Origin of the sequence: Methanooceanicella nereidis (assembly GCF_021023085.1) — an archaeon.
Lineage (GTDB): Archaea > Halobacteriota > Methanocellia > Methanocellales > Methanocellaceae > Methanooceanicella > Methanooceanicella nereidis.
In genome coordinates this window covers 1-57,671 of sequence record NZ_PGCK01000003.1, presented here as the reverse complement: position 1 = coordinate 57,671, position 57,671 = coordinate 1, and the positions used below count along the sequence as shown (strand labels likewise).

General features: G+C 48.9%; 57 protein-coding genes (1 of these 57 running past the window's edge). 26 read left to right on the top strand and 31 right to left on the bottom strand.

Features of this window, described 5'->3' with window-relative positions; all coding sequences use genetic code 11:
* On the top strand, positions 1-1,296 hold the 3' portion of the coding sequence (locus CUJ83_RS04440) for a COG1470 family protein (RefSeq protein ID WP_230741043.1). Its footprint begins 270 nt before the window's first position; only the last 1,296 of its 1,566 coding nucleotides appear in the window; the start codon falls outside the window, past its left edge; the stop codon is at positions 1,294-1,296.
* Between the two features lie 37 nt (positions 1,297-1,333).
* Here CUJ83_RS04440 and CUJ83_RS04435 read toward each other — a convergent pair whose 3' ends face one another.
* The 5 genes from CUJ83_RS04435 to CUJ83_RS04415 all read right to left on the bottom strand — a co-directional run bounded on the left by CUJ83_RS04435 (position 1,334) and on the right by CUJ83_RS04415 (position 6,704).
* A complete protein-coding gene (locus tag CUJ83_RS04435) occupies positions 1,334-1,945 on the bottom strand; it encodes a 4-vinyl reductase (RefSeq protein WP_230741041.1) in 612 nt (203 codons plus the stop codon).
* Positions 1,942-2,466: a hypothetical protein gene (locus CUJ83_RS04430; protein ID WP_230741039.1), complete on the bottom strand. Its 525-nt coding sequence runs from the start codon at positions 2,464-2,466 to the stop codon at positions 1,942-1,944. Before CUJ83_RS04430 ends, CUJ83_RS04435 begins: the two co-directional genes overlap by 4 nt.
* A gap of 44 nt (positions 2,467-2,510) precedes the next feature.
* Positions 2,511-4,997 (bottom strand): sensor histidine kinase, encoded by a 2,487-nt coding sequence (locus CUJ83_RS04425; RefSeq protein WP_230741037.1) that lies wholly within the window; start codon positions 4,995-4,997, stop codon positions 2,511-2,513.
* A 205-nt stretch (positions 4,998-5,202) separates the two neighbouring features.
* Positions 5,203-5,718, bottom strand: a complete 516-nt coding sequence (locus CUJ83_RS04420) for a DUF2124 domain-containing protein (RefSeq protein ID WP_230741035.1) — start codon at positions 5,716-5,718, stop codon at positions 5,203-5,205.
* A 5-nt stretch (positions 5,719-5,723) separates the two neighbouring features.
* Positions 5,724-6,704: a DUF128 domain-containing protein gene (locus tag CUJ83_RS04415; RefSeq protein ID WP_230741033.1), complete on the bottom strand. Its 981-nt coding sequence runs from the start codon at positions 6,702-6,704 to the stop codon at positions 5,724-5,726.
* Positions 6,705-6,943: 239 nt separating this feature from the next.
* On the opposite strand from CUJ83_RS04415, the gene CUJ83_RS04410 reads away from it, so the two are divergent.
* Entirely contained in the window at positions 6,944-7,384 is a 441-nt protein-coding gene (locus tag CUJ83_RS04410) for a tellurite resistance TerB family protein (protein ID WP_230741031.1), read from the top strand.
* A gap of 1,015 nt (positions 7,385-8,399) precedes the next feature.
* Here the strand turns inward: CUJ83_RS04410 and pyrG are convergent.
* The 4 genes from pyrG to CUJ83_RS04390 all read right to left on the bottom strand — a co-directional run bounded on the left by pyrG (position 8,400) and on the right by CUJ83_RS04390 (position 11,882).
* Positions 8,400-9,977 carry a glutamine hydrolyzing CTP synthase gene (gene pyrG / locus CUJ83_RS04405; protein ID WP_230741029.1) on the bottom strand — a complete coding sequence of 526 codons (1,578 nt, stop codon included), beginning with the start codon at positions 9,975-9,977 and terminating at the stop codon, positions 8,400-8,402.
* Positions 9,978-10,270: 293 nt separating this feature from the next.
* Entirely contained in the window at positions 10,271-10,654 is a 384-nt protein-coding gene (locus CUJ83_RS04400) for a hypothetical protein (RefSeq protein WP_230741027.1), read from the bottom strand.
* A 25-nt stretch (positions 10,655-10,679) separates the two neighbouring features.
* Positions 10,680-10,859, bottom strand: a complete 180-nt coding sequence (locus tag CUJ83_RS04395; protein ID WP_230741025.1) for a methytransferase partner Trm112 — start codon at positions 10,857-10,859, stop codon at positions 10,680-10,682.
* Between the two features lie 9 nt (positions 10,860-10,868).
* A complete protein-coding gene (locus CUJ83_RS04390) occupies positions 10,869-11,882 on the bottom strand; it encodes an adenylosuccinate synthetase (protein WP_230741023.1) in 1,014 nt (337 codons plus the stop codon).
* 207 nt (positions 11,883-12,089) lie between these two features.
* Here CUJ83_RS04390 and CUJ83_RS04385 point away from each other — a divergent pair, with 207 nt between their 5' ends.
* The 12 genes from CUJ83_RS04385 to CUJ83_RS04335 all read left to right on the top strand — a co-directional run bounded on the left by CUJ83_RS04385 (position 12,090) and on the right by CUJ83_RS04335 (position 23,191).
* Positions 12,090-12,518 (top strand): hypothetical protein, encoded by a 429-nt coding sequence (locus CUJ83_RS04385; protein WP_230741021.1) that lies wholly within the window; start codon positions 12,090-12,092, stop codon positions 12,516-12,518.
* Between the two features lie 185 nt (positions 12,519-12,703).
* Positions 12,704-14,071: an FAD-binding oxidoreductase gene (locus tag CUJ83_RS04380; RefSeq protein WP_230741020.1), complete on the top strand. Its 1,368-nt coding sequence runs from the start codon at positions 12,704-12,706 to the stop codon at positions 14,069-14,071.
* A 2-nt stretch (positions 14,072-14,073) separates the two neighbouring features.
* Complete coding sequence (locus CUJ83_RS04375) at positions 14,074-15,120, top strand: (Fe-S)-binding protein (RefSeq protein WP_230741018.1); 1,047 nt, start codon at positions 14,074-14,076, stop codon at positions 15,118-15,120.
* 97 nt (positions 15,121-15,217) lie between these two features.
* Positions 15,218-15,352, top strand: a complete 135-nt coding sequence (locus tag CUJ83_RS15650; RefSeq protein ID WP_255668333.1) for a hypothetical protein — start codon at positions 15,218-15,220, stop codon at positions 15,350-15,352.
* Between the two features lie 132 nt (positions 15,353-15,484).
* Positions 15,485-16,726 carry a nickel-dependent malate racemase, LarAH6 family gene (gene larAH6, locus CUJ83_RS04370; RefSeq protein WP_230741017.1) on the top strand — a complete coding sequence of 414 codons (1,242 nt, stop codon included), beginning with the start codon at positions 15,485-15,487 and terminating at the stop codon, positions 16,724-16,726.
* A 230-nt stretch (positions 16,727-16,956) separates the two neighbouring features.
* Positions 16,957-17,544 carry a hypothetical protein gene (locus CUJ83_RS04365; protein WP_230741015.1) on the top strand — a complete coding sequence of 196 codons (588 nt, stop codon included), beginning with the start codon at positions 16,957-16,959 and terminating at the stop codon, positions 17,542-17,544.
* A gap of 247 nt (positions 17,545-17,791) precedes the next feature.
* Complete coding sequence (locus CUJ83_RS04360; protein ID WP_230741013.1) at positions 17,792-18,754, top strand: biotin--[acetyl-CoA-carboxylase] ligase; 963 nt, start codon at positions 17,792-17,794, stop codon at positions 18,752-18,754.
* A 166-nt stretch (positions 18,755-18,920) separates the two neighbouring features.
* Positions 18,921-20,207, top strand: a complete 1,287-nt coding sequence (locus CUJ83_RS04355) for an RCC1 domain-containing protein (protein WP_230741011.1) — start codon at positions 18,921-18,923, stop codon at positions 20,205-20,207.
* A 108-nt stretch (positions 20,208-20,315) separates the two neighbouring features.
* Positions 20,316-20,852 carry a biotin transporter BioY gene (locus CUJ83_RS04350; RefSeq protein WP_230741009.1) on the top strand — a complete coding sequence of 179 codons (537 nt, stop codon included), beginning with the start codon at positions 20,316-20,318 and terminating at the stop codon, positions 20,850-20,852.
* Positions 20,853-20,865: 13 nt separating this feature from the next.
* Complete coding sequence (locus tag CUJ83_RS04345; protein ID WP_230741008.1) at positions 20,866-21,669, top strand: energy-coupling factor ABC transporter ATP-binding protein; 804 nt, start codon at positions 20,866-20,868, stop codon at positions 21,667-21,669.
* Positions 21,670-21,683: 14 nt separating this feature from the next.
* Positions 21,684-22,484 (top strand): energy-coupling factor ABC transporter ATP-binding protein, encoded by an 801-nt coding sequence (locus CUJ83_RS04340; RefSeq protein WP_230741006.1) that lies wholly within the window; start codon positions 21,684-21,686, stop codon positions 22,482-22,484.
* Positions 22,481-23,191 (top strand): energy-coupling factor transporter transmembrane component T family protein, encoded by a 711-nt coding sequence (locus tag CUJ83_RS04335; protein WP_230741004.1) that lies wholly within the window; start codon positions 22,481-22,483, stop codon positions 23,189-23,191. The genes CUJ83_RS04340 and CUJ83_RS04335 overlap by 4 nt, the downstream gene beginning before the upstream one ends.
* A gap of 8 nt (positions 23,192-23,199) precedes the next feature.
* On the opposite strand, the gene CUJ83_RS04330 is transcribed toward CUJ83_RS04335, so the two are convergent.
* Positions 23,200-23,841 (bottom strand): acetate--CoA ligase family protein, encoded by a 642-nt coding sequence (locus CUJ83_RS04330; protein ID WP_230741002.1) that lies wholly within the window; start codon positions 23,839-23,841, stop codon positions 23,200-23,202.
* A complete protein-coding gene (locus CUJ83_RS04325; RefSeq protein ID WP_230741000.1) occupies positions 23,828-25,222 on the bottom strand; it encodes an acetate--CoA ligase family protein in 1,395 nt (464 codons plus the stop codon). The genes CUJ83_RS04330 and CUJ83_RS04325 overlap by 14 nt, the downstream gene beginning before the upstream one ends.
* A gap of 135 nt (positions 25,223-25,357) precedes the next feature.
* Between CUJ83_RS04325 and CUJ83_RS04320 the strand changes: the two genes are divergently transcribed.
* Positions 25,358-25,807, top strand: coding sequence for a DUF1284 domain-containing protein (locus CUJ83_RS04320; RefSeq protein WP_230740998.1), 450 nt, complete (start codon positions 25,358-25,360; stop codon positions 25,805-25,807).
* A gap of 29 nt (positions 25,808-25,836) precedes the next feature.
* Here CUJ83_RS04320 and CUJ83_RS04315 read toward each other — a convergent pair whose 3' ends face one another.
* The 3 genes from CUJ83_RS04315 to CUJ83_RS15645 all read right to left on the bottom strand — a co-directional run bounded on the left by CUJ83_RS04315 (position 25,837) and on the right by CUJ83_RS15645 (position 28,554).
* Positions 25,837-26,943 (bottom strand): DUF362 domain-containing protein, encoded by a 1,107-nt coding sequence (locus CUJ83_RS04315; protein ID WP_230740996.1) that lies wholly within the window; start codon positions 26,941-26,943, stop codon positions 25,837-25,839.
* Positions 26,944-27,177: 234 nt separating this feature from the next.
* Entirely contained in the window at positions 27,178-28,410 is a 1,233-nt protein-coding gene (locus tag CUJ83_RS04310; RefSeq protein ID WP_230740994.1) for a phosphoglycerate kinase, read from the bottom strand.
* Positions 28,411-28,431: 21 nt separating this feature from the next.
* The gene (locus tag CUJ83_RS15645; protein ID WP_255668332.1) at positions 28,432-28,554 is read right to left on the bottom strand and encodes a hypothetical protein; all 123 of its coding nucleotides are present in this window, start codon (positions 28,552-28,554) and stop codon (positions 28,432-28,434) included.
* A 140-nt stretch (positions 28,555-28,694) separates the two neighbouring features.
* On the opposite strand from CUJ83_RS15645, the gene CUJ83_RS04305 reads away from it, so the two are divergent.
* The gene (locus tag CUJ83_RS04305) at positions 28,695-29,324 is read left to right on the top strand and encodes a hypothetical protein (protein ID WP_230740993.1); all 630 of its coding nucleotides are present in this window, start codon (positions 28,695-28,697) and stop codon (positions 29,322-29,324) included.
* An 89-nt stretch (positions 29,325-29,413) separates the two neighbouring features.
* A complete protein-coding gene (locus CUJ83_RS04300) occupies positions 29,414-30,043 on the top strand; it encodes a hydrolase (protein ID WP_230740992.1) in 630 nt (209 codons plus the stop codon).
* A gap of 55 nt (positions 30,044-30,098) precedes the next feature.
* Here CUJ83_RS04300 and CUJ83_RS04295 read toward each other — a convergent pair whose 3' ends face one another.
* Both CUJ83_RS04295 and CUJ83_RS15640 read right to left on the bottom strand, forming a co-directional pair.
* Positions 30,099-31,682 (bottom strand): sodium:solute symporter family protein, encoded by a 1,584-nt coding sequence (locus CUJ83_RS04295; RefSeq protein ID WP_230740990.1) that lies wholly within the window; start codon positions 31,680-31,682, stop codon positions 30,099-30,101.
* Positions 31,672-31,794: a symporter small accessory protein gene (locus CUJ83_RS15640; protein ID WP_255668331.1), complete on the bottom strand. Its 123-nt coding sequence runs from the start codon at positions 31,792-31,794 to the stop codon at positions 31,672-31,674. Before CUJ83_RS15640 ends, CUJ83_RS04295 begins: the two co-directional genes overlap by 11 nt.
* Positions 31,795-31,863: 69 nt before the next feature.
* Between CUJ83_RS15640 and CUJ83_RS04290 the strand changes: the two genes are divergently transcribed.
* Together CUJ83_RS04290 and CUJ83_RS04285 are read left to right on the top strand one after the other, a co-directional pair.
* A complete protein-coding gene (locus tag CUJ83_RS04290; RefSeq protein ID WP_230740987.1) occupies positions 31,864-32,685 on the top strand; it encodes a TrmB family transcriptional regulator in 822 nt (273 codons plus the stop codon).
* A 410-nt stretch (positions 32,686-33,095) separates the two neighbouring features.
* A complete protein-coding gene (locus CUJ83_RS04285) occupies positions 33,096-34,499 on the top strand; it encodes a LeuA family protein (protein ID WP_230740985.1) in 1,404 nt (467 codons plus the stop codon).
* 633 nt (positions 34,500-35,132) lie between these two features.
* Here CUJ83_RS04285 and CUJ83_RS04280 read toward each other — a convergent pair.
* Both CUJ83_RS04280 and CUJ83_RS04275 read right to left on the bottom strand, forming a co-directional pair.
* On the bottom strand, positions 35,133-36,146 hold the full coding sequence (locus tag CUJ83_RS04280; RefSeq protein ID WP_230740983.1) for an isocitrate/isopropylmalate dehydrogenase family protein: 1,014 nt from the start codon (positions 36,144-36,146) through the stop codon (positions 35,133-35,135).
* Entirely contained in the window at positions 36,147-37,130 is a 984-nt protein-coding gene (locus tag CUJ83_RS04275) for a methanogenesis marker 2 protein (RefSeq protein WP_230740981.1), read from the bottom strand. It abuts the gene before it with no gap.
* 54 nt (positions 37,131-37,184) lie between these two features.
* Between CUJ83_RS04275 and CUJ83_RS04270 the strand changes: the two genes are divergently transcribed.
* Positions 37,185-38,753, top strand: coding sequence for a replication factor C large subunit (locus CUJ83_RS04270; RefSeq protein ID WP_230740979.1), 1,569 nt, complete (start codon positions 37,185-37,187; stop codon positions 38,751-38,753).
* A 1-nt stretch (position 38,754) separates the two neighbouring features.
* Here CUJ83_RS04270 and CUJ83_RS04265 read toward each other — a convergent pair whose 3' ends face one another.
* Entirely contained in the window at positions 38,755-38,949 is a 195-nt protein-coding gene (locus tag CUJ83_RS04265; RefSeq protein WP_230740977.1) for a hypothetical protein, read from the bottom strand.
* A 110-nt stretch (positions 38,950-39,059) separates the two neighbouring features.
* On the opposite strand from CUJ83_RS04265, the gene CUJ83_RS04260 reads away from it, so the two are divergent.
* Positions 39,060-39,878, top strand: a complete 819-nt coding sequence (locus CUJ83_RS04260) for a ZIP family metal transporter (protein ID WP_230740975.1) — start codon at positions 39,060-39,062, stop codon at positions 39,876-39,878.
* Positions 39,879-39,903: 25 nt separating this feature from the next.
* On the opposite strand, the gene dps is transcribed toward CUJ83_RS04260, so the two are convergent.
* Positions 39,904-40,458: a DNA protection during starvation protein gene (gene dps, locus CUJ83_RS04255; RefSeq protein ID WP_230741322.1), complete on the bottom strand. Its 555-nt coding sequence runs from the start codon at positions 40,456-40,458 to the stop codon at positions 39,904-39,906.
* A 69-nt stretch (positions 40,459-40,527) separates the two neighbouring features.
* Between dps and CUJ83_RS15635 the strand changes: the two genes are divergently transcribed.
* Positions 40,528-40,650: a hypothetical protein gene (locus CUJ83_RS15635; RefSeq protein WP_255668330.1), complete on the top strand. Its 123-nt coding sequence runs from the start codon at positions 40,528-40,530 to the stop codon at positions 40,648-40,650.
* A gap of 38 nt (positions 40,651-40,688) precedes the next feature.
* Here the strand turns inward: CUJ83_RS15635 and CUJ83_RS04250 are convergent, their stop codons facing one another.
* The 11 genes from CUJ83_RS04250 to CUJ83_RS04200 form a co-directional block, all read right to left on the bottom strand.
* Positions 40,689-41,633 (bottom strand): 4Fe-4S dicluster domain-containing protein, encoded by a 945-nt coding sequence (locus tag CUJ83_RS04250; protein WP_230740973.1) that lies wholly within the window; start codon positions 41,631-41,633, stop codon positions 40,689-40,691.
* A gap of 26 nt (positions 41,634-41,659) precedes the next feature.
* The gene (locus CUJ83_RS04245) at positions 41,660-42,745 is read right to left on the bottom strand and encodes a radical SAM/SPASM domain-containing protein (RefSeq protein WP_230740970.1); all 1,086 of its coding nucleotides are present in this window, start codon (positions 42,743-42,745) and stop codon (positions 41,660-41,662) included.
* Positions 42,746-42,755: 10 nt separating this feature from the next.
* Entirely contained in the window at positions 42,756-43,412 is a 657-nt protein-coding gene (locus tag CUJ83_RS04240; protein ID WP_230740968.1) for a TetR/AcrR family transcriptional regulator, read from the bottom strand.
* A 219-nt stretch (positions 43,413-43,631) separates the two neighbouring features.
* The gene (locus tag CUJ83_RS04235) at positions 43,632-44,411 is read right to left on the bottom strand and encodes a TIGR00341 family protein (protein ID WP_230740966.1); all 780 of its coding nucleotides are present in this window, start codon (positions 44,409-44,411) and stop codon (positions 43,632-43,634) included.
* A 116-nt stretch (positions 44,412-44,527) separates the two neighbouring features.
* A complete protein-coding gene (locus CUJ83_RS04230; protein WP_230740965.1) occupies positions 44,528-45,247 on the bottom strand; it encodes a YkgJ family cysteine cluster protein in 720 nt (239 codons plus the stop codon).
* Positions 45,248-45,399: 152 nt separating this feature from the next.
* Complete coding sequence (locus CUJ83_RS04225) at positions 45,400-46,548, bottom strand: pyridoxal phosphate-dependent aminotransferase (RefSeq protein WP_230740963.1); 1,149 nt, start codon at positions 46,546-46,548, stop codon at positions 45,400-45,402.
* Between the two features lie 129 nt (positions 46,549-46,677).
* Positions 46,678-47,775, bottom strand: a complete 1,098-nt coding sequence (locus CUJ83_RS04220; RefSeq protein ID WP_230740961.1) for an ABC transporter permease — start codon at positions 47,773-47,775, stop codon at positions 46,678-46,680.
* Positions 47,776-47,827: 52 nt separating this feature from the next.
* On the bottom strand, positions 47,828-48,934 hold the full coding sequence (locus tag CUJ83_RS04215) for an ABC transporter permease (protein WP_230740960.1): 1,107 nt from the start codon (positions 48,932-48,934) through the stop codon (positions 47,828-47,830).
* Complete coding sequence (locus CUJ83_RS04210; RefSeq protein WP_230740958.1) at positions 48,935-49,945, bottom strand: ABC transporter ATP-binding protein; 1,011 nt, start codon at positions 49,943-49,945, stop codon at positions 48,935-48,937.
* Positions 49,946-49,959: 14 nt separating this feature from the next.
* On the bottom strand, positions 49,960-50,913 hold the full coding sequence (locus CUJ83_RS04205; RefSeq protein WP_230740956.1) for an SAM-dependent methyltransferase: 954 nt from the start codon (positions 50,911-50,913) through the stop codon (positions 49,960-49,962).
* 206 nt (positions 50,914-51,119) lie between these two features.
* Positions 51,120-51,824, bottom strand: a complete 705-nt coding sequence (locus tag CUJ83_RS04200; protein ID WP_230740954.1) for a TetR/AcrR family transcriptional regulator — start codon at positions 51,822-51,824, stop codon at positions 51,120-51,122.
* Between the two features lie 719 nt (positions 51,825-52,543).
* Between CUJ83_RS04200 and CUJ83_RS04195 the strand changes: the two genes are divergently transcribed.
* The 4 genes from CUJ83_RS04195 to CUJ83_RS04180 all read left to right on the top strand — a co-directional run bounded on the left by CUJ83_RS04195 (position 52,544) and on the right by CUJ83_RS04180 (position 57,401).
* Positions 52,544-53,116, top strand: coding sequence for a Chromate resistance protein ChrB (locus CUJ83_RS04195; RefSeq protein ID WP_230740952.1), 573 nt, complete (start codon positions 52,544-52,546; stop codon positions 53,114-53,116).
* A 182-nt stretch (positions 53,117-53,298) separates the two neighbouring features.
* Positions 53,299-54,396: a sodium:calcium antiporter gene (locus CUJ83_RS04190; protein ID WP_230740950.1), complete on the top strand. Its 1,098-nt coding sequence runs from the start codon at positions 53,299-53,301 to the stop codon at positions 54,394-54,396.
* A gap of 18 nt (positions 54,397-54,414) precedes the next feature.
* Positions 54,415-54,876 (top strand): universal stress protein, encoded by a 462-nt coding sequence (locus CUJ83_RS04185; RefSeq protein WP_230740948.1) that lies wholly within the window; start codon positions 54,415-54,417, stop codon positions 54,874-54,876.
* Between the two features lie 227 nt (positions 54,877-55,103).
* Entirely contained in the window at positions 55,104-57,401 is a 2,298-nt protein-coding gene (locus CUJ83_RS04180; protein WP_230740946.1) for an arylsulfatase, read from the top strand.
* Positions 57,402-57,671: the final 270 nt, after the last annotated feature.

The window sequence follows — 57,671 nt, the reverse complement described above, 5'->3', positions numbered from 1 at the left end:
CCCATCCCCGGCGCTATAATATATTTTATCCGTAACAACACGATAGTCGCCCAGACGATATCCAATCCAATAGGTTATTATTCTGTGGTCGTGCCGTCGGGAAAATATTCGGTAGTCGCTGTTGCAAGATCTTTTCAGAACAATATCTTTGAGGCGGACCTCCAATCCACCCAGACCCTGAACATCGGCCTTATCCCGATACCGTTCAACGGGTTCGTGCCATATGTCAGATACCCGGTCCTTGAGACCAGCCCCGGAAGGGAAGTAGAGTGTTCCATACTTGTGGAAAACTTCCAGGTCATAGACCAGACCGTTACCTTTACTGTGATCACCCCCGGCAGGGATTGGCAGGCATGGTTCCCGAAGGGCGAGGCATTACTGGTACGGACAGGAGGCTTTGACTTTAATACTTTCACCCTAAAATATACTGGAAATGAGCTAGGCACTTATATAGTAAAGATCGTCGTGAACGGCGGCGCATATTTTGCAGAGATACCCGTAGTGGTGATCGTTAAAGACCTGCCTTTCGAGAAAGTGGACCTTGGCTCTTATTCGCCGGAGAGAGTCGTAAAGCCGGGATCTACGACCGTTTTTACATTATCGCTGAATAACGATTATGCCGATAATAAGTTCATGGACTTCGTGATAGAGAAGCCGGAAGGCTGGACGGCGACCACGCTCAACGGAACGAAATTTTTCATACCGGACGAAGTGACAGCCGATACGGGATTATATGTTTATGTCCCTGAAGATACAGTGCCGGGTGAATACTATATCAATGTCACCCTAAAAGGCGAGAGGCTAAAATCAAATAAGCTCTGCCTGAAGGTCACGGTCGAGGGGGACCCTTTGTTCGACGCCGTGATCAAACTTAAGAAAAACGAGGAGGGATACCCGGTGATCAACGCCACAGAGGGCGAGAGCTTTGAAATACCTGTAAGGGTCTATAACAACTGGGAATTCCCGATCGAGTTCGTTATTTCCGCAGAGATAGGGGATAACTGGCCGTATTACATTAACGGCATACCCCGAGGCCATTTAGTCGTAGAGCCTGGAAAGGCCGGGGAGTTCATCGTGAAATCCAGCGTCCCTAATGGCACTACAGGTAACCACACAGCGAAAATATATATCGAATATAAAGAAAGCTGTGATACGCTTTTTGCATGTGTGGATTGCCTTCCAATACAGCTTCCAAAACAGCATGGCGTGCTCGAAGGCGTGATACTTACAGCCGCCACTGCGGGCACTCTGCTTCTGGCGTCGCTGATAAAATTCGGCAGGAAGCGATTTCCATAAAAAGATGCCTGTTATGATCGGCAGCATAAATTTGATGTCACACCTTTGTGACATAAAATTCCGAATACTCGTCCCCCATAGTGATACATTTCGTCTGTACAGCCTGATAGGTCTCCAGATTTAGCGGAAAAGGCCTGTCACCGTATACGAGATCCATTATGGATCCGGCAACTCCCCTGAGCATATAACATCGCGGCCTGTCCGATCTTCCGTATTCTTTCAGATACCCGTTTGCCTCGTATGAGTCATATGCTATGAGAGTAAGCTCTTCACCCGGGACAAGGCTTTTGACATGTACGTTGCCCCAGCCGAAAGCGTTGACTATCTCGACTATCGCCTCGACCCTATCATTAGACGTAGATATTAAAGGCTCTACGATCGATCTCCATTCTTGTGACTGCATGACAGCGTTCATCGTTTCAAGGCCGCACTCCTGTGCTGCGTGTATTAAGAGGCCTTCGATCGATTCGATAGCATATTCCCCTATCTCCTTTTCTGCCGAAAATAAGAACTCATAAGAAAAATCATTGTAAAAATCCGTGTACATGAACGTTAGATATACACCGAAGATCTTGATGAGACCATCCTTACCCTCTTCCAGCTTTATTGACCTGACGGTATCAACGATCTTCTTTTTGTCTATCGTCATATAGGCGACCTCACAACAAATACGCATTCCGGGCTGCCTGAGGCGATACATGCTGTCTCGGATACTTCATAGGAGCTCTGCGGCGCATTATTTATCACTTCGATCACTCCGGCGATGTACCCGGCGGTAAAATAACAGATATGATCCGGTCTTTCGCCATACTTTAATGTCCAGCTTTTTGGTATGAACCCTACGGAAGAAGAAGCTCCCTTTACTTCGCCATTAATGATGTCGAACTTTAGCCTTCCAAAACCCAGCTTGCCAAAAAACTCTTCGGCCGCGGCATATTTTTCATCGGTCGCGGTAATATTATTTTTTTCAAAAACCCTCCCGATATGCTTGATCGTGACTTTTTCGGCCGCGTCGTACATGATGCTTCCGCCATCCACATACGGGGATGAGTCTATCATTTTAAGCAGGTTTGAAATGTAATGATGACAGTGGATCGTGATACTGGAGCCGTAAAGATATAATGTCTTTGTCCGATCATCGTAATCAATGTTCAGCCGAAGTGAATCCATACAATATTAAATTTATTTTAAGTATTATAATAATATTTATCGTCTTAATCGCATCTGGGTATCGTGAAATGGAACGTGCTACCTGCGTTGACCTTACTCTCTGCCCATATGCTGCCATCATGTGCCTCCACTATTCCTTTGGCTATCGCAAGCCCGATGCCTACACCCGTGTACTGGTAAGACGGACGATATCCGACCCTGTAAAAGCCCGTAAATATTTTCTTAAGATCTTCTTCAGGTATCCCGATACCGGTATCCTTTACCTCCACATGGACGTTCTTTGGGGTCGCAGATACATATACACAGATCCTGCCTCCCGGAGGCGTAAACTTAACGGCGTTGTCAAGAAGGTTATCTATGACCCTGATGATCTTACTCTTATCGACGCATACCGAAGGCAGTCCAGGGGACATCTTCACTGTAAGATCAATATTTTTTGAGGATGCCACAGGACGTATCGCGCTAACGGACACATCCACTATGTCATATATGGAAGCCCGTTCTTTTTTGACATCAAAGCTTATAGACCCGGATTGCGAGAGCTCCGATAGGTTTTCCACGACCGTCATCATCCGGTTCACGTTACGGTCTATGACCCTGAGCTTATCTTTTTGTACGCCGGTAAGCGGTCCGAACGCGCCGTCTTTCATAAGCTCGGTATATCCGTGTATCGAGGTCAAAGGAGTCCTGAGCTCGTGTGAAGTGATAGTGATAAAATCGGTCTTCATCTTATCGAAATCCCTTAGCTTTTCATAGGATTTCAATATCTGCTTGTTAGCGCTTAACAGCTCGCCGAACAGTTTGGCTCGCTCTATCATGATCGATGCCTGGTTGGTAATGGTCATCATAAGGTCGATCTCGCCATTCTTGAACTTTCTTTTACGTTTAACGGAGTCAACGCTTATGGTCCCGATGAACTTATTGCCCACGAACATCGGCAGCACGAGAAGAGACTTGATACCTAAGAGTTTCACCAGCCTCCTATCCGACTCGCATAAAGGATGATCACGTATGTCCTCGATGGCAAGCGGCTTTTTAGACTCCATGACGACCTGGCTGAGCGTCTTATTCTTATCGTTCTCGCTGTAATCGAATCTTTGTCCTGAGAATATGGCGTTTACATCTGCGGTCGCGGCTGCAAAATAGTACTTTCTTTCGTCCTCGTCGTACAGGGTAATGTAACAATTGTCGGCGTTAATGACCTTATTAAAATTATTGACCATAACATCGATCAGCTCGTCGAGTGTCGCGGTAGACACGATGAGCCTGCTCACCTCGTTCAATATCGCAAGCTCCCTTGTACGTTCCAGGACATCCTTTTCCATGGCTTTCCTCTCGGTGAGGTCCTCAATGACCGCGATGACGTTCTTTATCTTATGCTCGGGGCCCATCACCGGAAAAAGTATCATACGTAATATCTTGATATGAGGCTTTTCAACTTTTTTCGGGAGCCGCGATATGTCATAGGGTATGATAAGTTCCGCGGCATCTCCGCTATCATATACTCTTTTTATCCTGGGCATCAGCCCGTGGCTCTCCAGGAGAGGGTCTTCCAGCAGATTATATTTATTGACCATGTGCTCTTGCTTAATGTCAAGCATTTTTACAAGGGCATCATTTACAGTGACACAATTACCATTACTGTCAGTGACCAGGATACCAAATGGAGACCGGGTTATTATTCCCTCTAAGGTGTCGCGATATTCCATTATTTTGTCTTCATCCTGAGGTGGTTTGATCAGGTGGAGGATAACATCGCCTTCACCCCTGGAGAAATGCAGGGACGTGATGCTGACAGGCACCTCTTCACCGTTTTTCTTAATGCAAATGACGTGACCCTGAGGCGTGACCATTAATAAGCGTTTGATACTGCTCCCTTTGATCTCATGCTCACCGTAACCTGTGAATGCGCTTCCCTGCGGGTTTAATTCCATTACGGTCCCGTCCGCGGACACAGTAATGGCCGCGAAGCTTGACATATCCAGTATTTTTTTAATGCCTTCATCCATGACGGCTTTGCTCTTTGCGAGCCCGGCAGTATAATAATTCATTCCGATGATGTTCGCGAAGCCATGGACAAGGTTTTTCTCGTCCTTAAAAAATCGTTCTTCTCTCTTAAGTTCTAGAATGCAGGATATTTTTCCGCCGCTCCTGACAGGGACCGCCAGAAAATTTGTCTCATCCGACTCCGAATATCCCGATAACATATCTGATTTGCCTGACAATAGGCTTTCCCATTCCCCGCGTTCGCGGACAGGGTACGGCCTCCCTATGATGTCCGGATCGTATTTACCCCAGCCGACGCGCGGTATAAGGGATCTTCCATCATCTGACAGTGCATATAACACAGAGGATGTGGCAGATACCGAAATACACATGCGCTGAAGCAGCAACGGGATCACGAACTCGCCTTTTTCCGCTTCGGCTGCGATCGAGATAGCATCAAGTAATGCACCCATGTATTCCGGATTCTCTATATTATGGCTATCTCCCGCTGCGATCGTCGTCCCATACTCTTTGGAGGGGTTCAAAATAACCACCGTATATGATATTATAATCATATATATTAATCATAATCTAAAAATAGTTCCCGGCTAAATTTGAATAAATCATAGATTTAAGATACAATGTCGTAATATATCCATAAACGGCAACGTATACTGCGGAATACACTATTTTTTCCAGTAAAGCAAATCTGAAAAAAAATCAAAATGAAAAAGAAATTGAATAAAATGGTCAGTTTAATTTTTGAAGCCTGATAGGATCAATCGTCGCGTCCATGACCAGGTCGAACGGCACTTTGCCGTACCATCCTGCTTTTGCGAACATGTCCATGAAGCAAATACCGAATACCTTTCCGCCCGGCTTCAAGATCTTTTTAACGACATCGTTCGTGCCTTCGGCACCTATCTTGCTCTGCGGCATCGAAAGCCCGCCGAGCAGTATCACGAAATCGGCATTTGCAGGGTCGACAGCGCCCCCTATCTGCATCCCTATCTCCGGGATCCACCAGATAGCCCGGGAGTCATCCAGGACACCGTCAGGCACAAGTACCATCTCTGCCTTTGAATCCCTTATAGTGTAAGCGAAAAGCTCAATAAAAGGCACGCATGTGCCCGCACTTCCTACAAAGACTATCTTGTCGCCGGGATTCATTCCCTGGGATGTCATCGTAGCCTTGAACATCCTCAACATTCCCGAAAGGCCGTGCGATGTTTCCAAAATTTGTGGATTTTCTTGTGTGCTATCCATTATACCTACTCCATCTTCTTTAGTTCCCTGACGTTCATGACCGCTGCGAGCGGTAAGATCCTTGTCTTGATGCCTGCCTCCCCGAACGCGGCGAACGGGTTTATTCCCGAATAGCTGGCTATGCCGCACTTACCTAGTTCGATAGGCACTCCTAGCAATGGCCTGACACTTTCGCATCCCGAAAAGATACCGTTAATATCTGCCGCATGGAGATCATCGAGCAGCTTTAGGGCAGAATCCCTGGCTGTCATCGGTATCTCCCTGATGTTCGCGAGCATGTAGCCGGAGCCCTTATCAAGGACGTTAATGATCGAGGTCATTTTACGGCTCGTGAAAACGCTCATCGGGTTGATGGATGTCCCGCTATAATCTATGACATCCGTGAAGCGCTGTATGACGCCATCGGTGATCTTGATTATGCCACCGTATTTCAGGTTGACGGGTATGCCGTTCTTTATCAGCACGCCGTCTATGGTGATGCTGCAAACGCTGGCAAAGGCGACCTGCCCCTCGGGCACGTCATTTTCCAGTATCTCCTCGCCTTCGTCCGCGACACGTATCTTGGGGCTTATGGCATATCCAGATTCCACTACCCTCTTCATCAGGCCGAACGCCTTATCAAAATCATTTTTGCTTACGTAGCAAATGTTAACGACCACGTCCCCGCTATTAGTGACGGGGTCAAACGTCGTCCGGATCTCGAAGTCCTCGATGCGCGTCGATATGAAGCCCATGCGGTCGGTGACGAGCGCATGCTTCAGCTCTTCCTCGCCCATCTTGGTCAATACTCTGCCGAGATACCCGTGCTTCTTAGTAAATCCCCTCTCGTCGAGCATCCTGAGATGGTATCTTGTAGCCCTTTCACCCAGGTTATACCCGCGCCTGTTAAGCTCTTCAGCGATCTTGCGGGCTCCCATCTCTTCTGTCGACTCGCTCAGTATCCTTAATATCTCGATCAACTTACGCTGTGTATCCGGGTCGGGCATCTGATATCTCCTTTTTAAGGACTAAGATTACTTTATGTCGCTTTATAATTTACTATTTTGTTATGAATTTTTATGAAACCCTATGAAGTTTTACCGTATCGATGAAAAAATACCGACAAGTATTAAATGAAACAATTGCTTTATCCCTGCTCGCCCGGGCGGCATGTGTTCATGCCGGATACGGGCCATATAAAAGCTATCGCAATAACGATGGCTTCTTCTAAAAATGGAGGAATAACATGGGATTATTCGACAAGGTGTTTGGCGGTAACCAGCCGGCCAAACTGACCGCGCCGGAGGCATTCACCGGTGTCGTATTAGCGGCTGTGGCATCCGATGGTTCCATATCCCAGGAAGAGGGAGTAGGCGTCATATCGGCTCTGTCCCGCATGAAGATGTACAGGGGATACAATGAGCCTCAGATGAAGAACTTGTTAGAGAAGGCCGCCAATACTCTTAAAAAGCAGGGCCCCGGGGCTATCATGATCGCGGCGAAAGAGACCCTGAACCAGGAGCTTCGTGAGTCGGCTTTCGCAGTAGCGGCAGACCTCATCCTTGCGGACGGCGTCGTCGAGGACGAGGAGAAAAAGTTCCTTGACGAGCTTCAAAAAGTATTAGGCGTCCCTGACGACCTCGCGCTCAAGATAGCAGAGGTCATGGTCATCAAGAACAGAGGATGAAAGAGTTAATAGCCGGATAAGATCCGGTACTTTTTTCTTTAGAGATTAAAATCCCGGAAGAATATTCTATAGTTCTCTCCACCACAAAGACCAGAAAAGGTTACTAAGGTCCACGGTTTTTCACCACAAAGGACGCAAAGGCAAATAAGGAACACAAGCTCAACCACAAAGGACACAAAGGCAAACAAGGAACACAAGCTCAACCACAAAGGACACAAAGGCAAACAAGGAACACAAGCTCAACCACAAAGGACACAAAGGCAAACAAGGAACACAAGCTCAACCACAAAGGACACAAAGGCAAACAAGGAACACAAGCTCAACCACAAAGGACACAAAGGCAAACAAGGAACACAAGCTCAACCACAAAGGACACAAAGGCAAACAAGGAACACAAGCTCAACCACAAAGGACACAAAGGCAAACAAGGAACACAAGCTCAACCACAAAGGACACAAAGGCAAACAAGGAGCACGAAGGATTTTTTATAAGTGATTGTGCATAGTGATTTTTGGATTTTAAATTCATAAAATTTTCAAAAGTCCCAACATATGAATATCTGATAAAAGGTAGTATCCATATTTTTATGTAAATCTTATATGACAGCCTCATAGCACATGCATAGATTCTCAAATTACAGCAAAATCGGGACAACACTTGATAAAAATTGCGAAGGTATCTTAAAAGAATAGCATATTCAAAAAAAAATTTGTGTTACTTAGTAACCCTTGTGTACTTTGTGGTGAAAAACCGTGTACCCTGGTTGCCCTTGTGTACTTTGTGGTGAAAAACCGTGTACCCTGGTTGCCCTTGTGTACTTTGTGGTGAAAAACCGTGTACCCTGGTTGCCCTTGTGTACTTTGTGGTGAAAAACCGTGTACCCTGGTTGCCCTTGTGTACTTTGTGGTGAAAAAGAAATATTTTGATCTGTTAATGAAAAATATACTAAAATTATACGGCACAGAGCCGTATAAAAAATCATAAGGGCTTTTCGCCCCGGCCATTTTCAATAGCCTTATTTTTGCAGCATCGCCTTGACGAACCCTAAGAACGGCGGCGAAGGCCTTTCCGGCCTCGACTTGAACTCCGGATGGAACTGTGTCGCCATGAAGAATTTATGAGCAGGAAGCTCGGCGATCTCCATACGGTTATCGTTCTTAGAGGAGAATACCAACCCGTGCGCCTCGATCTCGTCGATCATGTCCGGGTTAACCTCATAGCGGTGCCTGTGCCTCTCGCATATCTTGGTCACGCCGTAAAGCTTGTGAGCCAGCGTGTTTTCCTTTACCCATGCCGGGTGCTCTCCGAGCCTCATCGTGCCGCCCATGTGAGTGACATCCTTTTGCTCCGGAAGCAGGTCTATGACATGAGTGCCCTGTGCCGAAAATTCGCTGCTGGTGGCGTTCGCGTACCCTAACACGTTCCTGGTGAACTCTATCACCGCAAGCTGGAAGCCAAGGCAAAGGCCCAGGTATGGCAGGTTGTTTTCACGGGCGTACCTGATAGCCTTGATGTTACCTTCAATGCCCCTTACCCCGAAGCCTCCCGGGACCAGGATGCCGTCGACGCCCTTGAAGAACGGTGACAGGTCTTCTGTCTTCTCCAGGTCTTCGGACTCTACCCACTGTACCTTTACAGTGCAGCCCGTGGCGATGCCGGCATGCTTTAACGCTTCCTTAACGCTAAGATATACGTCCTCTATACCATACTTGCTTACGATAGCTACGGTAATGTTTCGGTCAGCGTCGTCCATCTTCTGGACCATCGCGTTCCATGACTGCGAATCTTCGCGCGGGGCCAGTCCCATGCGCTTCATCAGGTAGTCGGCCATGCCCTCCTGCTCAAGCTGTATGGGGACCTTATAGATGTCTTCCGAATCGTGGGCGCTGATGACTGCCGCTTCCGGGACATCGCAGAACAGTGATATCTTTGATTTTGTGGACTTTTGCAGAGGCTTCTTGCACCTTCCGACAATTATATCCGGCTGGATACCAAGCTCGCGGAGCTCCTTTACTGAGTGCTGCGTCGGCTTGGTCTTTTGCTCGTCCATCGTGTCGATGGGCACGAGAGTCACATGGATAAGAGTGAAATCCTCTTCCTTTTCTTCCGCGTTCATCTGCCTTACGGCCTCAAGGAAAGGCATGCTCTCTATGTCGCCTACAGTGCCGCCGACCTCGACAAGGCATATGTCGGCGCCGCTCTCGCGCGCGATGCGCCTTATCCTCTCTTTTATCTCATTTGTGACGTGAGGGATGATCTGCACCGTCTTGCCGAGATAGTCGCCTCTGCGCTCTTTCTCGATGACGGTCTTGTATATCTTGCCTGTGGTGATGTTATGGTCCGAAGTGAGATTGATGTCCATGAACCTTTCATAGTGCCCGAGATCGATATCCGCTTCACCGCCATCCTTCAGGACATAGACTTCCCCGTGCTGGAATGGGCTCATTGTGCCCGCGTCTATGTTAATGTAAGGGTCTATCTTTATCGCTGTCACGTTATAGCCCTTGTTCTTCAATATCCTGCCTGTCGATGCTGCTGTGATGCCTTTTCCAAGGCCGCTCATCACACCTCCGGTCACTACTACATATTTCACTCAGATTCACCCCGGTTCTTAAAAGTGATTGTTCACTTAAGTCTTATACTTAATGATAAACTTATCGGGGCATGCAAGAATTAGATCCACGAAAAGAAAACAGCAATATACTAATGCAGTGCGGCGGAAGAGCCGGCCCGTATAACAAGGCATTGCACCCTGGAATATATATACGCGCCTATTTTACATTTACATAATGATTTCAGGGAGAAGGAATGAAAATTTTTTTCGAGACGGGTGCGGGATTGCAAAAATTTTAGATAAAAAAATGTCGCTAATTTTTGATCAGTCCCTTAACGGCCAAACAATGCCGCAGCCATGTAAGACATCACAAAAATGACGACTATCGAAGCGATGAGCGAACCATAAAAATAAGGTAGAAGTCCCTGCCCGAACGTGACGAATAATATGGCGGCACAGGCGATGACGCCGAGTATGGCCACTCCCAGCATGGAATTCACGCTCCTCATAAGGCCCCTTACGTCAAACCGGAACGGCCCGACCCGCGAGCGCCCTGGCTTGCTCCTGTAAGCGGTCTTTGTTCCTGAAAGGTTCTTCTTTCCCCGCCTCCTGCCCGGTGACGGCCGATCGCTCTTCCCGAAACCGACGTACCCGTCGTCAAAGACCGTAGACTCATCTACCTCGTCGTAACCGGTTATCTCTTCCATGCGGTCCATACTCACGCCTCGTTTTTTGCCGGCCTTATCTTAGCTCCGGCGGAAGCAGGTTCGGTATCCCATCCTCTATGGGATATCTTTCGTTACATTTCTTACAGTATAGAGCCCCGTCAAGAACTTCGACGTCGTTCTCCCTGACGACCTCGAGTTCCAGATCGCCCTTGCAAACAGGGCAGCACAGTATCTCCATAAGGTCTTTTTTCATGAGAGTTCCTCACTTCTTGATCTTACGCAGGTCAATGATCTCATGCTCTTCAGGCCCGGTGGACAGTATCGTGAAAGGCACTCCCGCATCCTTTTCGGCCTGGTCCAGGAATTGCTTGACCTTATCGCTCAGATTATCGTAATCGGTGACTCCTTTACATGCGGGATCGATGCGGTCCAGTCCCGTGATCGCCGCCTGAGTGGCGCCGTTAATCATGGCAGAGTATCGTGCCATTTTTCCGTCCCAGTACCCTATGCGGCGCGCCCTGCCCGTAACGGTGCCGAACTCCTCGATACCGTATCCCTTTGCCTCATTCGGGGACATCTCGGTCGGGAACGGGCCTTCCCCGACCCTTGTCGGGAACGCCTTGAACACCACTACCACTTCATCGATCCTTGTCGGGCCCACACCCACATCTGCTGCCAGTTGCGAAGCGGAAGTGTCTTTTGAAGTGACGAACGGGTATGTGCCGTAGTATAAAGAGATACCAAAGCCTTGAGAGCCTTCGATGATAATGTTCTCTCCGCGGGATATGGCGTCATTGCACTCCTGAGAGACATCGGTAAGATATTTTTTAAGTGACGGGAAGTCCTTCGCCTGGAGCGCGCTCCTCATGACACGCTCTTTATTGGCAGGCCCGCATCCTGTGCCTGTGGTACCGATCTTCTTTGCGAGCATCTCCGTGCCCTTGTCCTCGATAATGTGCTTTTCCTCTATAATGCTGCACCTGTAATCGACGCCGAGCCTGTCCCCGACCCCGAGGATAGATACTTCCCTGTCAAGGACGACGGGGTCTACAAGGACCCCCGCGCCTATGAGCAGTCTGGCGTTATCATATACGAACCCGGATGGGACCATACGGACCCCGTGTTTAACTCCATTCTTAAGAACAGTGTGTCCTGCGTTCGGCCCCACGCCGCCGCGGGCAATGATCGTCGGATTATCGGTGTTAGCTATGTGGGCCACTATTTTGCCCTTTCCCTCATCACCAAAAAATCCGCCTACAACTATCGTTGTGACCATTAATATTATCTCCATCTATTCTATCCAAATTATTGATTAAAAAGGTTACTATACCTGCGCAAAAAAGATAACTATAGATTTAAAAGAATATTTTTGCATGAATCAAGATGAGGACAATAAAGAATAAATGCCTGGTATTAATCGTTTTACATATCTATTATATCCTTAAGCTCATATCTTATACTTGATACCAAAGGATGGACAGGCATGAGAAGTAAGATCGTTTTACTGGCCGCTTCGGCCGTTATTATCATCGTGATCTCCGCGATCATACTGTTGGGCGAAGGTTTCCCCGGGCCCGTCGAGGAAGGCACGGGGACCGTCTCGGGCAATGTCACCATAGGGCCTATAATGCCGGTGGAGAGGCCGGGCGTCACCCCCTCTGTAAACCCCGACGTGTTTTTGAGCAGAAAGCTCGTCGTATACGATAAGGATGGAACGACAGCGATATGCGAGATCGACATCGTGCCGGCAGGGCATTACGGTACATATCAGGCTTCACTGAAGCCGGGAACATATGTCCTGGATATCAAGCCCCTGGGTGTAGACAGGGCGGATGGATTGCCGGCTGCGTTCGAGATCGTCGAAGGCAGGACGACCGTCATAGACGTGAACATAGATACCGGCATACGGTGATCGCCATTAAAATATAGCGTTACGATCACCGTTCTAACAGGCCTCGCCGCCTGTATCGGCCCGGGACAATGTCTGGCCCGGGGCATAAAAAGCTGTGAACATTAGATTCCTTTTTGTAAAAATTACTGAACGACATAAGTAACGTATTTATACCCCTTATGAGGAAGTCTTTTACCTGAACGGGTATGTTGGAAGAGCTACAAAGTATCGTAGGCCGGGATAGGGTCACCGCGGATCCGGCCGAGCTATATTGCTATTCGTTTGACTCATCGTACATCAGAGGGCAAGCCGATTACGTCGTCAGGCCGAAGAACACCGAAGAGATAGCCGAGATCGTGAAGCTTGCGGCAAGAAAAAAGGTCCCCATAGTTCCGAGAGGATCTGCCAGCGGATTGACGGGCGGCTCGGTGCCCGTAAAAGGCGGCATCGTGTTCGATATGGCCAATATGAACCGCATACTTGAGATAGAGATAGAGAATCTCCAGGCGGTCATAGAGCCCGGAGTCATTCACAGGGACTTAAACAATGAGCTTATCAGGCATGGCTTCTTCTTCCCTCCCGACCCCGGCAGCAGTGACATGTGCACCGTAGGCGGGCTGATCGCGAACGGCGGGAGCGGCATGCATTCCGTAAAATATGGCACTGTAAAGGATTATGTCCTTGACCTTGAGGTCGTGCTCCCTAATGGCGATATTATCAATACGGGCTGTAAGGCGCCCAAGACGTCTTCAGGATATGATCTGACGCGACTGTTCGTCGGAAGCGAAGGCACGCTGGGAATAATAACAAAGGCAAGGCTTAAGATCTATCCCCTTCCGGAGACTAAATCTATCGTCATGGCAAATTTTGACAGGATCGAGGACGCAGGCAGAGCTGCGGTAGCGACGCTGTCATCCGGCGTCATACCCGCGGCCATGGAGATCATGGACGGAAGCGCCATCAGCGCGGTCAAGCAGATCGACCCCACCCTTGATATTCCGGACGTAGAGGCGATGCTGCTGTTCGAAGTGGACGGGTATAAAGAGTCTGTGGCAAGGCAGGTCGAAATGGTCTGCAGCGCGTGCGAAAAGTGCAATGGCAGGACCACCGTGGCGAAGAACAAGAAAGAGGAAGAAAAGCTATGGTCCGCGAGACGTCTTGTAGGTGTTGCCATCACCAAGCTTAACCCCGGAAAGGTCAGGGTGTATGAGGCAGAGGATATAGGCGTGCCCATAAAGGACGTCCCGTTCATGCTCAAGAAGATCCAGGAGATCGGTAAAAAGCACGGGATGCCGCTTGTGACATACGGGCACATAGGTGACGGTAACCTTCATACTGGCATAGCGATAGACCAGCGCAACGAGGAAGAGTGGAAAAAGGTCCACGCAATTAAGGATGACATTTATGACATTGTCCTGACGCTTGGAGGCACGCTGCCGGGCGAGCACGGCACCGGTGTCATCAGGGGAAGCTATATGACCAGGGCGCACGGGAAAAGCTATGAGGTCATGAAGACCATTAAGCGTGCCATAGACCCGGAAAACATCATGAACCCCGGAAAGATGGGGATGTAAAAATGATCCAGGACCATATTGAAGACATATTGAAGTGTACCAGGTGCGGAAGATGCCGCGTGCTCTGCCCCGTCAACGATGAGCTCAGGTGGGAGTCCACGAACTCTAGGGGGAGGATGCTGCTCGCGAGGGCTTTATCGGAGAATGTAGAGCCGTCGGCAGCGATGAAGGATTCGTTCTATACCTGCCTCACCTGTTCTATATGCTCCGCGACATGCCCGTCGGGCGCGAAGCCTGACGATGTGGTCGAGGCCGCCAGGGCGGAGCTTGTAAGCAAGAATTACGTTCCTGAATATTATCATGCAGTCCTGAAAAGCGTTGAGTCTTACGGTAACCCGCTTAATGACGAGAGCCCCAGGAATGCATGGATACCGGAAGACCTTAAGGCTACTGGAAGATCGGATATTATATTCTGGTCCGGCTGCCTGTCATCCTATAGAAAAAGAAGCTCTGCGATAGCCAACCTGAGGATATTGAGCCGCTTCGGCGCGAAAGTGCTGGAAGACGAGAGGTGCTGCGGCTCCCCGTTGTTGAGGCTGGGCGGAAAGGCCGTGACGATGGAGCATAATAAACGCCAGATAGAGAAGAGCGGCGCGAAAACGATAGTCACAGGCTGTGCCGGATGCTATAAGACATTAAAGGAGAGCTATGACCTTGATGTGGAAGTGCTTCACATATCCCAGTTCCTCGCCAGGAACCTCGATAAGCTTGAGCTTAACAGGCTCCCGTTCAAGGTCTCATACCATGACCCGTGCCACCTGGGAAGGTGCATGAAAGTCTATGAGGAGCCCAGGATAGTCATCAACAGGGTCGCAGACCTCGTCGAGATGAAAACATCCGGGAAAGACGCGAGATGTTGCGGTGGCGGAGGTGGCGTGCGCCGCGGGTACAGGGACCTGTCGGACAGAGTAGCCAAGAAACGTCTCCAGGACACTCCGGAGGGAGTGGAATATATAGTGACCGCGTGCCCGATGTGCAACACGAACCTTGAGGACGCCGGCGGAAAGGTCATCGACATCTCCGAGCTGTTGCTCATTTCACTCATATGAAGTATGGCGCAACGATATATGCCATACGGTCTTTTTTTAATAATGGCAAAAACCTATATCACATAAGTGACTTACGTGTCTTAACAGGTGATCTATCATGGGCTTATTCAGCTTTTTAAAGCCAAAGAGAAGAAGGTCAAATAATGACACGGACTATTTTGATGAGAACAACGATACGGAAGTAGTGGAGTATTCGGACGATTCGGGTGATTCCGGAGGCTCTGACGATTAACTTTTAATTTTTTTACTCGCATTTGCCTGTAAGAAAAATATATCTATATTGGCCTTTTTTCATATAATGTTGAGTTGACTGTCAGGTTAACGTCCTTTATGGTCTTACATCAAGGCAAGAAGGGAAAAACTAATGGCTATCATCGAATTGAAATATGGCAAAGGGCACTTTCATGTTGAAGTGCCTGATAAAAACCTCGTAAAAGTGATCACGCCTGAAGAGCTGGGCGGCGTCAAGAATGAGCTTGCGGAAATAAAAAATGCCCTGGAAAACCCCATAGGGTCTTCGAGACTGAGGGAGAAGTTAAAGCCCGGCATGAAAGTCGCGGTCATCATCAGCGATGTCACCAGGCCTTGCCCTTCATATAAATTCTTGCCCGCAGTGCTGGACGAGATCAATGCGGGGGGCGTACAGGATAAAGATATCACGGTCATTGTAGCGCTCGGGAGCCATAGAAAATGTACCCCCGAAGAGCATAAGGCGTTGATGGGAGACGCATACGGCCGGGTGAGATGCATAGACCACGATAAGAATGACTGCAGGTACATCGGCACTTCGACCTTTGGGCACCGGATCGAGATATTCGGGGAATTGCTCGATGCGGACGTGGTAGTATGCACGGGTAATATCGAGTATCACTATTTTGCAGGCTACTCAGGCGGTGTCAAGGCCATCCTTCCGGGATGCGCCAGCCATGACACGATACAGAACAACCATGAGATGATGAGAGACCCGAGGGCTGAAACGGGCAGGCTCGACAGCCCGATAAGGGAAGAGATAGACCAGGTCCCTGGAATGATGAAGGTGGATTTCCTGCTGGACGTTATCCTGAACAGTAAAAAGGAGATCGTAGCCGTCGTAGCCGGAGACCCGATGAAGGCCCACAGGGAAGGCATCAAGTTCGTGGATAATATGTATGGCGTCACGGTCCCGAAGGCGGACATCGTGATCACCTGCGCCGGGGGGTACCCCAAGGATATTAACATGTACCAGGCGCAAAAGGCCATGGACAATGCCAAGCATGTCGTAAAGGACGGCGGAACTATGATCATGGTCGCGCAGTGCGTGGAATGTCTGGGTAATGACGTTTTCGCATGCTGGGTCGACGAGGCGACGACCATAGAGGCTCAAGCGCGGAGGATGGACGAGAAATTCGAGCTGGGCGGACACAAAGCATCCGTGATAGCCAGGACGGCGATGAAGTGTGACATATATCTGGTGTCAGCGATCCCGGATGAGACCGTAAGAAAAATGTTCCTGATCCCGGCAAAGACGCCTGAGGATGCTCTTGAAGCCGCGTTTAAAAAGCACGGCCCCGATGCGACAGTGCTCGTATCGCCACATGGCGGCATGGTGCTGACAAAGCCAGAATGACAGGCCGGCATATTCCGGCATCTTTTTATCGATATGGCGGTCATAGGACAGTTTCGGGTATTAAGTACTGGCTGAATATTACATGCTATAGCTAATTCCCCGTATCTTCTTCTAATTTAAGCCATATTTATGCTATATTAAAGGTTTAATCCTTAAAAAAGTGCAATCATCCTGTATAATATATTTATTCTGATAGGATGAACTTTTTTTAGTATAGGAGGGTATTGAAAATGAGGGTGAAAATACTTTTAGTGTTGGCCATTGCCAGCCTTGTCCTAATGAGTGCGGGTAACGCTTTTGCAGCAGACACCTATGTCGATGCTGTCGCGGACGATGGGCTTGTCTATGCGCTATCAGACAATAACAGGGTCGGTAATAGCCTGAAGGCTCCGACTCTATCGGGATTCCCTATTCTTGGTCTTGAAGACTGCATCGGCATAGACTCTGTTGATAGTATGGACGGAATAGGCCTCAATGCAGGTGACATCGCTGCCATGGAAGGCATAGGCATCGATTCTGTGACAGACTTTGATTGCGGCACGATCTGTGCGGGTTGTGACTGTGAGGAATGCCCCGACTGTGACTGCGAGTTCAAGGTAAAGGATATACAGGGTCCGATATTCAATCTCGGATGCCCGACAGTACTGACAGAGACAGAGCCTGTCAATCTGGTATCTCCTGACATCAATCCGGTATTCCCGATAGTCAACATCGCACCCAAGGCAACGGTCACACTGCCGGAAGTCACTGCAAAATTAACCTGCTTTGACATCAGCTGCGACTGCGGTTGTCCATTTTACGACAATTGCGACTGCTGATAGAGACCGGGCAACATCTGGTGGGCATACTTCAAGATAGGGGCGGGATAGAATACTATGCCGCGCCTATTCAACACTTCGTGTATACCTCTGACTGTCCACAAAAGCTAGTGATCGGAACAGTAAAGCATTATATGTAAGGGGTATGATACTGCTGCATACCCCTGCAAATGCTTTTTAGATAGATACATTCTTTTTTCATCGATTCCGCTATATTTATCAGATTTAAAGACCTCTCTTTTATGAAATGACAAAAGAAGAGATACTGCAGGTATTGAGAGAGAAGAATGATTATGTGTCCGGCGAGTATCTGGCCGAGTCGCTTGGCGTCACACGGACGGCCATATGGAAACAGATACACACATTGATCAAAGAAGGGTATGTCATCGACTCACAGCAGAACAAAGGATACAGGCTTGTGGGAGTCCCTGACAGGCTTTATGCCTCCGAGGTAAAGTACGGTCTTCAGACAAAGCTGCTGGGAAAAAGAGTCGTTCATTTTAATGTCACCACGTCCACGAACATAGTCGCAAGGCAGATGGCCGAGGAAGGCGTCGAAGAGGGCACCGTGATCGTCGCCGAGACTCAGACAAGAGGCAAAGGAAGGCTCGGCCGTAAGTTCATAACGAAGGGCGGCGGCGTATGGATGTCCGTTATTTTAAAGCCGAACATTGACCCGATGCATGCATCCAGCATCACCCTGATGGCCGCGGTATCGGTGACCAAGGCGTTAAGGGGAATGGGACTTGAAGCGGTGATAAAATGGCCGAACGACGTCTTTGTCAACGGGAAGAAGATCTGCGGCATCCTGACAGAGATGAGCGCGGAGACGGACATAGTGAACTTCATCATACTCGGTATCGGTGTGAACGTGAACAATGATATCCCGCTGGAAACTGCCACCACAATGAAGGCGGAGCTCGGAAAAGAGGTCAGCCGGGTCCGGTTCATTCAGGCGCTGCTCGAAGAGCTTGAAGAGGATTACTTGACCTTTAAGGAAAAAGGGTTCACGCCCATCCTGTGGAACTGGAGAAGGTTTTCGGACACGCTTGGAAGGCCGGTCGAAGTGTCATGCCAGGACGAGAAGATCAGGGGAGTGGCGCAGGACGTGGACGAGGATGGTTCGCTCATTGTCAAGCTCACAGACGGAACGGTCAAAAAGATAGTATCTGGCGACTGCAGGCACCTGAAGAACATCAAGGAGAAATAAGGTCTTAAGATCGCCCTGATGGCCAAAATATATAACATTAAAAGGTTTTTTATTAAATTGTATCAAAGGCAATTGCCGGGGATACGGTGTTATAATGAGATACGCGATCACATTCTCACTACCGTTTTGCATTATGTGCTTTTTATTGATGTCGGCTGTAAGCTGTATGGCAATGGAACCTGAAGTGATCGCTGTGGCTGCAGGGCATGGGCATTCAGTGGCGTTGAAAGATGACGGGACTGTCTGGTGCTGGGGCAGCAACGGGTATGGCCAGCTCGGGGATGGGACAAGGATAGACAGGTACGCTCCGGTGCAGGTATCCTATTATGACTATATGAACAAGGTCTCTTTTTTAACGGACATAAGGGCTGTAGCGGCAGGTAATTCTTTTACGATGGTCATCAAGAACGACGGCACCGTATGGGGCTGGGGAAATAACCGTTATGGCCAGCTTGGCGACGGGACGTGCGTTGAAAGCGATGTTCCTGTACAGGTAGCCGGTTTGACGTCCGTCAGGGATATAGTGGTCATGAACGAGAGCGTCATAGCCCTAAAATATGACGGGACTGTATGGACATGGGGCTATAACTTTTTAGGAAAGGCTGTCGACGCGAAGAATGAAAGCCTTAAGGGCCCGGTCATGATAGAGGACCTGGACCTGATAAACAGTATCGCTGCAGGAAGCCATCATTTACTGGCGGCTAACAAAATGAGGGGGGTATACGCCCTCGGTCAAAACAAGGAAGGCCAGCTTGGCGATGGCACGACACTGAACAGCATTGACCCGGTAAGCGTTACTGATCTGCTGGCGGCGGATTCGTTATCAGCCGGTTACACCTGCTCCCTCGCGCTCGATAAGAACGGCCAGGTATGGGCATGGGGAAGTAACGCTCAGGTACAGCCTGGCAATGACAGCACAGAGCGTAGTTTAACGCCAGTAAAGATCAGCGGGCTGGATAACGTGAAGCTGATAGCCTCGGGCGGCTCATATTCTGTAGCCGTGAAGAGAGACGGATCGGTATGGGCATGGGGTAATAATGAATACGGGCAGCTCGGGAACGGAGAGCTAAGTAATGTCCCGGTAAGCGCTCCATCGATGATATACGGCCTCTATAATGTCAAAATGATATCAGCAGGGCCCTCGCACTGCCTGGCGCTGAGAGATGATGGTTCCGTGCTCGCATGGGGAAATAACCAGTACGGACAGCTGGGCGATTCCGGAAGGGAGGATAAGTATACTCCAGTGCTCTCTAAGATAAGCCCTGCGAATGCCGTGCCATTGCCCACGCCGACAATAGTGCCTACACCGACAGCGACACCGACACCATCGCCAACGGTTACGCCTACACCCCCGCCTGACAATGATAACATGAACGGTATCATCATACTAGTAGGCTCTTCGATATTCATGCTCGCCATAGTGGCTTATTTCCTGCTGAGATCTAAGATATGAATTTGTCATCAGGCAAGATACCGGAGTGATACAGGCATAGTCAACGTGTTGATACTCTGGCAAGTTTTAAATATTTGTAAACCTTCTATTTTTTGAGGTTTACAATTTATGCAGGGCGTCCCTGAAAGAAGCTATGTCAATAAAATGGTCTATGCATCTCTGTTCGCCGCGCTTACGGCCGTTGGTGCGTGGATAACCATACCGCTGGGCATCATTCCGCTGACATTGCAGACTTTTTTCGTCATACTTGCAGGAGGCGTGCTCGGATCGTATTTCGGCGGGCTGTCCATGATAGTATACATATTGCTGGGACTTGTCGGCCTCCCGGTCTTTTCAAGAGGACAGTCGGGCCTTGGAGTCCTTATCGGGCCTACCGGCGGTTACCTCATAGGGTTCGTTTTATGCGCCATATTGATCGGGATGATCATTAAAAAATATCAAAAACCCGGCTACATGCAGTACTTAATTGCCATGTCTCTCGGGACGCTGATGATATACATATGCGGAGCCGCACAGCTCATGCTGGTCGCGCATATGGCCCCTGACACAGCGCTGCTGGTCGGAGTGTTGCCCTTCATACCGGGAGACATTATCAAGGTGTTAGTGGCAGCATATATCGCCACCAGGTTCAGACTTAGCGATTAAAAGAGGTCCGGATTTGATAGAGCTTAAAAATGTTTCAGTTTCTTACGGGAGCAAAGAGGTCCTGAAGGACGTTTCTCTTGAAATAAAGAAGGGGAAGGTCATCGCGATCATGGGACCTAACGCCTCGGGAAAAAGCACGATGATAAGGCTGATGAACGGCCTTTTATTGCCGGGCTCCGGGGATTGCCTTGTGGACGGCATCAATACCAGGGACGATATGTATTATGCGAGGCGTCAAGTTGGGATGGTATTTCAGGATCCCGAGGACCAGCTGGTATCCAGAAAAGTCCTGGACGACGTGGCGTTCGGTCCAAAGAACCTCGGGTTTTCATCATTTGAATCCCTTGCCGTGGCAATAGAATCTCTCAGTCTTGTAGGGCTTGAGAAAATGGCCGATAAGAGCGTTCATGACCTTTCCGGCGGGCAAAAGCAGCTTTTATCGATCGCAGGAGTCCTTGCAATGAACCCCTCATATATAGCCATGGACGAGCCCACATCGCTCCTTGACGGCGAAGGGACCGGGCTGGTAAGGGAAATCATCGGGAAATTAAAGAGCGGATACAGAGGGATCGTTCTTGTAACGCACGACCCTGCAGAGGCTTTGCTGGCCGATGAGATCTTCGTCGTGGATAACGGTAAAATAGCCATGCGGGGAACTCCGGAGGAGATATTTTCCCGGCATGAAGAACTTGAAAGTATAGGCGTAGACGTGCCCCAGATGTTAAGGTTCTCCAAAAGGCTGAAAAAGCTCGGAGCGGACACAGGCGACCTTTGGAGCGTTGAAGGGGCGGTGAGAGAGATTTGCCACTGGAGCTAAAGGGTGTAACACATATGTATAGCCCCGGCGAGCCCGGCGAAGCCCGCGCCCTGAACAACGTGACGCTTAAGATAGGCAATGGCGAGTTCGTAATGGTCGCAGGCCGTAACGGCTCGGGAAAAACCACCCTATTAAAATGCATGGCAGGATTTTTAAAGCCTAAAAAAGGGTCGGTGACGATCAACGGGGTATCTCCCGAAAGATGCCGCCGCAAGGTAGCTTTCGCAGTCCAGTTCCCGGAGCGGGCGCTCTTCGAAAGGACATTGTACGATGACGTGGCTTTCGGCATCAAGAACATGGGAGTCGATAAAAGTCTGATTGGCGAAAAGGTCTTGAGGTCTATAGCTTCAGTGGGACTTGATGAAAGATCGCTGGACATATCACCGAAGGAGCTTAGCCACGGCCAGAAAAGACTTGCCGCCATCGCATGCGTTATAGCCACGGAGCCCGAATACCTGTTTCTCGATGAGCCTACTGCAGGGCTTGACCTTAAGGGAAAGAAGCAGGTGTTGAGGACTTTAATGAGCCTCAACGATAAAGGTATGACCATAGTTGTCGCGTCCCACGGCCTTGCCCATATGCTCGGGGCTTGCAGCCGTGCCATAGTAATGGACTCCGGAAGCATTATCGCAGATGATATGCCCGATAGCCTTGTGAGATATGATAGCCTTGAATCTATGGGCTTACCGCTGCCTGATACAGTCCTTCTGTCCCGAAAACTTGAAAAAATGGGGCTCGAACCCGGAAATGCCTTTACTCCTGAAAAATTGGCCGACAATATTTTCGCACAGATAACTGGGAGGGCGGGAAAATGAAGATATCCGCGGGTACGAAGATATTCGCTCTGGCTATTTTCGGCATACTGACAGTCATGCTCTCAGGGGCGTATGAATTCGCCATACTGTTCGCCGTGACCATCATATCGATGCTCGCGCTCAGGGTGAATATCAACAGTTTGCTAAGGCTGTTTTTACCCGCGATACCGGTGATAGCCGTCATATCGATAGCACAGGCAGTGCTTGTAGAAGGCGGCGATGTCCTTGCGTCTTTTTGGATCGTCGATATAACTTCGACAGGCGCGGAGCTTGCCGCGGCCTCGGCGGCGAGGATGATACTGCTGTACCTGGCAGGATCCGTGGTCACCATAACAACGTCGGAGACAGAGTTCGCAGATACCGTCGAGAGATCGTTAAGGCCGCTGAGCAGGGTCACTAAGACAGAGATAGGCAGGGACATAGCGACGATGATGATGCTGGCGATCACATTTCTGCCGGTGATATACTCCGAGTATCAATCGATAAGGATGGCCCAGGAATCCAGGGGCGTGAGCTTTAAAGGACCGGTCAATGCGTTAAAGGGAATATTATCGATAACGGTCCCATTATTATATGCGTTATCTAACAGGGCTGACAGGGTAGCTATAGCGATGGAGTCGCGCTGCTACGGTATAAAAGATCCCCGACAGTATGAAAAGGCCGCAGGGGCGCCGTTTGATGCGCCGGCCCCGGTGTACCGCCGCTGACATCATAGCTAATCTTTTAAAAGGACGCGAGCATCGACCGCGACAGCACCCTTTTCATATGCGATGACCGGATTAGCGTCCAGTTCCTGGACATCTTTCCTTGACATCATGAGATCGGACACTTTGACTATTATGTCAGCCAGGGCGTCAATGTCTACGCCGTTTTTTCCCCTGTATCCTTTAAGTATGACGTATCCTTTGATCCCGCCGATCATGTTCATTGCCATTTTTTTGTTCACAGGTGCTACTCTCAGGGAAACATCCTTGAATACTTCCACAAAGATGCCTCCGAGCCCGAAAAGTATGACAGGGCCGAACTGAGGGTCTCTTTTTGCGCCGACGATGACCTCAGTACCGTCAGGCGCCATGGTCTCTACGACTACCCTTGCCCCGGGATCGATACTTTTTGCCTTTGATAGGATATGTTCGTAGGCATCCCTGACGCCTTCCGAGGAGCTTATGTCCAGCCTGACAAGGCCCAGGTCGCTCTTATGCGAGATCTTTTGGGATAACACTTTCATCGCCACCGGGAACCCGATGCTGCCGGCTGCCTTCACCGCATCGTCCACGTCAAGCACTTCACGGCCATCGTTCACGGGAATATCAAAATCCCCTAGCAGCGACTTTGCTTTAAGTTCATCCAGCATCATTTTTAGACCTCGCGGTTAAGAAATTATTATAGTCGATAAGGCACCGGAGCGACTCGGCGGCCCTTTCAGGAACGGGATAATAAGGCACGCGGTTTTTCCTGAACATCCTGGCAACGCTCTCTATATCTTCCCCGCCCATCCAGCAGGCGACGAGAGGTTTAGGATATTTCTCCTTCAGCGCGTCCACTACCGCATTTGCAGGCTCCATGGCGTCGGTAAATCCGCCGTGCGCATAAATGACCATGACACAGTCTATGTCGTCATCGTTTATCAGGATCTTCAGAGATTCCCTGTAGAGCTCATAATCAGACATTGCTACAGTATCGACAGGGTTTTTGACCGAAGCGAAAGCCGGAAGCAGTCTCGCGATGCCCGCGCTTGTATATTTATTGAGCGGCGGGACTTTCATGCCCCTTCGCTCACAGGCGTCGCTTGCCATTATTGCGGCTCCCCCTCCATTAGACAGTATGGCCACCCTGTTGCCTTTCGGGCGGGGCTGCGTCGACAGCGCCATTGCGGCATCGAACATACCTTCCACGCCTTCCACGCGTATGACGCCGCTTTGCCTGAATGCCGCGTCATATACCGAGTCCGAACCGGCCAGGCTGCCGGTATGCGATGCTGCCGCCCGTGCTCCGGCCTGGCTGACGCCCGACTTTATGGCGAGCATTGGCTTTTTGACCTTTAGCGCGGAATTCATGAACTTTCTGCCGTCCTTTAGCCCTTCGATGTACATCGCTATGGTCCATGTATCGGCATCTTCCTCGAAAAACTCAAGCAGGTCGGCCTCGGATATGTCGGCCTTGTTTCCCGTGCTTATGATGCAGTTAAGCCCCAGCTGAGACCCGAGAGCCCAGTCTGCAAGAGCGAGCCCGAGAGCCCCGCTCTGGCTTATAAAAGAGATCTCTCCCCTGTACGGCATCCGCGGAACGATGCTTGCGTTCAGCCCTATGCTCCGGTTTACAAAACCCATCGTATTGGGGCCGAGCATCCTCATGCCGTAGCCCTTCACTTTCTCTTTAAGTATCTTTTCCAGTTTTGCGCCTTCAGGTCCCACTTCGCTAAATCCTGCCGTTATGACACATAATGTCTTTACGCCTTTTTCTCCGCACTCATCGACGACTTTCAGGGCTACCGGGGCGGGCACTATGATGACAGCAAGGTCGATCTCGTCAGGCACGTCGCCTATCGACCGATAGCACTTATTTCCTAAAATTTCGTCAGCCGAAGGGTTTACGGGGTATGCTTTGCCTTTATACCTGTTACTGATGATATTGTGGAAAACCTTATATCCCCATTTGGACTCGTTCCCGGAGGCGCCTATCACCGCGATAGTGCGGGGCTTGAGCAGTGGTGTCAGGTCGGATGTAAAAAAGATCACCTCAATTATATGTCAATATAAGTTTGTTATCCGCATTATAATAAAAAAGTTATCTGCTTGGAAATTGATAAAAAGAAGTTCAAAGTAGTTTGAATTCAAAATGTTTATAACGTATTAATATATATTTAACAGGACATGGTAAAAAAGGCAAATGCCGGGGATTTCAAAGGTATACCGCTTCGCGCCCATCATCTTTTATGTATGCTGGGCTTTCAGGGCGTAGGTTACACCGCGGAGTTCATAAAAAACTTTTATAAGGTAAAACGCATGATAGACCAGAACCCGGACATGGAGATCGAAGTAGTTGATAGCTGCGACGTTATTTGCCTTGCATGCCCTAACGCCCAGGGAGAGGATTGCTTCAAAGGCGGCCTTAAGCTTGACTCTACGGTGAAAGAGATGGACCGCAGGGTCATGAACAAGCTTGGCATAAAACCGGGAGACAGGTTCAAAGCCAAAGACCTGTACACGTTGATCAAAGAAAAGATAAGACCCGAAGATTTCAAGGACATCTGCCGCGGATGCGAATGGCTCGCGCTGGGGTTCTGCCCGAGAGGCCTTGAAAAACTCGCTCCCGAGCAATAAAGGGCTTAATCCTAAAAAATATGCGTTTTTTAGATCTCTATCAGTCGGTAATCTGTGCTGCCGAGACCGATCTTTTCCCCGTACACAAGCTGTCTGTTGCCATCCACGTTATCCCACAGTCCCCTGAACTTGTCCTTTCCTTCCTCAAGGTTACAGGCAAGCATCGATGCCTGAATGCCTATCTGCTTATTAACAAGGTCAACGCTGGCTTTGTCTATCGCCACAGGGTCCTTTGATGCAAGTATGCCTATGTCCGGAACAATGGGCGTATCACTGAACGGGGCGCAGTCACAGTCAGGCGTAATGTTCATCAGGAAGTTGATATAGCCTGCTTTTCCCTTTTTATCCTTTACCGCCCCATAAGCGTATTCCACCATTTTTTCGATGAATACGGGCACATCCTTCTCCCAGTCGAAGTCTATGGCGTACTCGGGGCATGCTGCGGCACACTCCCCGCAGGATATGCATTTTTCTTCATCGACCCTTGACTTTTTGTCTACGATGTGTATGGCGTAGTATTCGCATGCCTTCGAGCACTTCCCGCACCCTATGCACTTGTCCGTATCGACCATGGCCTTCGCGCAATGCTGCTCAAGTTTTCCTGCGGGTGGAGCGCATCCCATGGCCAGGTTCTTAATGGCGCCTCCGAACCCTGCCATACAGTGCCCTTTAAAGTGGGACATGACGATCATGCTATCTGCCTCATGGATACCACTGGCGATCCTGACAGTCTTAAAGTGCCCTTTTTCTATCTCCACTTCCACATGGTCATTGCCGGTGAGACCGTCCGCGATTATCACCGGCGCGTCCAGCACCGAAAAGCCGAACCCGTGAGTTATTGCCGTGGTGACATGGTCGACCGCGTTCCGCCTGTATCCGTTATAGAGAGTGGCCGTATCGGTCACGAACGGCTTTCCCATGTTTCTCTTCACCCTGTCTACTACCGGCCTGATAAAGATGGGGCTTACAAATGTATCGTTACCGGCCTCGCCAAAATGGACCTTGATGGCCGTGAGATCATCCTCATCGATCAGCTCGTTGAAACCCGACTCCGAAAATAGCTTTTTTATCTTGCTTAGCTTGTTCTCTCCCGGCGACCTTGCCCTGAAGCTCGCGAAAAACACATCGCTGGTCATGTTATCATCTCAAATGTATATTAACAAGACGCGAACGCTTATTAGGCTTTTCTTTTTTGACCGGCAAATTCTGCCGGCATACCATTGCATAATAATGGTAAAAAGCCTGGCATTCGGGACGAAATACACTTTTTATAAATAATGAAAATACGTTATCCTGATATTACAAAGATACTTCAAAGATCGATAAGCCAGCAAATAGAAAAATTAAGGCCTTACGGCCGGTTAACACGCTTATTTTTGTATCCTTGCCTTTGCAGCCTTTAATGCCTCTATCGCCGGCATGTTCTTGCCCGACAGGAAGTCTATGCAGGCCCCGCCGCCCGTAGAAACATGCGAGATCCGGTCCTCGATGCCAAGCTGCTCCACTGCCGCAGAGCTGTGGCCTCCGCCTATCACGGAGAATTTCGCCCTGGTGGCGGCCATCAGTATGTCGTTCGTGCCGGCGCTGAACTCCGGGTTCTCGAATATGCCGGAGGGGCCGTTGATGATGACCTTATCCGCATGCCTTATCATGTCGGAGAAGCTCAGTATTGTCGCCTGCCCTATGTCGGATATAAGATAGTCCGTCGGCAGATCCATGACGTTTATCTCCTCGCGCTTTCCGTCCTTGTTTATCGCTACATCCGACGGCAATACGACCTTGCCGTCAAAAGCCTTAAGAATGGTCTTTGCCAGGTCGATCTGGCCGATATAATCGTTTTTCTCCAGGAAGTCCATGTTAGGCTTTCCTATCCTTATGCCGCTCGCGGCCATGAACACGTTCGCTACGACCCCTGTGACCAGGACCTTGCTCGCGATCTTTTTCTCGAGCACGTTCTTTGTGACGCTTATGCTGTCGTCCACCTTGGCGCCGCCGAGGACGTATATCGTCTCCCCTCCTCCCGTCAGCGCTTCGTTGAGGGAATCTATCTCCTTTTCCATCAGCCTGCCGGCGCCTGACGGCAGCACGGGAGTGAAGCCGACCAGCGAACACTGGGACCGGTGGGAAGCGCCAAAGGCATCGTTCAGGAAGATCTGCGCGACAGGTGCAAGTTTTTTAACGAGATGTGTCTTTGAGTGGGCTTCAGGGCTTTGCTCCAGCGTCTCTTCGGAATAAAACCTGACGTTCTCAAGCATCAGGACGTCGCCCTTTTCCATGTTCATGATATGAGACCTGGCGTTCCAGCCAAAAATGTCGTCCACGTACCTTACGTTTTGTTTTACGTACTTCTGGAGGCGCCTGGCGTGCTCTTCCATGGTGGTGAAATCCTTTTTCCCGGGCCTGCTCTGGTGGGCAAGAAGCACCAGCTTCGAGTCTTCCAGTCCCTTTATGGTCGGCAGACTTTCCCTGATCCTCTTATCGTCGAGTATCTCGCCTTTAGGGCCCATTGGTGAATTAAACTCCACTCTAAGCAGCACAGTCTTTCCATCAAAAGAAAAATCGTCCATCGTGTAATAGTCGCGCTCCATAACTATACATCCCATAAAATATACGGCCAGATTATATTATTTAATTTTCTCCGATAATGAATTGAAGGTCCAGTAAGTCGATACCATTCCGGATACATTTATGGAAGGCATCTTTTTTAGCGGGCATCCTGTGACCTCAATGCCATAAGTATCGCTCAAATATAATATATGTTTTCAAGGGTATGCACACCTCAGGCTTGAGCATCAAACAGTATAGACAAATAATTTATGGACCGTTATTTCAGGACCCTGCCTGACAGGCAAGATTTAAGTATAGTGTAAACATAAGCCGCTCTGATATGGATAAGGCCGGAAAGGACCGCGTAAGGACAGCAGCAGTGCTGGCGATGTTCCTTGTCATGATATACTTCGGATACTTTTTAAGTCTACAAACAAGCCTTGACGAGGCCAGAAAATACCTGCCCGACATTATCGATGACGAGGTCGGGCGGATACTGTCCAGGCTGCCGGAAGAAAGCAGGGATAATATGGGCCTGCCGCTGCCGGAGATAAAGTACCAGGCCGACCTGCATTATAACCGGATCGTTTCAGAGGGCGAGTTCAGGTCAACTGAATGGATACTGAACAACACTGACAGGTCGGAAAAATTTATCGCGGACATATTTAGCGCCGAGCTGATAATGGGTATGACGACGAGAGCCTCATCGGTCGGTGGAGATTGGGCCAATGCGCCGGACCCCGTAGGAAAAATGGCAAACACTACGGAGATATATAAGACAGATAGCGCCGGGCGGGCTAACATGCTGGCCAGATCGGAGAACGCGAACTATATATTTGTCCCTTCGCGGGCGCTTTATACTGGATGGCGTGTTCCTTGCAGTGAAATAAACTTCACAAAGTTCGATGATACAGGCTATTTTGAAAAGCTCTACTGTAATGAAAACGTGACGATTTACCGGGTCCTGTGAACTTTTTAATTCATAGGTATTTTTTTCTGTAACATATATTGTAAAGAAATTTAAAAACATAGATGGTAGCCCATATAGAGGAGGATGTTATGAAAGGAAAGATACACGGGCTGCTGACCCCTGATAATTGCATGCTTATCCTTGTCGATTTTCAGCCCCAGATGGCATTCGCGGTAAACTCGATAGACGACCAGCTATTGATCAACAACGCAGTCGGGCTCGCCAGGTCCGCCAAAATATTCAGGATACCCACGATCCTGACGACAGTAGCAGAAAAAAGCTTCAGCGGCCCGATGTTCTCACAGTTGCAGGAGGTTTTCCCGGACGTGAAACCCATAGACCGTACGAACATGAATTTTATGGAAGACGAAGATGTCGTGGATTCCATTAAAATGTCGGGCAGAAAAAAGTTGCTCATAGCGGGACTATGGACCGAGATATGCGTCGCCCTGCCCGCCATCAATGCGCTTGAGGCCGGGTACGAGGTGTATGTGGTAGCGGACGCATGCGGAGACGTAAGCGAAGTGGCACATGACATGGCGATGCATCGGATGATACAGGCAGGTGCGGTGCCGGTGACCTGGCTGCAGGTGCTGCTGGAACTACAGAGGGATTGGGCGCGACAGGAGACTTATGACGAAGTCCTGAAGGTGGCAAAAGAGCATGCCGGAGCTTACGGCGTGGGCATACAGTATGCAGAGGCCGTATTAAAAAAATAAAAGCAGGAGCATGCCCATGATCAGGCATGCCCCGGGATGAAGACAGGTTATCTTCTTATATGGCAGGCTCTTTGGAGCCGCTTTCTTTTTTCGTCCAAACGTAGCTATCAAGCGCCCATACTACGGCAAGTGACATAGCTGCGAGTGGCAGCGCTATTATCAGCGGGTCTACAACAGTCCAGGGAGAACCGAGCAGCGCGGCCTTTCCGAAGAGTATCTGACATAGCCCGAGAGCTTCTGATTCTTTTATGTGTACGAATGCTGTCCACAGGGACCAGGCACCGGAACCGACGACCAGGCTGGTGATGGCTGCCCTCTTGGACGGGTTTTTACTGAACAGGCCGTGTGTGAAAGCAGGGAGGAAAGCAGAGGCGCATAGTCCCATGAACATTGCAGTGGCCCTGGCGATGATGCTTCCGGGCATAATGAAAGCCAGTATGATGCTGACGATGATCATGAACGTGACGCCGGCCCTGTTCTTCCATAACGTAAGCCTGTAATTTTTCGCGCGGCTCAGAAGATCGTTGCCGAGCGCCGTGCCCATAGTATGGAATAACGCGCTGAGCGTGGACATTGCCGCCGCAAGGAGCGTGAGCATGAACAGGATGACGAACCAGTCCGGCATCGCGGCGTTGATATATGCGGGAATGATAGAGTCGAGGTTCTTCCCTGCGGCATCAAATGCCAGCATCCCGGTCTTTTGGTAGAAGTATACGTTCGTCAGCGCTCCGACAGTGAACACCACTCCGGTCATCATGAGTATGAAGACGCCGCCTATGGGCACTGCCCTGTTGAGCGACCGGTCATCTTTGGCCGTCATGAAGCGCACTACAAGCTGAGGCTGGGCCAGGACGCCTATTCCGACCCCGAGTATGATGGTCGTGACCAGAGTATACCATATCGGCGAGCCTGCGGATGGCATCGATGTCCACCCGGTATGACCGGTGGCGGCAAGGCTTGAAGGTACGAGCCCGGCCATTTCCGTAAGGGCTTCGTTAGCCTGTGTGATGCCCCCGAGGTTGACATACAGGAAAGCGATCAGGATCGTCATGCCGACGAGCATGATGATGCCCTGTAAGGTATCGGTATAGATGACAGCGAGCAGTCCGCCGGTAATGACGTACACTGCGGTGATAATGGCAAAACCCAGTAATGCCGTAGTGTAGGATATGTTAAAGGTCGTCTCTATGAACCTTGCGCCGCCGATAAGTACGGCTGAGGCGTAAAGCGGCATTCCGACGACGATTATCAGTCCGCTTGCATATTGCATGAACCTGGACTTGAATATCTTTCCCATAAGGTCGGGGAAAGTCACTGCTTTTAATTTACTGCCGATCTCACGTGTCTTCTTCCCGAACACGACGAAAGCGAGCAATATACCTATGCCGATATTAAGCACCGTAAGCCATATCAGGCCCATGCCGAAATACGCTGCCGTACCGCCGAACCCGACGATAGCCGACGTGCTTATGAACGTCGCCCCGTAGGACAAGGCAATAAGTGCAGGGTGTACCTTTCTGCCGGCGAGCATGAAATCTTCGGCTTCCTTAGTCTTCTTATAGCCCATGTATGCCAGGGCCATTAAAGCTATGAGGTAAATTATGGTAACGGCTGTGAACGTGAGCGTATCAACTGCCATGCTCATCCCCGCCTTTATTCCAGTTAAGCAGACCGTACAGGATGCAGGCCAGCGTAAAACCGATCGTAAGTATGTAACCCATTAATATCCAGGTGTCATTAATACCCAGCATCTTCTACCCTCCAGTTGGTATATAATTCCAATCGAAAGGTTGGAATAAATCTATATATAGACGTATAACATGTTTGTACGTAGCCATATGAACCAGCAGTTCGACGAAAAGACAATATCGACATTAACGATGTTCGGGCTTACGGAATATGAGGCAAAGGTCTTTCTCACCCTTGTCACCAGGGGTGCGATGGAGGCCAGCAAGGTCTCGAACATATCAGGCCTGCCGCGCCCACACACGTATTCTGTCCTGAAAGGGCTCCAGAACAGAGGGCTCGTGACGATAATACCGGAGGCTATCAACAGGTACAGGGCGGTGCCGCTCGACGAAGGCCTGGATATCCTGATAGAGGAGAGGGAAAAGGAGATGAGCAACCTCCACATGGCCAGGGAGAGGCTTCTTTCCGATATCAGGCCAAAAGAGGCGATACCCTCGAACGATCAGGCAAGCGTTCTCCTGTACTATGGCAGGCAAAATATCTATAAGCTGGTCGACGAGATGTTCTCGAGGTGCGATAACGGCTGCGACATAATGACCACGGCGAACGGTATTGTACGGTTTTATAAATATTTTAGCGACAAGGCGTCCGAGTTCAGGAACAGGGACGTAAAAGTCCGCTTTATTGCTCCGGTCACGCCCGAGGTCAACGACATTGCCCTGAAGCTGTCCCGCCTGGTGGATCTCAGGTGCATTGATACGCTGCCATATATCCGGTTCGTGCTTGTGGACGACATAGAGGTCCTTTTTGCGGAATATCCCGAGGATGACTTCAAGTCTACCGGCAAGGAGATGGGCATCTGGATAAACCAGGAAGACCTGGCCCGCATGATGAAGACCATGTTCGATAACACGTGGAAGAACACGGTCCCTTATCCTGAAAAGATACAGTGACCTAAAAACTTATGACCGTGTCGAGTCTAATAAGCTCGTGTGTTTAACATACGCTAATATCGCCGGCATTATGCTTTTCATGAACACGAAAAACGGGACCGATTCTCCCTTCATATCAATTATCACAAACTTATTGAACGGTCAGGATAGAAAGATATTGTATCATTGATCAATTGATTATAATCCAGAATTAAACAAATATCCAGCCGCATATGTCCCTAACAGGAAAAATATAGTTGAATAATCCTTAAAAAATAATTTAGATTGAAAATATCATTAATCACAAGCCAAAAAACGTATTAGTAAGCTTTAACACAATTATATCCAATATGCTGTGTTTATTTGCAACATAAATGTTTTAAACTAAAACATACAATAAATCCGTGGATTTACGGTAGGTGACCTAGCAAATGATGCGAACTTACGAAGATATGCCTAAAATAAAACTACCCCATGCAAAGGACATCAAGATCAGCGACACGACCATCCGTGACGGCTGCCAGATGCCCGGCATCGTGATGAAAAAGAACCACAAGCTCAAGATATTTGAGTACCTTCACGACATGAGGATAGAAAAGCTCGAAACGTTCGTATACAACGAGCGAGATAAGGACGCATGCCGCGCCATGATGGATTACGGCTATGAGTTCCCCGAGGTCACCGGCTGGGCCAGGGCAAACCCTGCAGACATAGACGAAGTGCTCAAAGTGGACGGGATCCGTGAGACCGGCATCCTGATGTCCGTATCGGACTCTCACGTCTTCGACAAGATGGGATTAAAAAGCTACGAAGAGGCTGAGACCAAATATCTTAACGCGCTGCAGTATGCGGTGGACCACGGCCTGAAGACCAGATGCCACATCGAGGACTCCTCGAGGGCTAACTACGATTTTGTTTATCCGTTCATAGAGAAACTTATAGAGATAGACCCGAACACCATCATAAGGATATGCGACACCCTGGGATACGGGGTCCCGTTCCCGGACGCTGTCGAGCCGTACGGCATACCCATAGTCGTCAAGAAACTTAAGGAGATGGGCGTCAAGCATATAGAGATGCACGTGCACGATGACTTCGGCATATCCATGGGCAACACGCTCGCAGGATTATGGTATGGCGCAGACTGGGCAAGCCTGACCTTCCTCGGCATAGGCGAGAGGGCGGGCAATACTGAGCTTGAAAAGATAGTGGCGTTCCTGATCACGAGAGTGGAAGGCTTCGAGGACAGGTACAGCCTTAAGAAGGTCACCGAGTTCGCAGAGTACATGGAAAGAGAGATAGGCCTCCGTGTGCCCCGTAACAAGTCTGTCGTAGGCAGGAACATATTCTCGCATGAGTCGGGCATTCACACGGCAGGTATCATCAAGAACCCGTTCACTTACGAGCCGTTCCCGCCGGAGCTTGTCGGCGGTAAGAGGAACCTTATGATAGGCGACACTTCCGGAACAGAGGTAATAAGGATCAAGGCAGAGGAGACGCTTTCAGAGCTTCTTGGCATTAAGGCCCAGATAGAGAAAGGAGATATACGCATAAAGGCCATCCATAAGGACATCCAGAAGATGTACGACGTCGAGGACAGGCGTTCATGCGTGTCCGACGAAGAGCTTAAGGATTTCGTCCGCAAATATTACGTGTTCCAGGTTGACGACGAGGAAGAGGTATTGCAGGAAGAATACACGCCTGTCGTCGAAAAAAACACTCACATAATGAACCCCGAACGCGTGCCTCTTGACGAAGTGCCGGTAAAGAAGAATGTCTCTTCAAAGGCAGAAAAGGTCGCGCCCGTGAAGAAAGTGGCGTCAAAGAAGAAATAAGATGCCGATGCGGCCTTAATATGCCGCATATTATTTTCTTTTTAGTTTATGTGATCGTAATCGGATAAGATGGTTATCGTTAATGTTGTACCTGAGAATGATGCATGTTCATCTCAAAGACTCGAAGGACAACTCAAAGATTCAACGTTTCTCTTTATACATATCGACTAAATTTTTTGCACACGTGATCACCTTTTTCGAAGAATATTAGCGTATCATTGATCATACTTACTATAGAAGCGAATATTGACCACTAGCTTTCACCACAAAGCGCACAAAGGCGAACAAGGAACACAAAGGACCTTTTTAAGAAGATTATCATATACTAAAAAAATTTTTGTGTACCTTACTCGCCTTCGTGCGCTTCGTGGTTAACAGTATAGTGAACCTTACTCGCCTTCGTGCGCTTCGTGGTTAACAGTCTAGTGGACCTTGGAGCCCTTCGTGCGCTTCGTGGTTAACAGTCTAGTGGACCTTGGAGCCCTTCGTGGTTAACTTACGCTATCTTTTTCATCTTCATGCATAAAAAAATCTTTGAGACCTTTCACTCATCTTTGAGTCTTTGAGATGAAAATGCATCACACTAGTGCACTGCAGTATAAAAAGAGTATGGAAAGCTTAGAGCTTTCCTTCTTATAGGTTCTTTATGATCTCTTCGACCATTTCGCTGGACTTCGCGGCGCCGCCCATGTCGTAGGTGACCTTCTTGCCTTCCGCGATGACCTTCTCGGTCGCCGAGAATATTGCCTGCGAGCGCTTCTTGTCTCCAAGGTAGTCAAGCATCCATGCTGCCGCAAGTACTGTGGCTACCGGGTTGACCTTATCCATTCCCTTATACTTTGGCGCGCTTCCGTGAGCAGGCTCGAACATAGCGTAGTCGTCGCCTATGTTTGCCGAGTATATGAGGCCGATGCTGCCTACCAGGGCAGAGCATTCCTCGCTGATGACGTCCATGAACAGGTTGGTCGACATCAGGACCTTATTGTTGAATATGGTCGGGTTCTTGACAAGCTGCTGTGCGATGTTGTCAATGTGATACTCCTCAAGCTCGACGTTAGGGTAATCCTTGCTGACGGACTCGCATTCCTCCAGGAAAGTGCCGCAGGTCTTCTTTAAAATGTTGCTCTTATGGATGGCGACAACGGACTTCCATCCTCTCCTGGTCGCTTCCTCGAACGCGTACTTCGCTATGCGCTTGCATGCGGGGCGGGTTATCTTCCTGATCGCGATGTAGACATCGTCAGTGAGCTTTACTTCTTCTCCGAAGTACAGCCCTTCAGTGCCTTCCCTTACGCAGACGAAATCGACTGCGCCCAGCGGCGCCGGAGTGCCTGCATATGTCTTTATAGGCCTGACGTTAGCGTAAAGATCATACCTCTGCCTTATGGACACGGCGACGCTTCTGGGAGATCCTGCTCCTCCGGGCGTCGTGGTCGGGCCCTTGAACACGGCGTCGGACTCATCCATCAGCTTCCATGAAGCTTCCGGTATCAAGGTGCTGCCGCCGTTCTTCTCCCACCATTCGGCACCGCCTTCACAGGGAAGGAACTCAATGCTCGCGCCCGATGCTTTCACGACCTTCATCGCCGACTCTGCCAATTCCGGCCCTACGCCGTCACCTTTGATAATTGCTACTTTTTTAGACATTTATACATTACACCTGCTTTTTACTGGTCTGAGCCCGGTGATGTCGTGCATGGTGAAATCGAATACCGTGGCCCGCTCACCCTCGCTGTTCATGATGTCCAGCTTCCGGGTGGACACTATCTTTCCTATCTTACATGCATTAAGTTTGTGGTTAGCGAACACCTCGATGACCTTCTCCGTGTTTTCCGGCGTACAGGTCACGATGAATCCCATTCCCGGATACATCCTGAGCCAGTGCATGTGGTCGAGCTCTGGCGGCTTCGGAATGAGGTTAATATCCACGTCGGCGCCTACGCCCGACACCTCCAGAAGCATCCCGAGCGTGCCTATGATGCCGGGGTTGCTCACATCCTTGCCTGCGGTCAAAAGCTTGCTCTCGCCCAGTTCGACCATCGCGCTAAGCTGGTCCCTCACGATCGCGGGCTCTTTCAGGTAGGTGGTGTCCCAGTTAAGGTCGCACGACGGATGGACACGGCCGTCCATGTCTATCGCGAGCACGACATCGTCACCCGGGCGCGCTGTGCTGCTATAAATGATACTGTCTTTCCTCACCACGCCTAAAATGGCGACATCCAGAGCCGCATAAGGGGTGTCGGGATGTACATGGCCGCCCACTACGGGCACTCCGAACTTTTCCACGCCTGTTTTCATGCCTCTAAGCACTTTCTCGCTAATTTCCTGTGAATTAGATGAAAACACGTCCACCATGCCCAGCGGGCGCCCTCCCATGGCGGCAATGTCATGAACGTTAACTAGTATGGAACAGTATCCTGACCACTCCGGATCGGCTCTCATGAGCTTGTCCCAAATACCGTCCGCGGCGAGTAACAGGGCTTCCTCCCCGCGGTCAATGATGGCCGCGTCCTCCCCGAACGACGGGTTGGAGCCCTTCTCGTCAAAAACACTGACGATGTTTTTAATGGAGTGCTTACGGGTCGCGCCCAGGTATTCCCGTAAAGACTCCGCGAGTCTCTCAAGATTCATATGCGTAATATACCATCCAAATATTAATCTACTTATGGGTAGAAATAGGGTTCGATGAGCGGGGACTATCTGGATTGGGCTGAGAAGTATAGGCCGACATCCCTTAAGGACGTCGTAGGAAATGATGCCGCAGTCAAGGCTTTACGCCAGTGGGCCGAGACATTCAGTACCGGAAAGAAGGCCGTTATCCTGCACGGCGGGCCGGGCATAGGGAAGACATCGGCAGCCATAGCCCTTGCAAATGACCTTGGATGGGACTATATAGAGCTGAACGCTTCCGATACCAGGACTAAGGACGCGATAAATAAAATAGCGGGCGCGGCGTCGAAGGCGGGCACTTTCGAGGGCGCGGGCGGCAGGAAGCTTATAATCCTGGACGAGGCGGATAACATTCACGGTACCTCGGATAGAGGCGGAGAGGCGGCGATATTGAACGTCATCAAGAATGCGAACCAGCCCATCATAATGATCGCGAACGACCCTTATGAGATGTCAAAACCGCTGAGAGAAGCCGCCCTTATGATCCCGTTCAGGTCGATACTGACCACTTCTATCGTAAAGGTGCTGAAAAAAATATGTGCGGACCAGGAAATATCCTGCGATCCGGAAGCCCTGATGAAGATAGCTGAAAGGACTAAAGACCTTCGCTCAGCCATCAACGACCTTCAGGCGGCGGCCATGGGCAGCAAAAGAGTGACCGTCGAGGACGTGTCCACGGCGGACAGGGACGTGCCTGAGACCGTGTTCAAGGTCATGGGCATGATATTCCGCGGGCACGATATGACGAAGTCGCTTGATGCGATGAGGAAGCTTGACGAGAGGCCGGACGACGTCATAGGGTGGGTTGACGAGAACCTGCCGCGCAGCTATGAGGACGACGATCTGGAAGCAGGATATGACGCGATCTCGAAGGCCGACATGTACCTGGGCCGCGTCATGAAGCGCCAGGACTACGGCATGTGGCGCTATGCCAGTTTCATGATGACGTGCGGGGTGAACAACGCGCGTAAGCGCAAGTATGGCGGTTTCGTTAAATACAGCCCGCCTACTTACTGGCAGAAGCTGGGGAGGGCTAAATCAGCCCGAACTGTCAGGGACTCGCTTGCCAAAAAGATAGGTTCGCAATGCCATACGTCGAAGGCTGAGGCAAGATCGACGTACATACCGTTCCTTAAGTTCATTTTCGATAAGAATGATTATGCAGTGAGGCTATCCGCGCAGCTTAAGCTGGACGAGGACGAGATAGCGTACCTTCTGGACGCGAAAAAGGCGGCCAAGAAGGTAAGCGAGATATACAGGAAGTCCCGCGAGATGATCGAGGAAGAGATAGAGCACGAGATAGACGTGTTCGGGCATTTCTCCAGGCCTGAAAAGAAACTTGAGGTAGAGCCGGAAGAGGCTGAGCCAGAGGAAAAGGAGAAAAAGAAGGCCGGAAGAAAGAAGCCCGCGAAGGCTAGGTCAAGGGACGGCGGCGAGCTGGATGAAGATGCCGCAATGACTGAAGAAGTGACCATAGACCCGGCACCGCAGGAAACAGAGATCCTTGCCAATGCTGAAGAGAAAAAGGAAGAAGCATTAGAGGAAGACAGGCCAAAAAAGCAGAGGACGCTCTTTGACTTTTAGGTTATTGGCTCCCTTCCTGTTTTTTCATCTTTTTTAATAGATAAGTAAATCCATAGGCTATTAATATCGATATAAACCCGATGAACTGTAGTGTGCCGTTCCTGTAAAGTATCCCGCCGATAAGGGCAGTGAGGCCCCAAAAAGCGATGATTATGCCTATGACCGCCACGAGCCGTTTCTTCATCCTTTCATCCATAGATATGACCGCTGATAAGTTCTACTATAAGGTTAAAGAACATTATGCATGGTTTTTGATTAAACTCGAATTTAATTTATATTTTTATATTTTAATTTATAATGCGACGTATGTTAGACATCCTGAAGTTCATGGAAACATGCAGCCCCATTACACAAACGTTGATCGGGACGACATACCTGTGGATCATGACCGCTGCAGGAGCCGCTACAGTATTTTTGCCAAAAAAGATAGACAGGAAGATGCTCGGCGGCCTGCTTGGCTTCGCCGGCGGTGTCATGCTGGCAGCAAGCTTCTGGTCGTTATTACTGCCCGCGATCGAGGTGTCACGGATCAATGATGTGCCTGTCTGGATGCCTGTTTTGATAGGGTTTTCGACAGGAGCCGTTTTTTTATGGGGTATCGATAAAGCGCTCATCAGGTTTGAGAACGGCTACCCTTTCAAGTCCCTGAAAAATGGGGATGCAAAACATAGCATAAACATGCTTTTCATAGGCATCACGTTACATAATATACCTGAAGGCCTCGCCATCGGGGTCGCGTTCGCGTCGGCTGCGGCCGGAATACACCCGGCCTCGCTGGCAGGCGCTATCCTTTTGACCATCGGCATCGGCATACAGGACCTTCCCGAGGGGATAGCCGTGTCTATGCCGCTGTACGGGGAAGGTATGTCCCGTTTGAGAAGTTTCTGGTACGGTCAGATCACAGGTTTCGTAGAGGTGCTGGCAGGCCTGGTAGGGGCCGCGACCATATTTATCTCGTTATCTTTATTGCCTTACGTGCTGGGATTTGCAGCGGGTGCGATGGTATACATAGTAGTGGAAGAGATCATTCCCGAGTCTAAAAAAATGTCAGATTCAAAGATACCTACTATAGGCTTCATGATCGGCTTTGCCGTGATGATGCTCCTGGATGTGGCTTTTAGTTAAAAAATATTGAAGAGCCTTAAAAGAGCTAAATGTGCCTGAATTTTTGTGTGTAAGGCCCTTCTCCCGGCGCGCGCCGTCTAAAGTGCCCGGAAGGTTTACCGGTCAGTAATTCCTCGAACCATGCTTCGTGCTCTATCTCCTCATGCAGGATAGCCAGCGATATGTCATATGTCCTGAAGTCCTTTCCGTGAGTGTAGCTACAGATCCCCTGATATATCCGTATTGCGCATCTTTCCGCCTCAAGCAGAACATTAAGTATGCTCTTAATGCTTTTATCTTCGGGCAAGTAGGCATCTTTGCATGCGGCCATACCGGCAAATTCCTTGATATCTCGCGGAATATCTCCGCCAAGTTCATAGATCCTGGGACATAGCGTTTCAAAGTGAAGCCTGTCCTCAAGCCTGGCGTCCTCTACTATCTCCTTTATCGATTCTCCGTCCATCCCGGTAGTGTGGGCTCTTAATATGGTATAGTAATAATATGTCGTGAGTTCCGCCGCAGCCGCCCTGACGAGCATATCCAAAAGCTTATTTACGTCTATGCCTGCATTTTCAACTATTTCTCTGGACACTTTCCCCATTCGATCCACCTAGATAATTGAAAAGAGGACAGGTATTTAAATTTTATTAAAATGTATTAATAAAAATAAATGGCCAGATTTCTGACAAAGGTAGAGAACATTCTTAATGCTGCCAACAAGCCCCGTTTTAGACACGACCCGTTTGTTCCGGGCATCAGTTCTGCCGCCGTCATGCCAGCCCGGCCAGTATGACGATCGTGGCATACCTGCCATCCGCCATACCTCTTCATCTACCTTTGGCTCATTATTGTTGGCGCGATCTTCCTTTCAGCCTTCTTCATATAAGCCTTCTTAATACCCTCGTATTTCCCTTTATTGAAAGAGCACTCCTTCATACAGAGCGTGCAGCCCGTACATTTAACGCTGTCCATGAAAGTGAGCCTGCCGTCCGCATGCGTAACAGGCGAGCAATAGAGCGCATTGCCCGCGCATACCCTGATGCAGTTACCGCATGACGCACAGAACCCGGGAACCCAGGAATGCATGTCATTATCTGTAACAGGCAGGTTCTTTATGCTTGTAAATATCGCCGAGATCCTCTGCCTCGGACCAAATTCGGGGGTTATGAGGAGGCCGTTCCGTCCGTGATGTCCCAGCCCGGCCTTATGAGCCAGCCTCGGATGCATTACTGGACCTCCTGCAGGATGCCCTGCCTCTGCCGCGAACCCGTTCTTTCTGAGATAATCTGTAAGCTCGTTGGTCTTCTGCCCGAGTTCATCATAGGTAGTTATGCCCATCGCCTGTGTCTCGGGGCCTGGAGCGCTGTCTATCGCCCTTTTGTCCATCTCATAAATAAGGACTATTGCATGCGTATACGCGATCGAGCGGTCCTTGAAGATATATTCCGGCGGCACTTCTGTATAGCCTATCTTTGCTATGCCCAGCATATGGGCGTATTCCTCAAACCCGCTTAAAAAGCTCTCGTCAGCTTCCTCTTTCGGAGTATCCGGATTTTTGTGTATAGACAGAGACGCAAGCTCCATCCCCTTCGCGATGGAAAGCTGCTTCGGAAGAGTCTTCAGCGTTATCTCAAGCCTGTTCGGCAGAAGCCTGTCGGGTGAAGTGGCTGCGGCCGGGATACGGCCTTTGCCCTTATTTAACGATAGCTCCATGTTTTTTATACGGTTTAACCTGTATGCCACATATCTTGATTTTGCACCCTCAATGATACCCATATGATCAGCGACCTGTTACTCCGGACCTATGCCTGCTCCAGCAGCGAGCTTACCCATTCGCGCTTCTTCCATATGGCGCAGCCGCCATCGGATTCCATAAGCTCTTCATGGTTCTCGCGTATCGTCCTGAGAAAGTCGGACTGTAAAGCCTCTTTGAGTGACATGTTCTTCACGCTGGTATTGGAGAACGGAGCGAACGGGCATGGCTCAAGGTTACCTGACGCGCTCACGTGTATAAAGCCTCTTCCGGCAGACAGGCATCCTCCGAAAGCCTTCTCGTCTCCGGGGAACGCGACATAGACGCCGGGCAGCCTCTCACGATAAGACGCCATAGCCTTTAACAATCCTGCTCTCTGCTCTTCGGTCAATACCCAGTGCTCAGTCTCCGGCCTTACTGGGCTATACTCGATGAAGAAGAAAGCCTTGCACCCCTGGCCCCTTAGCTTATGGATGAACTCTTCTCCTGCGACAGTGACGTAGTTCGACCGGGTGACGGTCATGGATACTCCGAAAAATATGCCTTTTTCGTTCAGCTTCGCCATCATTCTCTGAAGGTGCTCGTATACGCCTTTGCCCCTCCTGAGATCAGTGGTCTCCTCGTAGCCTTCGATACTGAGGACAGGGATCACATTCTTTTGCGACTTGAACTGCAGAAGGACTTTATCGTCGATCAGCGTGCCGTTCGTGAACATCGTGAAGATGATGTCCGGGAAATCCTTCGTCACGTTGAATATCTCGGGGCGGACCAGCGGCTCGCCGCCTGCCAGAACGACTATGGATATCCCCATCTCTTTTGCCTCCTTAAGCATGCTCCTGAGCTTTTCCTCGCTCATCTCGGGCTCTTTCGCCCTGGGCAGGTTCTGTGCGTAGCATCCCGCGCAGTGAAGGTTGCACCGGTCGGTCACGCTTAAAATCATTACTGGCGGTACATGCATCCCGCTCTCCTCGTTCTCCTGCCTTACAGATGCCGCCTTCTTCTGCCACAACATTGTCTTAAGGAAGAATGCCGCCATGCCGGGGTCTTTAAAAGACGCCCTTATAGCATCGTTAAATATGCCTTTTATAAGATCGTTGATCAGATCAATGTAGTTACCGTTACCGTTATTATCCATGTTTTCCCCTCTACTTTTTTAATGCCTCGACAAAGAATATCATATGGCCTTCGATGGACTTTTCAGCCATTCTTTTAAACGAGCCGGGTGTATTATCATATTTTATCAGGAAGTACTCGATGAACAGGTAAATGTATTGGCCGAAGTATTCGTTTGCCAGGACTGCCGGGTCCAATGGCTTTATCATACCTTTCGCGGCCATTTTGCTGAATACCAGAGTCCAGAAAGAGATCGCACCATCGATAAAATTTGAAAAGAACGCCTGTATCTTCTCATTGTGGTACATCTCGATACATAGCACCCTCCATACTTTTTCCATCTTCTGGCTCTTCATCCAGTCCCGGAACACGCCGTTTGACATCATCATGAAGCCTTCAAGCCCCAGATTATCAATAAGCGTATCAAGTTCTTCCTTGGGACCCACCAACGTCAACTCCGTCGCTGGAAATTCCATAATACCGTCCAGTATCTCGTCCTTGCTCTTGAAATGGCTGTATAGTGAGCTTTTTTGAATTCCCACTTCCTCCGCTATCTCACGCATGGAAACGGCGTCAAAGCCTTTCCTGGCGAAAAGTTCCAGCGCTGCATCGAGTATCCTGTCCTTCGTGGACGCCACGGATGCCGCCTTGATCTTTACTTCGGTTATCTGTTGTTTTTTGTCAGCCATCTTGACCATATCCAGTATAGACTATATAGGACCGGCCATTGTCGGAGTGATAATTTATTCATCGCATCTTACTACCGACCGGTCGGTCGCTCACAAAGAGTAATGATATCCTCTAAGTATATAAAACTACCGACCGGTCGGTCGCTAAAATGCAAAAAAATAGACTTCCCCCATATAATACAGTTGCCCCCGCTTACAGAAAAAGGAACAATAACATCATCACAGGAGGTTCATCAGGATCGTCAGAATGACCAGTATTACGACCAGCAGTACAAGGATCCTTATCAATATCTTTTTTGATTCCTCTTTTTTAAAATACCACTTCGGCCCTACTCCCAGGGATATCAACGCCAGGAAACTGCCGATGATGAGCCCGAGTATGTTATTTATGGTGAGTATCAGGGCAGGTAAGAACCCTTCTCTGTATATCACAAAGCTCAGGCCGGTGACTACCGCGGGAGGTATGAGCGCGATAGCAATGCCGATGCCTATAATCGTATCCGGAAACCCCCTCGTATGGGCGATGACGACAGCCATGCCGAGGATCACTGCCATCATGATCAATATTTCATGCCCTTTCGTCCTTGATAGTATCTCGGGAGTGATCTGCAGCGACCAGAAAAATGAAAATACAAAGGTCATGATAGCCGAAAAGACCATTATGAGGATGATAAGTATGATCAGCACCCGGAGGTTTTCAAGCGCTTCCCGATACCTGCCCATGACCGCATAGATACTCAGGGCGTATACCGGGGCGAGTAAAGGCGATATGACCATGGCGCCTATAACGATGGCCGCGTTGTTCAGGAACAGCCCTATCAAGGCGACTATGCCGGACATTATGGTAAGAGATATAAGCTGAGCGTCAAGCTTATCCGTCCTGGGCTCGGATTTAAGGAGCTTTTCTATAAGCTCGACATCGCCACCTACTTCACTGACTTCTATAGGCTCCGCCTCGCGCTCGACCTTTTCCTCTACGTCATGCTTTTTATCGTTCATAACGGGTAAAAATAGGTCGGAAAATGAAAATTTAAAGCTTGACGTGTATAATCTCAATTTACATTGCCTTTATCCAGATAAAAAAGAGAATGATATTGGAGCACGAATTGAATGATCTAATGATCCGTCTTTGTGACCGTGTTCTTTTCAAGAGCGCCATTATGGAACACGAAAACCTCGATCTCAGCGCCGCCTTTAAATTGCCTGATACGGCGGTCATATACTCCTTTAACATGTTTCAGGCCGTTTTTCTCGAAATGTTCCTGTATCAGCTCGCTGAACCGTATCTCCTGATTCAGGAATGCCGCCTCGTACTCTTTTGTCTCGACGGCCATTTTCCGGCAGACTTCGTCTTCGATATCCGCATTATAGAACCCATGCTCGTTAAGGCCGCTTATCTGGCGCCAGTCTACCTTGCCGTCCTCGCCTTCCTCCCTGTGTAGCATGTAAGGGTAGATACGGCAGATAGCAGGCCGCTCATCATAGATCCTGCATCTTCCGTTTTCCAGGAAATAGCAAGAGCCGTCAGCCTTAAAGCGAAGCGCATATCCGGACACGTAGAACCTTCCGTGCTGGTCGCAATATTCATAGTATGGTGCAGGCACCAGTGCATCCGGATCGATCATTTTTATCCGGTCTACATCAGCATCGAGCAGAAAGGCATGGTCGTTAAACTCTCTTGTACAGCATTTGCCGCAAAGGTCACACTCGAACCCTACGTCCTTGATTATCTCGATAAACCGCTCTTCCGGGTAATCAATAAGTTCGCTAAGTTCCGCCTTTAGATCCTCGATCCTGTCGTAGATACGATCATTAGCTATTTCGATCACCTGCATTTATCATATCTATGGCTCTTGTGTGATCATGATATAAATATAAGCTGTATAGCCGGCACATCCGGAAATGTCCGGGTTATAACTAAAATACATGATTTGCTAAAGACAGGCTATTTTAAATGGGATATAGTTAGACTGCCAAAAAGAGAGTGTTAACTATGACATTGAAGATATTTCTCCACCCTATCCATGCCTTCTTTGATATTTTCGAAACTATTCGAATATGAGAAACGCAGATATCCTTCAGCCCCTTTCCCGAAATCTATTCCCGGTGTCACTGCCACTCCCGCTTCCTCGAGAATGTTCCTGCTAAGCTCAAGTGAGTTCGAGCTAAACTCTTTTGCGTTAGCGAGGACGTAATAAGCCCCTGAAGGTTCGCTTTTTACGATTAAGCCCATGCCGTTGAGCCGCTTTAAAATATATTTCCTGCGGCGGTCATACTCGGCGACCATTTCCTTGATGTGATCCTGAGGCCCGAGAAGGGCTGCTACCCCTGCATGCTGCACAAAATTATTGGCGCTGATAAAGAAGTTTTGCTGGAGCTTTTGCAGAGGCCTGATACAGTCTTTCGGCGCTATCAGGTATCCCAGCCTCCATCCCGTCATAGCATACAGCTTGGAAAAGCCGTTCAATACGAACGCGTTATCCGTATATTCCAGGACTGAGTGATCTTTCCCCTTATACACAAGGCCCTGGTATATCTCATCGGAAATAACAGGGACATCCCCGGCGACCTCACAAATGCCGCGATAATCCTTAGAGCTCATCACATGTCCGGTAGGATTGCACGGAGAGTTGATCAATATAGCTTTTGTTCTGGAAGTGATCGCGTCCGCGACAGACTCAGGCCCTAAGCTGAAACCATTCTCCTCCCGGGTATATACGAATACGGGCTTACCATCGACATACTCCACAAAGTTAGGATAGCACGCATAATGGGGATTCGACATTATGACTTCGTCTCCCCGCTCCAGAAGACCCATGAATAGCAGCAGCATGGCCGGGCTTGTTCCCGATGTGACGATGACCTGATCGGCGCAAAAATCGACATCAAATTTCCGTTTATATGACTCTGCTACCGCTTCCCGCAACTGCAGTAATCCCAGGCTGTGAGTATACTTTGTTTCGCCTGCCTGAAGAGCCTTGTTCGCGGCCTCGACTATGTGTGGAGGCGTAGGGAAGTCAGGCTCGCCGACCTCCAGATGGATTATAGACCTGCCCGAGCGCTCAAGCTCCTGGGCTCTTTCCAGCACTTCCATGACGTGGAAGGGAGGTATCTTACCGGCTTTCTTTGATAACATGAGCACACTTTCCCGGATATAATGTCATTGCCTCATTGGCCATACGCAATTTATTCAAAGGTGTTGATAAGTGTTTCCGGCATTTATGCTCGCTGGCTTGCGGAAATAATACTAAGTATAGCCGGAAGGTCAGTCCTCTTTCCATTTAAGTAACACGACCCCGATACAGAAGAATACTATACCGAGCGCTCCGACTATGACCAGATCGGTGAAAGCATCCCCGAAGTTGCCCGTTATCATAGAGCTTCTAAGGCCATTATTCAGGTATGTCAAAGGGGATACTGCAGCCACTAATTGAAGGAATCCCGGTAAGTTCCCTATCGGGAAAAGTGACCCGGAAATGAACATCAAAGGCAGAGTTATGGTAAAGGCTATCGTCTGCGCAGATCCCCCCTCCTTGAAAACATATGCCATGATCATCCCGAGCTCCGTGAACATGATCGATCCTGAGATCATAAGCAACATGGACAGGATATTGAACGCGGGAAGTACCCGGTATAAGATCAGCGCTATTAGCAGGGAGATCGCCACGGAGAGAAGTATGATGAAGGACCATGCAATGGTCCTTGATATGTTCCACTCGATCCGCGACAATGGCGTTGTAGCTAGCTTTCGGAACACACCGGTCGCCCTGTATCCGGATATCGTCCCTGCTGCCAGGTTTATGGCCCCCGACATTATGCACATGCCGATTATCCCGGTGACAAGGAACCCCATATAGCTATTCGAGGATCCGCCAGCCTCATGTACGCTTATGGCTGCGAGCTCACTTGTTCCTGCCATATCCATATTGGCCTGGTCGATGGACTGCCGCACGACCGACACTACAGGCATAGAGGTTTGCTTCGACCCGTCATAATATAGATTCATAATAACATTGTCTGAATTTTCTGATGACTTCACAGCAGCCATATTTTTTTCGAAGCCATATGGTATCTCGATATATGCGGATATTTTACCGTCTTTAAGTAACTGCGCAAGGTCCATACCTGAACCGTCATAAAGTTCGAAAGCTCCTGTCGCGTTCAATGCATTGATAATGGAGCCCGAAGTCATGGAGACATCACAGTCATTGTAATATAATGTCCGGGAAACTGCCTGCCCGCCAAAAAGGTACCCGATCAGGACCAGGAAAATGACAGGCATGACGAAAACAAAGAAGACAGCCCCCTTATTTCTAAAGAACTGGATCATGCAATACTTGATCTCGGTTATGATCTTTGACATATGCTCATTCCTCCACAATATGCTGGAAGAAGGCGATGACATGCCTTTTTCACTATAATGACTGTCCCTCCTTTCCGCTCAGGATCGCCACGCCGACGCAAAAGATAATGACACAAAGCGCGACGCAGATGAGCAAGTTTGCTATGGCGTCACCGGTATCATAGCTGAACATCGCGCTCCTGAGCCCGTCATTCATGTATGTCAGCGGGGAAAAAGCCGCAATAAAGAATAACATACAGGGAAGCTGGTCTATCGGGTAGAATGACCCCGAGATCAGCATCAAAGGTATTGTGATCGCGAACGCAGCCGCATTTGCCGACTCGTTATCTTCGGAGAGGAATGCTACGGTCATCCCGAGACCCGTGAACATGACCGACCCCGTGATAAGCATCAATATCGATAAGACATTAATGCCCGGCACTACTCCGAAAATGGCCCATGCGGCAAATAGCGTTACTGCCACGGATAAAAACACAATGATCGTGCCCGTTATGATCCGGTAAGCGTTCCATTCTATAGTGGACATCGGGGTCGTCTCAAGCTTTCGTGAAATGCCGGTAACCTGATACCGGACCATAGTACCCGCAGTAAGGTTCACGGCGGAAAACATCATACACATGCCAATGATACCCGGGACAAGGAATTCGATGTAACTGATACCTGATGTTACCACATCCTGCGAATTTAATGCAATGATCTCCCTTGTACCGGTCATCCCCATGCTGAAATCATCTATCGCCTGTCGCATAATGAAGATAAGATCGTATAAGGATATCTTGGATGGGTCATAAAAGACATCGATCACAGCGCCGGATGCGGCTCCGGTAGACTTAGCGTTCGTTACATTTTTCTCGAACCCTTGAGGTATCTCTATATATACAGATAACTCGCCGTCATTGAGTAATTGTGCCAGGTCCTTTCCCGACCCGTCTTCCATGATGAAAGATCCGGTGCCTTCCAGAGTCCCTATGAATGCTTTCGAAGCCTGCGAAACGTCCCTGTCTGCATAATATAGCGTTATGGAATCGGATTGCCCGCCCAATAGGTATCCAAGTACTATCAGTAAAATAATTGGTAATATGAATGCCAAAAATATCGATTGCCTGCTCCTGAAGAATTGTATCAGGCTGTACTTTATCTCGTTGGCGATACGTGACATTCACTGCCCTCTTTCGGTGAGCTTTTCGCCAGTCAGATTTAAAAATACGTCCTCAAGCGTTGATTTTTTAACATAGAGCTCTTTGCATGAAAAATTCCCTGAGTTAATGATCGATACTGCCTTTGCTATGATGGCCATGCCACCATCTTTAGGCAACTTTACCTGCACATCTCTACCAACGACATTAGATTCGGGGATCTCTTCGACCAACCGGCATATAGCATCTGAGCCGCATTCCCTTATTACGAGTGTGTTGCCGCCGCCATACTCATTGATAAGATCTTCCGGGGATCCCTCGGCGATGATGCTGCCTTTATTAACAATGCATACCCTGTCGGCGAGGTAATACGCTTCGTCCATGTAATGCGTCGTCAAAAAAACCGTCTTGCCCCTTGCCTTAAGAGACTTTATCGCCTCCCATACGTCCCTTCTGGCCTTCGGGTCCAGTCCCGTGGTCGGCTCATCCAAAAATACGATCTCGGGATTATTGACAAGGGCAATGGCAATCCCTACACGCCTTTTCAGTCCTCCCGAAAGGTTCTTGAACAAAACATTTCTCTTGTCCTTAAGCCCCAGAAAATCGATCAGGCCATCCACGCTTTCGTGTTTACGATATATGTTCGCAAAATAGTCAATATTCTCATAGACGGTTAAAAGGTCGAATGCGCTAAAATCCTGCGGAAGCACGCCGATCTTTTCCTTAATGCCATTAAAATTTGCATCCTGGACCATGAAAATATTGCCGGCAGGGGCATAAAGTATGTTTTCGCCGAGAATACTTATAAAACCGGCTGTAGGAGTCTTTATACACTCAAGAATCTCCACGGTGGTGGTCTTGCCCGCGCCATTTGGGCCCAGCATGGCAAATATTTCGCCCTGCTTTACGCTTAGCGACATATTGCAAACGGCTGAAAATTTACCATAGTTCTTCGTGAGATATCTTATCTCTATTACGTTAAAATTATCTTTGTTCAACAGCAGGGACCCTGCATTAAGATCATTCTCTGACATGATATCAGCCATTCTTATCCTATCATAGCATAGACAAATGAAAACAGGCTGCATACCTCTCTGTTTTCATTTTTACCGTGGAAATACGCTCTTTTATAATCATCGCATGTCACATTCCTTACTTGAGAGAAACCCCTTTGAGAGAGGAAATTTTCTATAGACCCGTCATCTATGCCGAATTTTATGGGCTCTCCCTGCTGTTCCACATACTTCCGCAGGTTCTTACCGACTTCCAGATCGCAGGTCCCGTCAACTAAGGACTGAGGGAAATAATCGAGAATTACGGCACTTCCTGCGCCCGAATTTTTTGCCATGAAGGACAATATCCTTTCCACGGCATGCGGCGAAATGTACATGACAAGCCCCTCCATGATGAAAAGAGTCCTGCATGCCCTGTCATACCCCATTTCCGTAAGTCGTAGGCCTGGCTCTTCAGCTTCAAGGTCGACAGGCACGTATACTACATGGTCCGGGGGTGAGCCGAAGATCTCCATGACCTTTTCAGTTTTAACGCTCTGGGTGACAGGATGGTCGACTTCAAAGACCTTCATGCCTTTTTTTATTCCTTCGATACGGTATGCCCTGGTATCGTATCCTGCACCCAGGATGACTATCTGATCGATCCCTTCGTCGACAGAAGAACTTACGATATCATCAAAAAACCTGACCCTGGCCACGATCGAATTATAAACCCCGGGCAGAGAGGAATTTAGCCGCTCCCACCTCTTCCTTGCCTCGTCCGGGTTCCGACGACTAAAATCCAGTGTATCCTGACTAATGAAACGGACAGCGTACGGGTCATAACATATCCGTTCGCCCTCAGGCTTTAAAGATTCGCTAAAACGGTTGAAAGCGATACCCTCGGCCATGTGGCTGGGCCCGTTCCTCGTCATATTATTTTTATCCGGACCTGTATCACATGCAGGTTTCTGCACTGGCTCATGCCCCTTGTTTTCCTTGATAGACATGTTAATCACTACCCGTTAACTTGCGTTTATCGAGATCTATAATTAATATAACTATTAGTTACAATAATAACTTGTGGTTATATAACTATATAAAAGTATGGTATTGAGAGATAACAGGCTGGTGCAGCTATAAATGGAAAAGATACCGGCATTTTTCTTGCCGGCGGATCGGGGTAAAAAGTATATATCGCAGGATGTTAGCCTGATCATTGTTTTTTAGTGCGGGATCGTTTTCGCTTTCCCGTGTCGCTGCCTTTGGCGTAGGCCAGGTCATCTACAGGGCGGTTCGCGATCGCAGGGATAATAAAACGATGGAAGTCCTTCACGAATTTATCAAAACTGATACCTTTGGCCTCCAATATTTTTTGATAGCCTGGATCGACGTTCAATACGCCAAGGTTCGATACGCCGAGGTAGATCGTCAATTCCAGCGGATCGATATCATTCCTGATAGAGCCGTCCTCAATACCTTCGGTGACTGTATCAGTAATGATCTTCGTGTTTTTTACAAGGATGCCCAGAACCTCTTTTGCGGCCTCGTCATCGGCTTTATGGAACCTTTCCCCGCCAGAGTAGCATAACGCACGGAAATAGTCGGGGTATAACCGGGAGAATTCATAGAACTCCAGGCGCATTGCCCATAATTTACTCAGGCCGTCGGTACCTTTCTTCGCGCCTTCCGCGTACGCAGCGTCCATGATCCGGGCACCGCGCAGGACAATGGCAAAAAATAATGCATCTTTGCTCTTGAAGTAAAGATAAAGCGTGGCCTTGTTAAACCCGACCTCTTTCGCGATATCCTCCATCGAGACGTTATCATAGCCCCGGGAGAAGAACAATCTCTCCGCGACATCGACAATATAGTTACGCCTCTGCTCTTTTTCCCTTTCTTTTAATTCTTTTATCGACATCCTGACCATTTGTTATCTAATCATATATAATAAATAAACTTTATTAAAATAACTTCAGGTAATATATGTAACCCGTATTCAATAAGCCTATGTTAAATGGAAAATAAATTATGTCCGGTTTTCCTTACCCCAGAGCCCTACCATCATAAGGCCTGTCGTGGATTTTCTTTTTTGCTTCATCGTCTGCCGCCATACTTAAGAAATATCGCTTCATGATCATAGGGAATGATGTTCTCACAATAAAGCCCGTCATAAACGTCTTTTGACCTCGATCCAAAACCGCTTCTGGTACAGGCCTATTATCAGCCAGTGAAGATAAGGTCATTATAAAGCCTACTGTTAAAATATTACAGTTCTAGTTGATTCGATAGATAAAAAATTACCATTTAACGGGCCGATTTCCGGTATCAGTTTATCTTCCTTCGATCTCACCATAATAACATCGAACGTGATCTCTATGCTATCGTTAGTGTTATTGAAAACATAATATGGTTTAAGGAAGTCGGGCTCATGGACATACGGATGGATCATGGCCCGTCCCGGGCACTCAAGTTCTTGACCGGTATTACATTAACCTAGAGAGATGCCGCCCATTCTTGATCCCCAATTGATCCCAAAAAAATCCATGTTACCACACCATCATATCAATTTAAATTATAATGTTGCCCATCTATTTTAGATAGTGTTATATATCAAAAGTAACATTTGTTACATGTAACATGTCTGATGTTGAATGGATGCTATTCTTATCACAATTGCCATCATCGCCATCCAGCCTGCGAGTGATGGTATGGCGGCGCATGCGTGCCGTCGGAGCTATAAGCATACATAACGGAGTATGGGTGTTGCCACATTCATCTAAGAGCGAGCAATTCATGAACGAGCTTCGCTCGTATGTGAATGATCACGAAGGGAACGCGTCCATATTTATCGCAAAAGCTTTTGGCTCAGAGATCGAGGCCGGCCTCATCGATACGTTCATCAAGAACATCGATCAGGACTATGTCGAGTTCATAGACAAATGCGACGATTTTTTGAAAGAGCTTGAGACTGAGATCGAGCAAAAGAAATTCACTTTCGCAGAGCTCGACGAGAATGAGGAAGAGCTGCATAAGCTTACAAGCTGGCTGAGAAAGATCCGCGCCAGGGATTATTTCAATAATAAGAAATCGCAGGATGCAGCCAGCGCTTTCGACAGCTGCCGCCAGAGGCTTCAGACTTTCGCAAGATCGGTATACGCTAACGAAGGAATAGACGTTCCTGACAATGAAATAACCTACAAGGACGAATAGAGAATAAGTGCCATGTTGATATAATCCCTCACAAAGGGGCGTTAATATGAAATACACCGTAAATTCGGGTTATCGAAACCCAATAGATACTCATTACACATGGGCGGAAATAGCGCAAATTGAGTTTCATAAGATCAAAATCGCAGTGTGGAAAGATACATTTTAAAAATGGAGATGGGTAAATGGATCTAGTAATATTTTTCCTGAGCTTCGTTGTAATATTGTTCGGGTGTGAGCTGTTCACGAACGGCGTAGAATGGACCGGCAGACGTTTTAAGCTATCCGAAGGCGCCGTAGGCAGTATACTGGCTGCGGTGGGCACTGCCCTGCCGGAGACAATAGTGCCGTTGATCGCCATATTGACCATCGGCGGTGATGCCGGACATGAAATAGGTGTGGGAGCGATACTTGGCGCCCCGTTCATGCTTGCGACTCTCGCGCTCTTTGTTTGCGGGCTTTCCGTGTTCATGTTCGCACGCAGGCGCGGCACAAAAACGCTTCACATCAACGGTCTGCTAATAAGGCGTGACCTTAAGTTCTTCTTACTGGCATACGGCTGTGCGGCTATAGCTGCATTCGTGCCGCCGGAGTACGACTTGTTCAAGACCGCCCTGGGATTCTTACTCATCCCGCTTTATATAGTATACACGATATATACGCTAAAGACCGGAGAACAGGCTTGCGGAGACGGGGAAGAGCTCAAGGATCTCTACATGGACGGCATCATCAGGAAATGTACGGGAAGGTCCGGGGAGCCTGTTGAATGCCCGGTGGACGGAGGCAGCGCTTTAAGGCCTAAAAAACTATTAAGAGAGCCGGCTACTGCGTTGATAATCCTCCAGGTGATATTGTCCCTTGGAGTGATCATTCTAGGTGCCAACCTCTTTGTAGGCCAGATAGAGGAAATCGCCGTAGTACTGGGAATCGCCCCGCTCATTCTGGCTTTGATAGTGGCGCCGATAGCTACTGAGCTGCCTGAGAAGTTTAACAGCCTGCTCTGGATACGCGAGAGGAAAGACACTTTCGCGATAGGCAACATAACCGGTGCAATGGTATTCCAGAGCTGCATACCTGTAACGATAGGTATCCTCCTGACAGGATGGCACCTCGACATCACCGACAAGATCGGATTCTTACAGGGATCGGCCATCGGTATCGCATTATTATCGGCCGTGATACTCTACATCGAATCCAGCCATAAGGAGATAAAAATGTCAGGATTGATGATAGGCGGATTGCTATATCTGGGGTTCATCGCGCTCGTATTGATGACCATATGATCTGCGAGAGTAAAGAAAGTGACTGAAAGGAAAGGGACGATCATGCAGGATATAAAATACTCAAAAATACTGGTGCCGACCGACGGTTCGGACTATTCATATTTTGCCGGGGAACATGCCGTATACCTTGCAAAAGAGCTGGGCTCGAAAGTATACATTCTAAATGTGGTCAACACCGATATGGCATTCCGTACGGGGATCCACTATTCGGAAGGTTTACAGGCACTGGAACGATCCGGTAATGAGGCGACGAGTAAGATCAGGGACATATGCAGGGAAAATAATGTTGAGTGCGAAGAGATCATAATGAAAGGAGCGCCTGCAGATACCATAATCAAGGTCGCGGAGCAGCTTTGCGTTAATTGTATCGTCATTGGCTCAATAGGTATGTCCGCCATAGAAAGAGTGCTGATCGGAAGTGTTTCCGAGAAGGTGCTCAGGCATGCTAAGTGCCCCGTGATGCTTGTAAGAAAAAGATAATTAATTTTTCATTTTTAAACCCTGGCGTTTAGATACGCACGCCAGGGGATAATTTATACTCTATTTATCTCAACTCTATAACTTGCTATTCACCGACATCAATTTTTCATTTCCTAACAAAAATCGCCGGTCAGGCTTATTTTTCAATTTTATTTTGTATCATATATAATAATTTCTTGGTAGTGGTGTGTATTGAATTAACGTTTTTACTATATGGATGGATCGTAATGGTAAACGGAAAAAGGACTTACAGTACTGATGAGTTTAGAGGCACCATTGGCCGCACTTACGCAGAGTCGGAGCCATGGTGGCCGGAACAGATAAGATCACCGCCCGGAGCGCCTAACATTTTGATAATAGTGCTTGACGACGTGGGTTTTGGCCAGATGTCGTGCTATGGCGGGCCTGTAGAGACGCCCAATATGGATAAACTGGCCGCAAACGGCCTCCGATATAATAACTTTCATACGACAGCGCTTTGCTCGCCTACTAGAGCATGCCTGTTGACGGGCCGTAACCATCACTCGGTAGGAATGGCTTCCATCACCGAACTGGCTACAGGGTTCCCCGGCTACAACGGCCGCATGCCAAAGGACAAGGCGACCGTAGCCGCTATGCTGAGAGAGAACGGGTATAATACATTCTGTCTCGGAAAGTGGCATAATACGCCGGATAACGAGACCGGCCCCGCAGGGCCTTATGACAGGTGGCCGACGGGAGAGATGATGGGGTTCGACAGGTTTTACGGCTTCCTGGGCGGCGAATGCAACCAGTATGCTCCTTCGCTGTACTGGGATAACCACCCGATAGAGCCCCCGAAGCTCATGCATGAAGGCTACCACCTGAGCGAAGACCTTGCAGATACGGCAAAATTATTCATAGCGAACCATGAATCCGTCGCGCCCGACAAGCCATGGTTCATGTTCCTCGCCTTTGGCGCCTGCCATGCCCCGCACCATGTTCCTGAGGAATGGAGCGATAAATATAAGGGCAAATTCGATAAGGGCTGGGACAAAGCGCGTGAAGAGACGCTTGCCAGGCAGAAGAAAATGGGTATCGTGCCTAAAAACACGGAACTGGCCCCGCCAAATCCGGGAGTCCAGGCATGGAAAGACCTTTCTGCCGATGAAAAGAAGCTGTTCGCAAGATTTATGGAAGTCTTCGCAGGATTCCTGTCGCATACGGATCACCAGATAGGAAAGCTTGTCGAATTCCTGAAAGAAATTGGGGACCTGGATAATACCCTCATCTTCATCATATCCGATAATGGGGCAAGCGCCGAAGGCGGGCTCACCGGGTCCGTCAATGAGATGAGATGGGCCAACGCGATACCTGAGACGGTTGAAGAAAGCCTGGATATGATAGATGAGATCGGCGGCCCGAGATCATACAACCACTACCCCGTAGGATGGACACAGGCCGGTAACACGCCGTTCAAGTGGTATAAGCAGTATACACACTATGGAGGCATCAAAGACCCGATGGTCGTACACTGGCCCATGGGCATAAGCGCCAGAGGCGAGATAAGGTCCCAGTTCCACCATGCCATCGATATAGTCCCGACGATACTTGAGGCAGTAGGTATCGAGCCACCTGAGGAGATAGGCGGATACCAGCAAAAGCGGATAGAAGGAGTGAGCATGCTCTATTCGTTCAACGATGGTAAAGTGCCGACAAAAAAACCCATCCAGTATTTTGAAATGCTGGGTAACAGGGCCATATGGTATAATGGCTGGAAGGCGGTCACATATCACGGCAGGCTTCCGTGGGAAAGCGGCTCGAGGTGGACCTTCGACGAGGATAAATGGGAACTGTATAACGTCGAAGATGACTTTTCTGAGTGCCATGACCTGGCCGATAAACACCCTGAAAAATTAAGGGAACTCGTAGAGCTATGGTGGGCGGAGGCAGGTAAATATAACGTGCTGCCGCTGGACGACAGGTTCCACGAGCGCATACAGGCCAGGGAAGAGCTTGAAGAGCGCACTAAATTCACGTTCTATCCCGGCGCCGTGCGGATACCTGAAGGCAGCGCTCCCAACGTAAAGAACCGCTCGCATACGATAACGGCATATGTAGAAATACCGAAGAGCGGGGCCGAAGGCGTGATATGCGCCATCGGAGGAGTTCCAGCGGGATGGAGCCTTTACATCAAGGACAAAAAGCTTGTCTATTGCCACAACTTTGTCGGCACCAGGTATTATGTCAGGTCCGATACTAACGTCCCATCGGGCGAAGTGAAGATAGGCTTCGAGTTCAAAAAGACCGGTGAAAATACTGGCAAAGGCATCCTGACGATCAACGATAAAAAAGTAGGAGAGGCGAAAATACCTCATACGGTGCCTCATATCTACTCCGCAAGCGAGAGCTTTGACATAGGATGTGACTTCGGATCGCCCGTAACAGAAGAGTACAACACTCCGTTCAAGTTTACGGGTACGATCAAAAAAGTGCTGATAGAGCTAAGCGGTAAAAAGCATCTTAGTCCGGAAGCTGAGACAAAGGTCGCGATGATGAGGCAATAGAGCCTCATCTTTTTTCCCAAGAAACTTTTTGATGGCCTATGTAAAGATCTGTAAGATGTGTATACATCCATTATGGGATCGATGTTCTGCCGTTGTTCCTGTCGGATGGCAGGTAGACACGTAACCTCACAGAAACACAGAAACCAGTGTTCCCGTGCTTGTGTTTTTTGGGTTTGGTTGGTAGTGGTCGTGTTTTTTGGTGGTTGGTATGCGGATGGTTGTGGGGTTTGTTGGTTTTTTTGTGATTTTTTGTCTGAAAACGGTCTTTTT

Coding starts and splice junctions, on each gene's coding strand:
- CUJ83_RS04435 (WP_230741041.1), bottom strand. CDS start 1,945: ATGACGATAGACAAAAAGAAGATCGTTGATACCGTCAGGTCAATAAAG.
- CUJ83_RS04430 (WP_230741039.1), bottom strand. CDS start 2,466: ATGGATTCACTTCGGCTGAACATTGATTACGATGATCGGACAAAGACA.
- CUJ83_RS04420 (WP_230741035.1), bottom strand. CDS start 5,718: ATGGATAGCACACAAGAAAATCCACAAATTTTGGAAACATCGCACGGC.
- CUJ83_RS04415 (WP_230741033.1), bottom strand. CDS start 6,704: ATGCCCGACCCGGATACACAGCGTAAGTTGATCGAGATATTAAGGATA.
- CUJ83_RS04410 (WP_230741031.1), top strand. CDS start 6,944: ATGGGATTATTCGACAAGGTGTTTGGCGGTAACCAGCCGGCCAAACTG.
- CUJ83_RS04400 (WP_230741027.1), bottom strand. CDS start 10,654: ATGGACCGCATGGAAGAGATAACCGGTTACGACGAGGTAGATGAGTCT.
- CUJ83_RS04395 (WP_230741025.1), bottom strand. CDS start 10,859: ATGAAAAAAGACCTTATGGAGATACTGTGCTGCCCTGTTTGCAAGGGC.
- CUJ83_RS04390 (WP_230741023.1), bottom strand. CDS start 11,882: ATGGTCACAACGATAGTTGTAGGCGGATTTTTTGGTGATGAGGGAAAG.
- CUJ83_RS04385 (WP_230741021.1), top strand. CDS start 12,090: ATGAGAAGTAAGATCGTTTTACTGGCCGCTTCGGCCGTTATTATCATC.
- CUJ83_RS04380 (WP_230741020.1), top strand. CDS start 12,704: ATGTTGGAAGAGCTACAAAGTATCGTAGGCCGGGATAGGGTCACCGCG.
- CUJ83_RS04375 (WP_230741018.1), top strand. CDS start 14,074: ATGATCCAGGACCATATTGAAGACATATTGAAGTGTACCAGGTGCGGA.
- CUJ83_RS15650 (WP_255668333.1), top strand. CDS start 15,218: ATGGGCTTATTCAGCTTTTTAAAGCCAAAGAGAAGAAGGTCAAATAAT.
- larAH6 (WP_230741017.1), top strand. CDS start 15,485: ATGGCTATCATCGAATTGAAATATGGCAAAGGGCACTTTCATGTTGAA.
- CUJ83_RS04365 (WP_230741015.1), top strand. CDS start 16,957: ATGAGGGTGAAAATACTTTTAGTGTTGGCCATTGCCAGCCTTGTCCTA.
- CUJ83_RS04360 (WP_230741013.1), top strand. CDS start 17,792: ATGACAAAAGAAGAGATACTGCAGGTATTGAGAGAGAAGAATGATTAT.
- CUJ83_RS04355 (WP_230741011.1), top strand. CDS start 18,921: ATGGCAATGGAACCTGAAGTGATCGCTGTGGCTGCAGGGCATGGGCAT.
- CUJ83_RS04350 (WP_230741009.1), top strand. CDS start 20,316: ATGCAGGGCGTCCCTGAAAGAAGCTATGTCAATAAAATGGTCTATGCA.
- CUJ83_RS04340 (WP_230741006.1), top strand. CDS start 21,684: ATGTATAGCCCCGGCGAGCCCGGCGAAGCCCGCGCCCTGAACAACGTG.
- CUJ83_RS04335 (WP_230741004.1), top strand. CDS start 22,481: ATGAAGATATCCGCGGGTACGAAGATATTCGCTCTGGCTATTTTCGGC.
- CUJ83_RS04330 (WP_230741002.1), bottom strand. CDS start 23,841: ATGATGCTGGATGAACTTAAAGCAAAGTCGCTGCTAGGGGATTTTGAT.
- CUJ83_RS04320 (WP_230740998.1), top strand. CDS start 25,358: ATGGTAAAAAAGGCAAATGCCGGGGATTTCAAAGGTATACCGCTTCGC.
- CUJ83_RS04315 (WP_230740996.1), bottom strand. CDS start 26,943: ATGACCAGCGATGTGTTTTTCGCGAGCTTCAGGGCAAGGTCGCCGGGA.
- CUJ83_RS04310 (WP_230740994.1), bottom strand. CDS start 28,410: ATGGGATGTATAGTTATGGAGCGCGACTATTACACGATGGACGATTTT.
- CUJ83_RS04305 (WP_230740993.1), top strand. CDS start 28,695: ATGGATAAGGCCGGAAAGGACCGCGTAAGGACAGCAGCAGTGCTGGCG.
- CUJ83_RS04300 (WP_230740992.1), top strand. CDS start 29,414: ATGAAAGGAAAGATACACGGGCTGCTGACCCCTGATAATTGCATGCTT.
- CUJ83_RS04295 (WP_230740990.1), bottom strand. CDS start 31,682: ATGGCAGTTGATACGCTCACGTTCACAGCCGTTACCATAATTTACCTC.
- CUJ83_RS15640 (WP_255668331.1), bottom strand. CDS start 31,794: ATGCTGGGTATTAATGACACCTGGATATTAATGGGTTACATACTTACG.
- CUJ83_RS04290 (WP_230740987.1), top strand. CDS start 31,864: ATGTTTGTACGTAGCCATATGAACCAGCAGTTCGACGAAAAGACAATA.
- CUJ83_RS04285 (WP_230740985.1), top strand. CDS start 33,096: ATGATGCGAACTTACGAAGATATGCCTAAAATAAAACTACCCCATGCA.
- CUJ83_RS04280 (WP_230740983.1), bottom strand. CDS start 36,146: ATGTCTAAAAAAGTAGCAATTATCAAAGGTGACGGCGTAGGGCCGGAA.
- CUJ83_RS04275 (WP_230740981.1), bottom strand. CDS start 37,130: ATGAATCTTGAGAGACTCGCGGAGTCTTTACGGGAATACCTGGGCGCG.
- CUJ83_RS04270 (WP_230740979.1), top strand. CDS start 37,185: ATGAGCGGGGACTATCTGGATTGGGCTGAGAAGTATAGGCCGACATCC.
- CUJ83_RS04265 (WP_230740977.1), bottom strand. CDS start 38,949: ATGGATGAAAGGATGAAGAAACGGCTCGTGGCGGTCATAGGCATAATC.
- CUJ83_RS04260 (WP_230740975.1), top strand. CDS start 39,060: ATGTTAGACATCCTGAAGTTCATGGAAACATGCAGCCCCATTACACAA.
- dps (WP_230741322.1), bottom strand. CDS start 40,458: ATGGGGAAAGTGTCCAGAGAAATAGTTGAAAATGCAGGCATAGACGTA.
- CUJ83_RS15635 (WP_255668330.1), top strand. CDS start 40,528: ATGGCCAGATTTCTGACAAAGGTAGAGAACATTCTTAATGCTGCCAAC.
- CUJ83_RS04250 (WP_230740973.1), bottom strand. CDS start 41,633: ATGGGTATCATTGAGGGTGCAAAATCAAGATATGTGGCATACAGGTTA.
- CUJ83_RS04245 (WP_230740970.1), bottom strand. CDS start 42,745: ATGGATAATAACGGTAACGGTAACTACATTGATCTGATCAACGATCTT.
- CUJ83_RS04240 (WP_230740968.1), bottom strand. CDS start 43,412: ATGGCTGACAAAAAACAACAGATAACCGAAGTAAAGATCAAGGCGGCA.
- CUJ83_RS04235 (WP_230740966.1), bottom strand. CDS start 44,411: ATGAACGATAAAAAGCATGACGTAGAGGAAAAGGTCGAGCGCGAGGCG.
- CUJ83_RS04230 (WP_230740965.1), bottom strand. CDS start 45,247: ATGCAGGTGATCGAAATAGCTAATGATCGTATCTACGACAGGATCGAG.
- CUJ83_RS04225 (WP_230740963.1), bottom strand. CDS start 46,548: ATGTTATCAAAGAAAGCCGGTAAGATACCTCCCTTCCACGTCATGGAA.
- CUJ83_RS04220 (WP_230740961.1), bottom strand. CDS start 47,775: ATGTCAAAGATCATAACCGAGATCAAGTATTGCATGATCCAGTTCTTT.
- CUJ83_RS04215 (WP_230740960.1), bottom strand. CDS start 48,934: ATGTCACGTATCGCCAACGAGATAAAGTACAGCCTGATACAATTCTTC.
- CUJ83_RS04210 (WP_230740958.1), bottom strand. CDS start 49,945: ATGTCAGAGAATGATCTTAATGCAGGGTCCCTGCTGTTGAACAAAGAT.
- CUJ83_RS04205 (WP_230740956.1), bottom strand. CDS start 50,913: ATGTCTATCAAGGAAAACAAGGGGCATGAGCCAGTGCAGAAACCTGCA.
- CUJ83_RS04200 (WP_230740954.1), bottom strand. CDS start 51,824: ATGTCGATAAAAGAATTAAAAGAAAGGGAAAAAGAGCAGAGGCGTAAC.
- CUJ83_RS04195 (WP_230740952.1), top strand. CDS start 52,544: ATGTCTGATGTTGAATGGATGCTATTCTTATCACAATTGCCATCATCG.
- CUJ83_RS04190 (WP_230740950.1), top strand. CDS start 53,299: ATGGATCTAGTAATATTTTTCCTGAGCTTCGTTGTAATATTGTTCGGG.
- CUJ83_RS04180 (WP_230740946.1), top strand. CDS start 55,104: ATGGTAAACGGAAAAAGGACTTACAGTACTGATGAGTTTAGAGGCACC.